At 67.3% G+C, this 56288-nt stretch carries 53 protein-coding genes and 2 tRNA genes (1 of these 55 only partly in view); 32 read left to right on the forward strand and 23 right to left on the reverse strand.

Features of this window, described 5'->3' with window-relative positions:
* Positions 1–132 precede the first annotated feature (132 nt).
* The 4 genes from ACM0PY_RS01030 to ACM0PY_RS01045 all read right to left on the reverse strand — a co-directional run bounded on the left by ACM0PY_RS01030 (position 133) and on the right by ACM0PY_RS01045 (position 5025).
* Positions 133–3189, reverse strand: a complete 3057-nt coding sequence (locus ACM0PY_RS01030) for a TonB-dependent receptor (protein ID WP_061478011.1) — start codon at positions 3187–3189, stop codon at positions 133–135.
* Between the two features lie 78 nt (positions 3190–3267).
* Entirely contained in the window at positions 3268–4305 is a 1038-nt protein-coding gene (locus ACM0PY_RS01035; protein ID WP_005417630.1) for a LacI family DNA-binding transcriptional regulator, read from the reverse strand.
* Between the two features lie 148 nt (positions 4306–4453).
* Positions 4454–4729 carry a BolA family protein gene (locus ACM0PY_RS01040; RefSeq protein WP_111200744.1) on the reverse strand — a complete coding sequence of 92 codons (276 nt, stop codon included), beginning with the start codon at positions 4727–4729 and terminating at the stop codon, positions 4454–4456.
* Positions 4726–5025, reverse strand: a complete 300-nt coding sequence (locus ACM0PY_RS01045; protein WP_180871072.1) for a YciI family protein — start codon at positions 5023–5025, stop codon at positions 4726–4728. The genes ACM0PY_RS01040 and ACM0PY_RS01045 overlap by 4 nt, the downstream gene beginning before the upstream one ends.
* Before the next feature lie 374 nt (positions 5026–5399).
* Here ACM0PY_RS01045 and ACM0PY_RS01050 point away from each other — a divergent pair, with 374 nt between their 5' ends.
* The 3 genes from ACM0PY_RS01050 to ACM0PY_RS01060 are packed head-to-tail and all read left to right on the forward strand — an operon-like array spanning position 5400 to position 8806.
* On the forward strand, positions 5400–6305 hold the full coding sequence (locus ACM0PY_RS01050) for a segregation and condensation protein A (protein WP_005417635.1): 906 nt from the start codon (positions 5400–5402) through the stop codon (positions 6303–6305).
* A 13-nt stretch (positions 6306–6318) separates the two neighbouring features.
* Positions 6319–7194 (forward strand): SMC-Scp complex subunit ScpB, encoded by an 876-nt coding sequence (gene scpB / locus ACM0PY_RS01055; protein WP_134972512.1) that lies wholly within the window; start codon positions 6319–6321, stop codon positions 7192–7194.
* Complete coding sequence (locus ACM0PY_RS01060; protein ID WP_061478013.1) at positions 7187–8806, forward strand: pseudouridine synthase; 1620 nt, start codon at positions 7187–7189, stop codon at positions 8804–8806. The genes scpB and ACM0PY_RS01060 overlap by 8 nt, the downstream gene beginning before the upstream one ends.
* A 116-nt stretch (positions 8807–8922) precedes the next feature.
* Here the strand turns inward: ACM0PY_RS01060 and ACM0PY_RS01065 are convergent, their stop codons facing one another.
* Complete coding sequence (locus ACM0PY_RS01065; protein ID WP_134970753.1) at positions 8923–9711, reverse strand: AraC family transcriptional regulator; 789 nt, start codon at positions 9709–9711, stop codon at positions 8923–8925.
* 90 nt (positions 9712–9801) lie between these two features.
* Here ACM0PY_RS01065 and ACM0PY_RS01070 point away from each other — a divergent pair, with 90 nt between their 5' ends.
* Together ACM0PY_RS01070 and ACM0PY_RS01075 are read left to right on the forward strand one after the other, a co-directional pair.
* Positions 9802–10929 carry an MFS transporter gene (locus tag ACM0PY_RS01070; protein WP_180883836.1) on the forward strand — a complete coding sequence of 376 codons (1128 nt, stop codon included), beginning with the start codon at positions 9802–9804 and terminating at the stop codon, positions 10927–10929.
* 95 nt (positions 10930–11024) lie between these two features.
* A complete protein-coding gene (locus ACM0PY_RS01075) occupies positions 11025–11318 on the forward strand; it encodes a hypothetical protein (RefSeq protein ID WP_134970749.1) in 294 nt (97 codons plus the stop codon).
* On the opposite strand, the gene ACM0PY_RS01080 is transcribed toward ACM0PY_RS01075, so the two are convergent.
* From ACM0PY_RS01080 to ACM0PY_RS01090, 3 genes are all read right to left on the reverse strand, one after another.
* Positions 11305–11739, reverse strand: coding sequence for a hypothetical protein (locus ACM0PY_RS01080; protein ID WP_180883834.1), 435 nt, complete (start codon positions 11737–11739; stop codon positions 11305–11307). The two genes, ACM0PY_RS01075 and ACM0PY_RS01080, sit on opposite strands and share 14 nt — an antisense overlap.
* A 103-nt stretch (positions 11740–11842) precedes the next feature.
* Positions 11843–12649, reverse strand: a complete 807-nt coding sequence (locus ACM0PY_RS01085) for an amidohydrolase (protein ID WP_134972830.1) — start codon at positions 12647–12649, stop codon at positions 11843–11845.
* Between the two features lie 14 nt (positions 12650–12663).
* On the reverse strand, positions 12664–13812 hold the full coding sequence (locus ACM0PY_RS01090; RefSeq protein WP_061478016.1) for a pyridoxal phosphate-dependent aminotransferase: 1149 nt from the start codon (positions 13810–13812) through the stop codon (positions 12664–12666).
* A gap of 178 nt (positions 13813–13990) precedes the next feature.
* Between ACM0PY_RS01090 and ccmA the strand changes: the two genes are divergently transcribed.
* The 11 genes from ccmA to ACM0PY_RS01145 all read left to right on the forward strand — a co-directional run bounded on the left by ccmA (position 13991) and on the right by ACM0PY_RS01145 (position 22390).
* On the forward strand, positions 13991–14620 hold the full coding sequence (gene ccmA / locus ACM0PY_RS01095; protein ID WP_032954317.1) for a heme ABC exporter ATP-binding protein CcmA: 630 nt from the start codon (positions 13991–13993) through the stop codon (positions 14618–14620).
* Entirely contained in the window at positions 14617–15312 is a 696-nt protein-coding gene (gene ccmB / locus ACM0PY_RS01100) for a heme exporter protein CcmB (protein WP_006456616.1), read from the forward strand. The genes ccmA and ccmB overlap by 4 nt, the downstream gene beginning before the upstream one ends.
* A gap of 43 nt (positions 15313–15355) precedes the next feature.
* Positions 15356–16126: a heme ABC transporter permease CcmC gene (ccmC, locus tag ACM0PY_RS01105; protein ID WP_061478017.1), complete on the forward strand. Its 771-nt coding sequence runs from the start codon at positions 15356–15358 to the stop codon at positions 16124–16126.
* A complete protein-coding gene (locus ACM0PY_RS01110) occupies positions 16123–16311 on the forward strand; it encodes a heme exporter protein CcmD (protein ID WP_061478018.1) in 189 nt (62 codons plus the stop codon). The genes ccmC and ACM0PY_RS01110 overlap by 4 nt, the downstream gene beginning before the upstream one ends.
* Positions 16308–16769, forward strand: a complete 462-nt coding sequence (ccmE, locus tag ACM0PY_RS01115) for a cytochrome c maturation protein CcmE (RefSeq protein WP_005417653.1) — start codon at positions 16308–16310, stop codon at positions 16767–16769. The genes ACM0PY_RS01110 and ccmE overlap by 4 nt, the downstream gene beginning before the upstream one ends.
* Positions 16770–18689, forward strand: coding sequence for a heme lyase CcmF/NrfE family subunit (locus ACM0PY_RS01120; RefSeq protein WP_180883830.1), 1920 nt, complete (start codon positions 16770–16772; stop codon positions 18687–18689).
* A gap of 8 nt (positions 18690–18697) precedes the next feature.
* Entirely contained in the window at positions 18698–19315 is a 618-nt protein-coding gene (locus tag ACM0PY_RS01125; RefSeq protein ID WP_180883828.1) for a DsbE family thiol:disulfide interchange protein, read from the forward strand.
* 4 nt (positions 19316–19319) lie between these two features.
* Entirely contained in the window at positions 19320–19769 is a 450-nt protein-coding gene (locus ACM0PY_RS01130) for a cytochrome c-type biogenesis protein (RefSeq protein WP_065178270.1), read from the forward strand.
* Positions 19763–20752, forward strand: coding sequence for a tetratricopeptide repeat protein (locus ACM0PY_RS01135; protein WP_180883826.1), 990 nt, complete (start codon positions 19763–19765; stop codon positions 20750–20752). Before ACM0PY_RS01130 ends, ACM0PY_RS01135 begins: the two co-directional genes overlap by 7 nt.
* A gap of 180 nt (positions 20753–20932) precedes the next feature.
* Positions 20933–22045, forward strand: a complete 1113-nt coding sequence (metX, locus tag ACM0PY_RS01140) for a homoserine O-acetyltransferase MetX (protein WP_180883824.1) — start codon at positions 20933–20935, stop codon at positions 22043–22045.
* A complete protein-coding gene (locus ACM0PY_RS01145) occupies positions 22046–22390 on the forward strand; it encodes a DUF1294 domain-containing protein (RefSeq protein ID WP_069139778.1) in 345 nt (114 codons plus the stop codon).
* A gap of 85 nt (positions 22391–22475) precedes the next feature.
* On the opposite strand, the gene cydC is transcribed toward ACM0PY_RS01145, so the two are convergent.
* Both cydC and cydD read right to left on the reverse strand, forming a co-directional pair.
* Positions 22476–24149, reverse strand: a complete 1674-nt coding sequence (cydC, locus tag ACM0PY_RS01150) for a thiol reductant ABC exporter subunit CydC (protein ID WP_111200736.1) — start codon at positions 24147–24149, stop codon at positions 22476–22478.
* Complete coding sequence (cydD, locus tag ACM0PY_RS01155; protein WP_180885931.1) at positions 24146–25891, reverse strand: thiol reductant ABC exporter subunit CydD; 1746 nt, start codon at positions 25889–25891, stop codon at positions 24146–24148. Before cydD ends, cydC begins: the two co-directional genes overlap by 4 nt.
* A 228-nt stretch (positions 25892–26119) precedes the next feature.
* Here cydD and ACM0PY_RS01160 point away from each other — a divergent pair, with 228 nt between their 5' ends.
* The 10 genes from ACM0PY_RS01160 to pgaD all read left to right on the forward strand — a co-directional run bounded on the left by ACM0PY_RS01160 (position 26120) and on the right by pgaD (position 36811).
* Positions 26120–27709, forward strand: a complete 1590-nt coding sequence (locus ACM0PY_RS01160; RefSeq protein ID WP_053501033.1) for a cytochrome ubiquinol oxidase subunit I — start codon at positions 26120–26122, stop codon at positions 27707–27709.
* Positions 27710–27724: 15 nt separating this feature from the next.
* The gene (gene cydB / locus ACM0PY_RS01165) at positions 27725–28876 is read left to right on the forward strand and encodes a cytochrome d ubiquinol oxidase subunit II (RefSeq protein WP_053501030.1); all 1152 of its coding nucleotides are present in this window, start codon (positions 27725–27727) and stop codon (positions 28874–28876) included.
* A 58-nt stretch (positions 28877–28934) separates the two neighbouring features.
* Positions 28935–29051, forward strand: a complete 117-nt coding sequence (cydX, locus tag ACM0PY_RS01170; protein WP_180885927.1) for a cytochrome bd-I oxidase subunit CydX — start codon at positions 28935–28937, stop codon at positions 29049–29051.
* Between the two features lie 55 nt (positions 29052–29106).
* Positions 29107–29183, forward strand: a tRNA-Pro gene (locus ACM0PY_RS01175).
* A 140-nt stretch (positions 29184–29323) separates the two neighbouring features.
* Positions 29324–29400: transfer RNA gene (locus tag ACM0PY_RS01180), tRNA-Pro, on the forward strand.
* Positions 29401–29622: 222 nt separating this feature from the next.
* Positions 29623–30828: a CynX/NimT family MFS transporter gene (locus ACM0PY_RS01185; RefSeq protein WP_180885925.1), complete on the forward strand. Its 1206-nt coding sequence runs from the start codon at positions 29623–29625 to the stop codon at positions 30826–30828.
* A 342-nt stretch (positions 30829–31170) separates the two neighbouring features.
* Complete coding sequence (gene pgaA / locus ACM0PY_RS01190) at positions 31171–33198, forward strand: poly-beta-1,6 N-acetyl-D-glucosamine export porin PgaA (RefSeq protein ID WP_180885923.1); 2028 nt, start codon at positions 31171–31173, stop codon at positions 33196–33198.
* Between the two features lies 1 nt (position 33199).
* Positions 33200–35086, forward strand: coding sequence for a poly-beta-1,6-N-acetyl-D-glucosamine N-deacetylase PgaB (gene pgaB, locus ACM0PY_RS01195; RefSeq protein WP_180885921.1), 1887 nt, complete (start codon positions 33200–33202; stop codon positions 35084–35086).
* A 1-nt stretch (position 35087) separates the two neighbouring features.
* Positions 35088–36344, forward strand: a complete 1257-nt coding sequence (gene pgaC / locus ACM0PY_RS01200) for a poly-beta-1,6-N-acetyl-D-glucosamine synthase (protein WP_134972368.1) — start codon at positions 35088–35090, stop codon at positions 36342–36344.
* Complete coding sequence (gene pgaD / locus ACM0PY_RS01205) at positions 36341–36811, forward strand: poly-beta-1,6-N-acetyl-D-glucosamine biosynthesis protein PgaD (protein WP_180885919.1); 471 nt, start codon at positions 36341–36343, stop codon at positions 36809–36811. Before pgaC ends, pgaD begins: the two co-directional genes overlap by 4 nt.
* 113 nt (positions 36812–36924) lie before the next feature.
* Here the strand turns inward: pgaD and ACM0PY_RS01210 are convergent, their stop codons facing one another.
* The 11 genes from ACM0PY_RS01210 to ACM0PY_RS01260 all read right to left on the reverse strand — a co-directional run bounded on the left by ACM0PY_RS01210 (position 36925) and on the right by ACM0PY_RS01260 (position 48286).
* Complete coding sequence (locus ACM0PY_RS01210) at positions 36925–38196, reverse strand: glutamate-5-semialdehyde dehydrogenase (RefSeq protein WP_134972367.1); 1272 nt, start codon at positions 38194–38196, stop codon at positions 36925–36927.
* A complete protein-coding gene (gene proB, locus ACM0PY_RS01215; protein WP_069139788.1) occupies positions 38193–39350 on the reverse strand; it encodes a glutamate 5-kinase in 1158 nt (385 codons plus the stop codon). Before proB ends, ACM0PY_RS01210 begins: the two co-directional genes overlap by 4 nt.
* Before the next feature lie 11 nt (positions 39351–39361).
* Positions 39362–39625: a YciI family protein gene (locus tag ACM0PY_RS01220; protein ID WP_180885916.1), complete on the reverse strand. Its 264-nt coding sequence runs from the start codon at positions 39623–39625 to the stop codon at positions 39362–39364.
* Positions 39625–40920: an argininosuccinate lyase gene (gene argH, locus ACM0PY_RS01225; protein WP_072168392.1), complete on the reverse strand. Its 1296-nt coding sequence runs from the start codon at positions 40918–40920 to the stop codon at positions 39625–39627. Before argH ends, ACM0PY_RS01220 begins: the two co-directional genes overlap by 1 nt.
* Before the next feature lie 20 nt (positions 40921–40940).
* Positions 40941–41894 carry an N-acetyl-gamma-glutamyl-phosphate reductase gene (argC, locus tag ACM0PY_RS01230; protein WP_134972050.1) on the reverse strand — a complete coding sequence of 318 codons (954 nt, stop codon included), beginning with the start codon at positions 41892–41894 and terminating at the stop codon, positions 40941–40943.
* Positions 41891–42493: a GNAT family N-acetyltransferase gene (locus ACM0PY_RS01235; RefSeq protein WP_012480827.1), complete on the reverse strand. Its 603-nt coding sequence runs from the start codon at positions 42491–42493 to the stop codon at positions 41891–41893. The genes argC and ACM0PY_RS01235 overlap by 4 nt, the downstream gene beginning before the upstream one ends.
* Positions 42494–42496: 3 nt before the next feature.
* The gene (locus ACM0PY_RS01240) at positions 42497–43825 is read right to left on the reverse strand and encodes an acetylglutamate kinase (protein WP_180885914.1); all 1329 of its coding nucleotides are present in this window, start codon (positions 43823–43825) and stop codon (positions 42497–42499) included.
* A 75-nt stretch (positions 43826–43900) separates the two neighbouring features.
* Positions 43901–44989 carry an acetylornithine deacetylase gene (locus ACM0PY_RS01245; protein ID WP_180885912.1) on the reverse strand — a complete coding sequence of 363 codons (1089 nt, stop codon included), beginning with the start codon at positions 44987–44989 and terminating at the stop codon, positions 43901–43903.
* 148 nt (positions 44990–45137) lie between these two features.
* On the reverse strand, positions 45138–46331 hold the full coding sequence (locus ACM0PY_RS01250) for an argininosuccinate synthase (RefSeq protein ID WP_134972046.1): 1194 nt from the start codon (positions 46329–46331) through the stop codon (positions 45138–45140).
* 62 nt (positions 46332–46393) lie between these two features.
* Positions 46394–47404 (reverse strand): N-acetylornithine carbamoyltransferase, encoded by a 1011-nt coding sequence (locus ACM0PY_RS01255; RefSeq protein ID WP_180885910.1) that lies wholly within the window; start codon positions 47402–47404, stop codon positions 46394–46396.
* Between the two features lie 318 nt (positions 47405–47722).
* The gene (locus ACM0PY_RS01260; RefSeq protein WP_134972883.1) at positions 47723–48286 is read right to left on the reverse strand and encodes a glycine zipper 2TM domain-containing protein; all 564 of its coding nucleotides are present in this window, start codon (positions 48284–48286) and stop codon (positions 47723–47725) included.
* Positions 48287–48474: 188 nt separating this feature from the next.
* On the opposite strand from ACM0PY_RS01260, the gene cysS reads away from it, so the two are divergent.
* Genes cysS through ACM0PY_RS01275 form a run of 3 tightly spaced genes read left to right on the forward strand, consistent with a single transcriptional unit; the run spans position 48475 to position 51601 of the window.
* On the forward strand, positions 48475–49851 hold the full coding sequence (cysS, locus tag ACM0PY_RS01265; RefSeq protein ID WP_180885908.1) for a cysteine--tRNA ligase: 1377 nt from the start codon (positions 48475–48477) through the stop codon (positions 49849–49851).
* A 53-nt stretch (positions 49852–49904) separates the two neighbouring features.
* Positions 49905–50357: a SufE family protein gene (locus ACM0PY_RS01270; RefSeq protein WP_134972694.1), complete on the forward strand. Its 453-nt coding sequence runs from the start codon at positions 49905–49907 to the stop codon at positions 50355–50357.
* Entirely contained in the window at positions 50354–51601 is a 1248-nt protein-coding gene (locus ACM0PY_RS01275; protein WP_005417718.1) for an MFS transporter, read from the forward strand. Before ACM0PY_RS01270 ends, ACM0PY_RS01275 begins: the two co-directional genes overlap by 4 nt.
* A 572-nt stretch (positions 51602–52173) precedes the next feature.
* Here the strand turns inward: ACM0PY_RS01275 and dksA are convergent.
* Positions 52174–53400, reverse strand: a complete 1227-nt coding sequence (gene dksA, locus ACM0PY_RS01280) for an RNA polymerase-binding protein DksA (RefSeq protein ID WP_180885907.1) — start codon at positions 53398–53400, stop codon at positions 52174–52176.
* A gap of 272 nt (positions 53401–53672) precedes the next feature.
* On the opposite strand from dksA, the gene yidD reads away from it, so the two are divergent.
* Genes yidD through ACM0PY_RS01295 form a run of 3 tightly spaced genes read left to right on the forward strand, consistent with a single transcriptional unit; the run spans position 53673 to position 56123 of the window.
* Complete coding sequence (gene yidD / locus ACM0PY_RS01285; protein ID WP_014037867.1) at positions 53673–53927, forward strand: membrane protein insertion efficiency factor YidD; 255 nt, start codon at positions 53673–53675, stop codon at positions 53925–53927.
* Between the two features lies 1 nt (position 53928).
* Complete coding sequence (locus tag ACM0PY_RS01290; RefSeq protein ID WP_061478048.1) at positions 53929–55275, forward strand: dihydroorotase; 1347 nt, start codon at positions 53929–53931, stop codon at positions 55273–55275.
* Positions 55275–56123: a M23 family metallopeptidase gene (locus ACM0PY_RS01295; protein ID WP_049444813.1), complete on the forward strand. Its 849-nt coding sequence runs from the start codon at positions 55275–55277 to the stop codon at positions 56121–56123. The genes ACM0PY_RS01290 and ACM0PY_RS01295 overlap by 1 nt, the downstream gene beginning before the upstream one ends.
* Positions 56124–56210: 87 nt before the next feature.
* Here the strand turns inward: ACM0PY_RS01295 and ACM0PY_RS01300 are convergent, their stop codons facing one another.
* On the reverse strand, positions 56211–56288 hold the 3' end of the coding sequence (locus ACM0PY_RS01300; RefSeq protein ID WP_061478050.1) for a squalene/phytoene synthase family protein. 627 nt of this gene lie beyond the right edge of the window; only the last 78 of its 705 coding nucleotides appear in the window; its start codon lies beyond the right edge, outside the window — the gene reads right to left on this strand; its stop codon occupies positions 56211–56213.

Raw genomic sequence — 56288 nt, forward strand, 5'->3', positions numbered from 1 at the left:
GCCCCCCGCCGCGCCCCCGGCCCCGCCAGGGGGGGGGCCACTGGACCGGCACGGGGCCGGCCATTGCCGTTCTCACACAATCGATGCCGCCGGCGGACCGGCGGCATCGGATACAGCAGCAGGCGGCGCCGCTTAGAAGCGGAAGCCCACCTCGGCCTTCACCTGGCGCGGCGTGCCGATGATGTCGCCGGTCTCGTTGTAGCTGGCCTGCAGCTTGCCGTTGGTCTTGACGTAGTTGTAGGTGGAGAAGTTGTCGAAGTTGAACACGTTGATGATGTCCAGACGGGCGTACAGCTCGGTGTTGCCCGCCAGCTTGAACGTCTTCGTCGCCTGCAGGTCGACCGAACGGTAGCCGAAGATCTTGCCACCCACCAGGAACTTGCCGGTTGCGTTGGGCACGGCCGCCTGCGGGGTCGGCAGGGTGTAGCCGCTGGCCTGCATCACCGGGTACCAGTCGTTGACGGCGGTCGGGGTGGCCAGGGTGATCTTGCCGCCGAAGGTGATGCCCCAGAAGCCCGCGTACGAACCGGTCACCACCAGGCGGTGGCGCGGTGCGCCGTTGGAGCGGATGGTCGGGTAGTCACCGATCAGGCCGCGGTCAAAGGCGTACTTCTCGTTGATGTCGCGGTTATGGCGCGCGGTGGTCCAGGTGTAGGCGATCGAGGTGCCCCAGCCGCTTTCCTTGGTGAACGGCTTCTGTGCCGACAACAGGACCTGGGTGGCACGGGTCTTGATGCCCTGCTGGCCGATGATCAGGCTGCCGAAGCCCGGCACGTTGCAGCTCCAGGCCTGGCTCAGGCCCGGGGAGGTGCCACCACACAGGCGCGGATCATCGAAGAACTGGCCGGTCGGGTAGCGGTTGCCCAGGGTGAAGGCGAAGCCGTCGTAACTCAGGGTACGGGCAATGGTGGCGTCGGTCAGCCAGTCGCCGATCTGGTTGCTCATGCCCAGGCTGAACTGATCCGAGTACGGCGCCTTCAGCTTGTTGTTCAGCAGGTCCACTTCCAGGCCGGCATTGCTGGTCGCGCCGACCAGGGCCTGCAGGTTGCCGATCCCGTTGAGCAGGTTCGGGTTCCAGTCATAGCAGGCGGCCTGGCCGTTGATGCAGGCGCCGGTAGCCGGGTTGCGGAAGTAGATGGTCGGCTGCGGCAGGGCCAGCTTGGTGGTTTCCAGCTGCAGGTTGTCGAACAGGTCACGGTCGTAGGAACGGCCGGCACCACCGTGGATCACGTGCTGCTCGTCGGCGTTGATGTCATACGAGAAGCCCAGGCGCGGCTGCCAGGCGTCCTTGAACGCCTTGCGGTTGTGGCCGTTGCTGATGTAGTCGCTGATGTCCAGGCCGCCCAGTGCCAGCGAATCGGCATAGGTCTGGCCAGCGGGGGCGCGCGGATCCTGCGAATAGATGGCGTCGACCACCTGCTGCGGGGTCACGAAGTCCAGGTAGGACGGGGTCTTCTCGTAGTCCCAGCGCAGGCCGATGTTCAGCTGCAGGTGGTCGTTGACCTGCCAGTCGTCCTGGATGAACACGCCGTACTGCTTGGACTTCGAACGCACTTCGCCGGACACGCCGGTCACGCCGGTCACCGGCTTGACGAACTGCGCCTTGTACGGAATGGAATCGGGGAAGTCCGGATCGCCCAGCGAGTAGGTGAAGGTCGGATTGATCTGCGCCGCATCGGATGCGTACAGATCGATCGCCTTGTACTTCACGCCCATCTTGATGGTGTGGTCACCGGCCCACTGGATGCCATCCAGGGTCAGGTTGTCTTCGATCGACCAGCCCTTCTGGCCCTTCACCTGCGAATCCAGTGCCGAGGCGCCACCGATCTTCACGATGGTGCGGTCTTCGGGGCCGTCCGGTGCGGTGTAGGTGATGCCGTTGGCCAGCGTCAGCGGGGTCGGGTTGTTGAACGAGTCTTCGTGGGTGACCATCAACTCGTTGTAGTAGCGCTCACCACTGTGGTTCCAGCGCAGGGCATAACGACGGTCGGTGTTGACCACTTCACGGCCGGCTTCCGGCGAGGTCTGGCCACTGAACTGCGACTGGGTTTCGTCGCGGTCCTGGAAGGTCAGCTCGATGCGGTCGTTGTCGGTCGGCTCGAAGTCGATCTTGCCGAAGATCAGATCCTGCTGGAACGGCTGGCTGGCCGGGCCGAGGCCGGCGGCACCGGCGGGCGGCAGCAGGCCGGCAGCGCCGGTGACCGCGCCATCCGGCGCGATGGTGACCGGCAGGTCGAAGCGCTTGGCTTCGTAGGTCACGAAGAAGTGCGCCTTGTCCTGGATGATCGGACCGCCCAGGGCGAAGCCGTATTCCTTCTCGGCCGAGACCATCTTCTCCTTGCCGCCCTGGCGCTCGGCCGGGGTCTTGGCACGCATGTCTTCATCGGTGTAGCGGTAGAACGCCTCACCCTTGAACTCATTGGTACCGGACTTGGTTGCAGCCGTCACTGCGGCGCTCGACACCTGGCCATACTCGGCCTTGTAGTTGCCGCTGATGACCTTGTATTCGCCGATGGCCAGCTGCGGGAACGGGTTACCGGCGCTGCCGGACTGGCCGGCCACGCCACCGCCCTTGACGTAGCTCTTCTGGCCCACGCCGTCGATGTAGACGTTGGTGCCATCTGCATTGGTGGCGCCGCCGCGCAGCGAGGTGTTGCCCTTGGCATCGCGGGTGAAGATCAGGCCCGGCACCGCGTCGGCGAACTCCAGGAAGTTGCGCGACACCTGCGGGGTGGTCTGGATCTGCTGCAGGCTGACGGTCTTGCCAACTTCGGAGGTGCGCACTTCCTGCAGCAGGGTCGGCGCAACAACGTTGACGGTGTCCAGGTTGGTGGCCGCGGTCGAGCCCGGGGTGCTGCTGGCTGCGCCAGCGAAGTTCAGCGTCGCGGTCGAAGCCACGGTGACGGTGACCTTCTGGGTCTGGCCGTTGGCGACCACGTTGTACGTGCCCGGATCCAGGCCCATCAGCGAGTAGCTGCCGTCGGCGCGGATGGTGCCACGGCGGACGGTACCGGTGGCCACGTTGGTGGCGGTCACTTCGGTGCCGGCCTGGGCACCGGCAACCTGGCCGCGCAGGCTGGCGTTGGCCGACTGCGCCATGACGTTCGGGGCGGCAGCCAGCATCAGGCAGCTGACCAGAGCGGTGCTCAGCAGCCGGCGCGCCGGCATGCGGAAGGTGGTATGCATCATCAACTCAATCTCCGGGTGGCGGTAACCGCTTGCGCGGTCCCTGCGATCAGTCAAAAAAAAGAAGAAACGCCTCTGGCTTCAACGGCCGGATGGCGGAGTGGTGGAATCGCGAACAATCAAGCGGGGAACCAGGGTCTGCTTGTCCCCTGCCCCATCCGTGGAGGTGCCGTCCATCAACTGCATCAGACGCGTCATGGCCCGGTCGCCGAGCTCGGCGATGCTGACCTGCATGGTGGTCAGCGACGGGTGGACGAAACGCGCCAGTGGAATGTCATCGAAACCCGCCAGGGCCACATCGGCCGGCACACGGACCCCTGCCTGCGTAAACGCATACAGGCAGCCCAGGGCCATCATGTCGTTGGCGGCGAATACGGCATCGGGCAGCGCTCCGGCTGCCAGCAACTCCTGACCGGCACGATGGCCGGAAGCTTCGTCGAAATCACCGGGCAACTCGATGCCTTCGGCGCCACCGCCAGAAGCCGCCAGCGCGTCACGGAAGCCGCGCAGGCGCTCGCGCGCGTCGAAGTTGAGGTCCGGACCAGAAATGAAGGCAATGCGGCGGTGGCCGGCATCCAGCAGGTGGCGGGTCATCGCCATTGCGCCGGCGTGGTCGTCGATGCTCAGCACCGGGTGGTCCTGCCCGGGCAGATAGGTGTTGATCAACACCGTCGGCAACGACTGCGGCAGGTTGTCGGTCAGGAAGCCCGGACTCTCGGCATAGGGCGAAAGCACCAGCAGGCCGTCGACGCGGCCGCGCATGGCACGCAGGGCGGCGCCCTGCTGTTCCTGGTCACCGTGGTAGCTGGACACCAGCAGGTGCTGGCGGCGGTTGCGGGCCACCCCGTCAATGCCGCGCATCAGCTCGGAGAAGAACTCGCCGTAAAGGTCAGGCAGCACCACGCCCACCGTATTGGTGCGGCGGCTGCTCAGGCTGCGGGCGGCGGCGTGCGGGGTGTAACGCAGCCGTGCGGCCACCTCCAGCACAAGCTGGCGGACCGGTTCGGCGACATTTTCATGCCCGTTGAGCGCGCGGGAAACCGTGGCCACGGAGACCCGGGCTTCGCGTGCGACGTCTTTGATTGTGATAGCTGCCTTGTTCACGAAGCCGCCCTCCACGGCTTGGACCTACCAGCATTGGCGCGGAATGTAAGCGTTTCCATCCAGACTTGTAAACAGTCCGTTAGGCGAATGTCCCTAAATGGACATGAAAACCTGTCCGTGGCGAGGCCATGAAGGACCCGCCAGGACAGCGTGGGACAAGGGCTCAGCCCTGTTCTGACGGGGTCTGCGCGCGGATGGACAACGCGTGGATATCGGTCTCCATCATCGACCCCAGCGCGGCATAGACCGCGCGGTGCCGGGCAAGCGGCCCCAGCCCGGCGAAGCGCTCACTGACCACATGCACGTTGAAATGGCCGCGCCCGTCGCGCGCACCGGCATGGCCGGCGTGACGATGGCTGTCGTCCTCGATCACCAGCACGCTCGGCGCCAGCGCCTGCTGCAGCGCATCACGGATCCGCTCGATCCGTTCCGCGTTCACGGCAGCACCTTGCGGAACGGGCGGACCTGCACGCGGGTGTAGACGCCTGCAGCCACGTACGGGTCGGCATCGGCCCAGGCCTGGGCCTGCGGCAGCGACTCGAACTGCGCGATCACCACCGAACCGCTGAAACCGGCCGGGCCCGGGTCTTCACTGTCCACCGCCGGGCATGGCCCGGCCAGCAGCAGGCGTCCCGCGTCGCGCAGCGCATGCAGCCGCGCCAGATGCTCCGGCCGCGCCTGCAGCCGCTGCGCCAGCACATCCCGGCCGTCATACCCTTCGATCACATACCACACCGGCATTTCCTCGCTTGCGTTGTCGGGTCCGCCGACTCTAGCCAATGCAGCCCCTGCCCCGGTCCGGCTGGACACTGGCGCAGCAAAGGCTTACCCTAGACTCCATTGCACGTGGCTGGATGCAGCAGCCCGTCGGATTCTGCGGCCACGCAGCCCCCGACGACAGATCCGCTGCTTCAAACCGGACCACCTGGCCGGGCCACGTAGACGACCTCCCCGTAGTTCTGTCGCTGCCGTTTACTGCGGCGCGTCCTGCTGTTTGATATGTGTGGAATCGCGCCGATCCCGGCGTGTCTGGTGCCCTGGGGCTCCGTGGCGTTGGCCCGGCGAACCCGGTGCCGCGACTGGTCCGTTGCAATCCTGATGTCCATTAGATGACTTCCGAACTCGCGCTCGACGCGAACCCGCCAACCCGGCCGCCCGCCCCCCAGCAGCAGGAAATGCCGCTGGCCGTGGTGCATGGGCAACCGGTCCTGCAGATCCCGCAGGACCTGTACATCCCGCCGGACGCGCTGGAAGTCATCCTGGACGCTTTCGAAGGCCCGCTGGACCTGCTGCTGTACCTGATCCGCCGCCAGAACCTGGATGTGCTGGACATTCCCGTGGCCGAAATCACCCGGCAGTACGTGGAATACATCACCGTGATGCGCGAGCTGCGCTTCGAGCTGGCGGCCGAGTACCTGGTGATGGCCGCGATCCTGGCCGAGGTGAAGTCGCGGATGCTGCTGCCGCGCCCGGTCAGCGAGGAAGGCGATGAGGCCGACCCGCGCGCCGAGCTGGTGCGCCGGCTGCAGGAGTACGAACGTTTCAAGCAGGCCGCCGAGGACATCGACGCCCTGCCCCGCCAGGACCGCGACACCACGGTGGCGCATGCCTTCATGCCCGAGCGCGCCACGGTGAAGCTGCCGCCGCCGGTGGACCTGAAGGAAATGCTGCTGGCCCTGCACGACGTGCTCAAGCGCGCCGAGCTGTTCAGCGGCCACGCCATCAAGCGCGAAGCACTGAGCGTGCGGCAACGCATGGGCGAAGTACTGGGACGCCTGGAAGACGGCAAGTTCTATCGTTTTGAAGGGCTGTTCACCGCCGAAGAAGGCAAGCTGGGCGTGCTTGTCACGTTCCTGGCAGTGCTGGAACTGGCCAAGGAACAGTTGCTGGACATCGTCCAGGAAGAACCGCTGGCGCCGATCTACGTGAAGTCGCTGGCTGCTGGCAACACCAACGCGCCGCTGCAGTTCAGCAGCGAGTTTGACGACAACGACGCCGCCAATGCCAACGAGTGAGCGCTGACTGCCGATGGATCAATCGCTGATCGACCGCATTGTCGAGGGTGCCCTGCTGGCCTCCAGCCAGCCACTCACCCTGGCCCAGCTGAAGGACCTGTTTCCGGAAGAGGAACCGGCACCGCCGGGCAGCGTCGAACGTGCGCTGGAGCGCCTGCGCGAGGCCTGCGAAGGTCGTGGCGTGGAACTGGTCGAGGTCGCCTCCGGCTTCCGCTACCAGGTCACCAGCGAAGTACATGGCTGGATCAGCCGGCTGTGGACCGAACGCAAGACCCGCTACACCCGCGCCACCCTGGAAACCCTGGCGCTGATCGCCTACCGGCAGCCGATCACCCGCGGCGAGATCGAGCAGGTGCGCGGCGTGGCGGTCAGCAGCAACATCATCCAGGCGCTGGAAGAACGCGAATGGATCCGCGTGGTCGGCCACCGCGACGTGCCCGGCAAGCCGGCGCTGTTCGGCACCACCAAGGGCTTCCTGGACTACTTCGGGCTGAAGCGACTGGACGAACTGCCGCCGCTGTCGGAACTGAAGGACCTGGGCGAGCTGGAACCGCAGCTGGCCCTGGACCGTGATGCACCGGCCGTGGCCGGTGCCGAGGGTCCGGACATCTCGGCCAGCGCCGATGGCGTTGCCGCGAACGATGACGCCGGCCTGGCCGGCAGTGACACCCCCGATTCCGCCAATGCAGCCCCTGCATCGGCCTCCGATGAGCAAGCACCTTCGCCCCTCGATGATGGGCACCCCGATTCCGCGCCGGGCGAGCGCGCGGTGCCAGTGAACGAACGCGAAGACAACGCCGTCGCGATGACGACCGTGGCTGTTGACCAAGCCGATTCCGAACCAGAGGCCGACCTCGAAACCGTCGGCCGGAGCAAAACTGATGAGTGACACCCCCCGTAACAAGCTCTCGCTGAAGCGCGAAGCCACCTCCGAACAGTTCAAGCTGGAAGAGCGCCTGCACAAGGTGCTGGCCCAGGCCGGCCTCGGCTCGCGCCGCGCGCTGGAACAGCGCATCGCCGAAGGCCTGGTCAAGGTCAACGGTGAAGTCGCGCAGACCGGCATGTCGGTCAAGAGCGGCGACAGGATCGAACTGGATGGCCGTGGCTTCGTCGCCACTGCCCTGGCCGAGCCGTCGCGCGTGCTGGTCTACAACAAGCCGGAAGGCCAGGTGACCACCCGCGAAGATCCCGAAGGCCGCCCGACCGTGTTCGAGTCGCTGCCGCCGCTGAAGGGCGCGCGCTGGATCGCCATCGGCCGCCTGGACATCAACACCACCGGCCTGCTGCTGGCCACCACCGACGGTGAGCTGGCCAACGCCATGATGCACCCGTCGTTCGAGGTCGAGCGCGAGTACGTGGTGCGCGTGCGTGCACCGGAAGGCGAGGAAAAGGTCTCCGACGCCATCGTCGACCGCCTCAGCCGTGGCGTCGCACTGGAAGACGGTCCGGCCAAGTTCGATGAGATCGAACGCATCGGCGGCACCGATTCTCACGACTGGTTCCGCGTCGTGGTGAAGGAAGGCCGCAACCGCGAAGTGCGCCGCCTGTGGGAATCGCAGGGCTGCCAGGTCAGCCGCCTGAAGCGCACCCGCTATGGCAAGGTGAGCCTGCCGCGCGAACTGGCCCGTGGCCATTCGGTGGAACTGGGCACCGCTCAGGTGGAAGCGCTGCGCGCGCAGCTGAAGCTGGAAGAAGGCGCTCCGTCGGCATTGACGCTGCAGCCGGTGATCGGCCAGCGCCGCGCCGCAAAGACCACTGTGCGCGTGCGCGAAGGTGGCCGCGGCAATGCCTATGTCAATGGCCACAACACCGCTGACGAAGGTCGCGAGCTGCGCCGTTTCGACAACGTCCGCGAAGACCGCGGCCGTGGTCGCGGCGGCAAGGGTGGCGGCTTCAAGGGCGGCCTGACGGTCAGCGGTGAAGCAGCGGCCAAGCAGTCGCAGAAGCCGTTCAAGCAGCGCGCGCCGAAGAATGACCGTTCGCTGCCGGAAGGCAATCCGGCCGCGTTCCGCACCTGGTACGTGCCCGATGGCGTGAGCACTGGCCCGAGCGGGCACCGCAATGCCGGCCCGGGCGCACGTGGCCCGGGTGCCCGTGGACCGGGCGCGGGCGGCCAGGGCCGTCCGTACGGCAAGCCGAAGGGCCCGGGCGCCGCCGGCGGCCAGGGCCGTGGCGGTTTCGGTGGTGAAGGCCGTGGCGGCGCAGGCGGCCAGGGTCGTCCGGCCGGTGCCGGCAACCGCTCGCAGGGCCAGGGCAACAAGCACCCGTACGGTCATCCGGGCAACGCCCCGAGCTTCCCGTCCGACCATGCAACCCCGGGTTTCAACCCGTATGGCAGCCCGAAGCCGGCACAGGGCGCCCGTCCGGGCGGTCGTGGTCCGGGTGGTGGCAACCGTGGCCCCGGAGGTAACCGCGGCCCCGGCGGTCCGGGTGGCAACCGTGGTCCCGGCGGCAACCGCGGCCCGGGCGGCCCGCGCCGTAGCGGCCCACGCGGCGGCTGATCACAGGCCACGCTGAAATGAGAAACCCCGGCCCAGGCCGGGGTTTTTCTTTAAAAAGGGGACGGAGGGGATTAAGTCGTTTTCGCCACGCCATGTGTCGAAGGGGCGAAAACGACTTAATCCCCTCCGTCCCCTTTTGCGTGGCGCTGGAAAGCGGCGGGCGTGGTGCCGGCCATGCTGCGGAAGAAGGCGATGAACGGGCTCTCGGCGGAGAAGCCAGTGTCCTGCGCCACATGCGCGACGCGATGCCCGAGCAGCAGCAGCTCCATGGCCCGCATCAGGCGCCATTGCTGGCGCCAGGCCTGATAGCCCATGCCGGTATCACGTTGCATCAGCCGGCCAATGGTGCGCACGCTCAAACCCGCGCGCTCGGCCAGCTCGCCCAGTTCGGGCGGCAGCTGTTCGGCCAGCGGCAGGCAACGTGCAATGCGTGGATCACGCGGCAAAGGCAGGTCCATCGGCGCCACCGGTGCAGCGGCGATTTCCAGCACGCACAACGCCAGTTGATGGTGCGCGCGCGGCAATTGCCAGTCATGGTCGAACGGTGCCTCCGCGATCGGCTCCAGCAAGGCCTGCAGCAGCGGACCTACGCCGATGATCGCCGGTTGCCGGGGCAGCTGGGCCGACAGGGTGGCGTCGAAGTACAACGAACGGTAGTCGACCGCCTGGCGCATCTGCGCGCGATGGCGCAGCCCGCCCGGAATCCACGCCGCGCGCGCAGGCGGCAGCAGGCTGATGCGATCACCGTAGGTCAGGCGCGTACAGCCCTGCCGGGTGTAGAGCAGCTGCGCGCGTGCATGCTGGTGCCAACCCGAATCGTGATCCGCCAGTGACGCCGCGATCCCCAGCACCGGAGCGCTCCAGGCATCAGCGTCGAAGGGCGCGTCCGGCTGCAACCAGGCCATGTCCGATTTCATATATCCAATGACAGGATGGAGAGAGTGCGCCATTGCAGGCGCGACCACAATGCGCGGCCCTGTTCGTGGAGCGCCCGCATGTCGCGTCGCCTGTTGTTGCTCACCATCGCGCTGCTGATGTTTCCCCAGCTGGCGCAGACCCTGTACAGCCCGGCCCTGGCCGATCTGGCCAAACGCTTCGCCCTGCCGCCGGGTACCGCCAGCCAGGCGATGAGCCTGTATCTGTTCGGCTTCGCTGCAGGCGTGCTGTTGTGGGGGCGCCTGGCCGATCGTATCGGTCGTCGCCCGGCCCTTCTCTGTGGCCTCGGCGTCTTTGCCGTGGCTGCACTGTGCGGCCTGTTGGCTGGCAGCTTCGGCCCGGTGTTGCTGGCCCAAGCGCTGGCTGCGGTCGGCGCCGCCGCCGCTTCGGTGGTCACCCAGACCGTGCTGCGCGACCATCTGCAGGGGCCGGCGTTGGCGCAGGCATTCTCCTGGATCGGCATGGCCCTGGCCCTGAGCCCGGCCATCGGCCTTGCACTGGGCACGCTGCTGGTCGCCGCCCATGGCTACGTCGGCGTACAGTCCGGCCTGCTGCTGATCGCTGCCCTGCTGGCAGTCGCATGCCTGGCGGGCCTGCGTGAAAGCCGCCCTGCACATATCCCCCACACGCCCATGCTGCCGCTGCTGTGGCAACTGCTGCGCGATCGCTGGATCTGGTCGCACGCGCTGCTGGTGGTGGCTTTCAACGTAGCGATGTACAGCTGGTACGCGCTCGGTCCTTTCGTATTTGCGCGCCTGCACTGGCCCGCCGCCTGGTTCGGCGCTAGCGGCGCGTTGCTGGCACTGGGCTCGGCACTGGGCGCATGGGGCAATGGCCGCCTGCTGCGTGCGGACGTTGCCGCGGCCACGCGCATCCGCATCGCCGCAGGCCTGGTTCTGACGGGAGGCCTGCTGGCTGCGCTGCTGCATGATCACCCTGCCCTGGTCGCGGCGATGGTGCCGGTGGTGACGGGCTTCGGCCTGGCCATTCCCAATGTGCTCGGCCAGGCCCTGCGCAGCTATCCACACTGTCTCGGCAGCGCAGGCGCGCTGTTCGGCCTGCTCTACTACCTGTTGATCGGTGCGGCAATGGCGCTGGTCGGTGCAGTGCAGATGCTGGCACCGACCGTTATCGTGTGTGGCCTGCTGGCCTTGTGGCTGCAACGGCGGCGTCCCGCTGCGACCTAGGAATGGCTGCAAATGGAGCGCACTGTGCGCGGCTTCCGGGAAGGACTTTGATTCGCTGGCTATCGTGCGCGCTGTCCCACCCAAGGCAGATGCCCATGATCACCATCACCGCCGAACAGGCCCGCGCCAATGCTGACGCCGCCAAGCGTCCGATCGAGTTGTTCTACCGCGACCTCGACAACGCCATCCAGGCCGGCTCGGAAAATGGCCGTCGCTACATCGTGTTCGGCTTCAGCCAGGTAATGGCCAGCGAGCAGCTCGTCGAAGACGCGGTCGCACAATTGCTGAAAAATGGTTTCGTTGTCGAACGGCTGTTGAGCGACTCCGAACAGCACTACATCCGCATCAGCTGGGCAATTGCCGAGCCGACGCGCCTCAGCGCCGGCTGATGGTGAAGGCGGCGCCGTCCACGCCCAGGTCCCAGCCCTTGCCAGTACCGGACAGGGCCAGCGAGATGTCGCCCTTGGTCATCACCTGCGCGTTGCTGGACTTCACGGCACCCGCATGCGCGCCAACCGAGGCGTAGGTGCCCAGCAGTTCGTTGACGCTGACGGCGCCAGTGAAGCTGCCACGGCCATTGGTGATCTTCGACTTGCCCACGGTCAGGCCGCCGCCCTTCACTTCGATGCGCACTGGCAGGCTGGCGCCGTTGCTGCAACTGACCGTGCCGTTGCCGGAGGCGGTCTTGTAGATCAGCGACCAGCCGGACAGGTTGTAGCGCAGCTGGCAATCGAGATTGCCGGCAGCGTGCGCAGCCGGGGCCAGCGTTGCAGCAGACAGGGCCAGAAGGACGGCGAAAGGTTTGTTCATGGCAGGACTTCCAGTTCGGTCGGACTGACGGCGAATCTAGCAGCGCGCGCGTGCACGTTGGATGCAGGCGCGCGCGCTGGTGCGGTGGTGTTCAGGCCGTGGCTCAGGCCTGTTCGTCCAGGTGGAAGGCATCGGCATCGAGCATCGCCGGGAAGCGCGCGCGATGTGCGGCCAGGGCATCGGCCGAGATGGTGGTGGTCACCACCTGTTCGCGTTCGCGGATCTCCACCTGCGGCTGGCCGAGGAAATCCAGCACCGCGCTGTCGCCGGCGTAGTGCAGCTGGTTGCCGTCCACGCCGACGCGGTTCACCGCCGCCACGAAGCACAGGTTCTCGATTGCCCGCGCACGCAGCAGGGTCTTCCACGCATAGGCGCGCGCCGACGGCCAGTTGGCCACGAAGATCTGCAGGTCGAAATCCAGCTGCTGCGGGCGTTCGACGTTGTAGCGGTTGCGGCAGAACACCGGGAAGCGCAGGTCGTAGCAGACCTGCGGATTGATCCGCCAGCCCTTCCATTCCACGCTCAGGCGCTCACGGCCGGCGGCATAACGCTCGTGCTCGCCGCCGTAACGGAACAGGTGGCGCTTGTCGTAGTACTCCAGCGTGCCATCGGGCGTGGCGAACAGCAGGCGGTTGTAGACGCCTTCGCCATCACGCAGCTGCACGCTGCCGATCACCGCCGCGTTCAAGGCCCTGGCCTGCTCACGCACCCAGGCCACGGTCGGGCCGTCCATGCCTTCGGCCTGGGCAATGGCCTCGTTGGAGAAACCACTGGTGAAGGTCTCCGGCAGGATCACCAGGTCGGTGGTGCCGGCCAGCGGTGCCAGCAGCGCGCCGTAGTAGGCGCGGTTGCCGGCCGGGTCGTGCCAGCGGGTGTCGCCCTGGACGAGGGAAATGCGCAGATCCTGCATGTCCACGCCTCCGCTCACAGCAGGCGCAGGCGTTCGATCGCCGCGTCCATGGTCGCTTCGTTCTTGGCGAAGCACAGGCGCACCAGGCGCTGGCCGGCCGGAGGAGTCTCATAGAATGGCGACAGCGGGATGGCGGTCACGCCCTTCTCGATGGTCAGCCACTTCACGAACTCATGGTCCGGCAGGTCGCTGATGGCCGAGTAGTCGACCAGCTGGAAGTAGCCGCCCGGTACCGGCAGCGCCTTCAGGCGGGTGCTGGCCAGCTGCTCGCGGAAGCGGTCGCGCTTGGCCTGGTAGAACGCGCCCAGTTCCAGGTGGTGTTCCGGCTCATCGCGGATCATCGCGGCGAAACCGTACTGCGCCGGGCCGAAGCTGGTGAAGGTGTTGTACTGGTGCACCTTGCGGAACTCGGCGGTCAGCGCCGGCGGGGCGATCGCATAGCCGATCTTCCAGCCGGTGCAGTGGTAGGTCTTGCCGAAGCTGGAGATCACGAACGCGCGCTCGCGCAGCTCCGGGTAGCGCAGCGCCGACTCGTGGCGACGGCCGTCGTAGATGATGTGCTCATACACTTCATCGGAAATCAGGTAGATCTGCGTGCCGCGCAGCAGCTCGGCCAGCGCCTGCATGTCCTGCGCCGACAGCATCGCGCCGGACGGATTGTGCGGGGTGTTGACGATCAACATGCGGGTGCGCGGGGAGATCGCTGCACGCACGCGATCCCAATCGACGGCGAAGGTCTGCGGATCGAGCGACACATGCACCGCCTTGGCGCCGGCCAGGTCGATCGCCGGCTCGTAGCAATCGTAGGCCGGGTCGAGCACGATCACTTCCTCGCCCGCACGCACCACGGCGTGGATGGCGTTGAAGATGGCCTCGGTGCCGCCGCTGGTGACGGTGATCTCGCTGTCCGCATCGACCTGTGCGCCGTAGCAGTCCAGCGCCTTCTGGGCGATGGCCTGGCGCAGCGGGGCTACGCCGGTCATCGGCGGGTACTGGTTCAGCCCGGCGGCCATCGCCCTGGCCGTCTCATCGATCAGGCGCTGCGGCGCGGAAAAGTCCGGGAAACCCTGGCCCAGGTTGACCGCGCCGTGTTCGGCGGCGAGCTGGGACATCACGGTGAAGATCGTGGTACCGACCTTGGGCAGCTTGGTGGTGGGTTGCATCGGCCTGGACTGTGCGGAACAAGGCCTCCGAGTTTACGCAATCCGCGCGTCGGTAGTGCCGGCCGCTGGCCGGCAACCTCGGCTGGCAGATGGCGAAATTGCCGGCCAGCGGCCGGCACTACCCTGTGAATTCACCGCTACAATTGCCACCGCACTCCGGCATGAAGACCCCTGCCCCTTGGACACCCCTGCATTGCTGGCCGCCAGCGGCCTGAGCTTCTCCCGCAATGACGAGCCGGTGTTCGGCCCGCTGGACTTCCACGTGGACGCCGGCGAAGCCCTGCTGGTGCAGGGTGGCAATGGCGCCGGCAAGACCACCCTGCTGCGCGTGCTGGCCGGCCTGGCCCGGCCCGGGGCCGGCCAGGTGCGGATCGACGGCAAGCCGGCCAGCAACGCCGAGCGTGCGCGCTATGTCGCCTATCTCAGCCACCTGCCGGCGCTGAAGCCGGACCTCGGCACGCTGGAGAACCTGCACTTCCTGTGCGGCCTGCACGGCCGCCGTGCGCGGCAGATGCCCGGCAACGCGCTGGCCATCGTCGGCCTGGCCGGTTACGAGGACACTCTGGTACGCCACCTGTCGGCCGGGCAGAAGCGGCGGCTGGCACTGGCGCGCATCTGGCTGTCGCCGGCGCCACTGTGGCTGCTCGACGAACCCTACGCCAACCTCGACCTGGAGGGCATCACTCTGGTCAACCGGATGATTTCGGCGCACCTGCGCGCCGGTGGCGCTGCGCTGGTCACCACCCACGGCGCCTATGCCGCACCGCCGGTGCGCACCCGCCAGCTCGACCTCGGCGGTGCCGCATGATCGCGCCGGGCACCGAACCGGGCCTGTGGCAGACCGCAGGCGCCCTGCTCAAGCGCGACCTGCGCCTGCTCTGGCGCCGCCGCGGCGACGCGCTGCAACCGCTGCTGTTCGCGGTGCTGGTGGTGGTGCTGTTCGCGCTGGCCCAGGGTCGTGAGCCACAACTGCTGGCCGCTACCGCCGGCGCGGTGCTGTGGCTGGCCGTGCTGCTGGCGGGACAGCTATCGCTGGATTCGCTGTTCCGCTCCGACGCCGAAGATGGCTCGCTGGAACAGTGGCTGCTGGCGCCGGTGCCGCTGGCCTGGCTGGTACTGGTGCGCGTGCTGCTGCATTGGGCGACCACCGCGCTGCCGCTGATCGTGGTCAGCCCGCTGCTGGCCGAAATGCTGCATCTGCCGCATGACCAGCTGCCGATGTTGCTGGCATCGTTGCTGCTGGGAACACCGTTGCTGAGCCTGATCGGTGGCGTGGTCGCTGCACTGACCGTTGGCATCCGGCGCTCTGGTATTCTCGTGGCGCTGCTGTCGTTGCCGCTGTACGTGCCGGTGCTGGTGTTCGGCGCAGGCAGCCTGGCGGCAGCCGGGCGCGGGCAGGATCCGGTCGGTGCGCTGCTGATGCTGGGCGCTGGCCTGCTGGTCGCGCTGGTGCTGGCGCCGCTGGCCACCGCCGCTGCAATACGTATTTCTCTGAGTTGACCGAGCTGAGAGCCAATCCACCCCTGCTGGATAGCCGCCACGCATGAATCCGATTGTCCGCTGGTTCCACCAACTCGGTTCGCCTCCCACGTTCGACCGTTTCGCTGCCCGCTGGTCGCGGGTGTTCTACCTCGCCGCAGTGCCGGTGCTGCTGGTCGGCATGTGGCAGGCGCTGCTGGTGGTGCCGCCGGAAGCCAAGCAGCTGGACAGCTTCCGCATCCTCTACATCCACGTGCCCAGTGCCTGGATGAGCCTGTTCGTGTTCGCGCTGATGGCGCTGTATGCCGCGATCGCGCTGATCTGGCGGATCAAGGTCTGCGAGATCCTGGCCATGGCCTGCGCGCCGATGGGCGCCGGCTTCACCCTCATCACCCTGCTGACCGGCAGCATCTGGGGCAAGGGCACCTGGGGCACCTGGTGGGACTGGGACCCGCGCATGACCAGCGAACTGGTACTGCTGTTCCTGTACCTGGGCGTGATCGGCCTGTACCACGCCATCGAAGACCGCCGCAGCGCCGCGCGCGCCGCTGGCCTGCTGGCCATTGTAGGTGTCAGCCTGCTGCCGGTGATCCGCTATTCGGTGGACTGGTGGGGTGGCCTGCACCAGCGCCAGTCGATCAACGTGTTCGGTGAATCGGCGATCAGCAGCGCGATGATCGCGCCGCTGTGGTGGATGGTGATCGGCACCAAGTTCTGGTTCGCCGGTTCGGTGCTGGCCAAGGCCCGCGCCGACAATCTCGACCGCGAGGCCGGCAAGGCCTGGGTCGGCGGCCGTGTCGATGCCGCGCGCGCCACCCGGGAGGCCCAGCCATGACACACCTGCCCTATGTGATCGGCGCCTACGCCGTATTCGTGCTGGTGCTCAGCGCCGATGCCCTCGGTTCGTGGCTGCGCCTGCGCGTGGCGCGCCGGCTGGCACTGGCCCGCCAGCAGCGGCAGCAGACCCGCGCTGGCAGGCAGGACGCGGCGACGCCGCTGTCGACGGAGCTGGAACGATGACCCCGGTGCAGCGTCGCCGCCTGGTGTGGGTGCTGCTGGCCCTGCTCGCCTCCGGCCTGGCCACCGCGCTGGTGGCGATGGCGCTGGAGCGCAACATCGCCTACCTGTACACCCCTTCGGAAGTGCTGCGCGGCGATGTCGATGCACAGTCGCGTTTCCGCTTGGGCGGCATGGTGGTGAAGGGCTCCTTCAACCGCCCGGTCGGCTCGCTGGAGGCGCGCTTCGAGGTGACCGACGGCGATGCACAGCTGGCGGTGACCACCTCGCGGATCCTGCCGGACATGTTCGCCGAAGGCACCGCGGTGGTCGCCAGTGGCCGCCTGCAGGACGGTGTCTTCGTCGCCGACGAAGTGCTGGCCAAGCACGATGAGAAGTACGTGCCGAAGGAAGTGGCCGACAAGATGGGCGATGCCCATCGCAAGCACGACGTGCCGGTGACGGCCCCCGAGGTGCGCTGAGTGCTGCCCGAACTGGGTCAGATCCTGCTGTTGTGTGCGTTGCTGGCCTCGCTGCTGCAGGCCGGCCTGCCGCTGGTCGGTGCGCATCGCAACAACGCGGCATGGATGGCAGTGGCGCGGCCTGCCGCCTTCGCGCAGCTGCTGCTGTTGGCCGGCGCCTTCGCGGTGCTGACCGCCGCGTTCGTGCAGCAGGATTTCTCGGTGCGCTATGTGGCCGAGAACTCCAATTCGCTGCTGCCGCTGATCTACCGCTATTCGGCGGTGTGGGGCGCGCACGAGGGCTCGCTGCTGATGTGGGCGCTGGTGCTGGCATTGTGGACCGGCGCGGTGGCGCTGTTCTCGCGGCACCTGCCGGCACCGGTGCAGGCGCGCGTACTGGCGGTGATGGGCATTGTCAGCGTCGGCTTCCTCGCCTTCCTGATCTTCACATCCAACCCGTTCCTGCGCCTGAACCCGGCACCGCTGGAAGGCCGCGACCTCAATCCGCTGCTGCAGGATCCGGGGCTGATCATCCATCCACCGATGCTGTACCTGGGCTACGTAGGCTTCGCGGTGCCCTTCGCATTCGCAGTGGCCGCGCTGCTGGAAGGTCGCGTGGATGCACGCTGGCTGCGCTGGACGCGGCCGTGGACCAACGTCGCCTGGGGCTTTTTGACCCTGGGCATCGCACTGGGCAGCTGGTGGGCCTACTACGAGCTGGGTTGGGGCGGCTGGTGGTTCTGGGACCCGGTGGAAAATGCCAGCTTCATGCCGTGGCTGGTCGGTGCGGCACTGATCCATTCACAGGCCGTCACCGAAAAACGGGGCACCTTCGGCAGCTGGACCCTGCTGCTGGCCATCGCTGCGTTCGCGCTGTCGCTGCTGGGCACCTTCCTGGTGCGCTCGGGCGTGCTGACCAGCGTGCATTCGTTCGCTGCCGATCCCTCGCGCGGCCTGTTCATCCTGGTGTTCCTGTCGGTGCTGGTCGGCGGCAGCCTGCTGCTGTATGCGCTGCGCGCCAGCCAGCTGAGCGTGGACGCCGATGATCCGCGCCGTGGCTTCACCGCCACCTCGCGCGAGACCCTGCTGCTGGCGAACAACCTGCTGCTGGCCACCGCCTGCGCGATGGTGCTGCTCGGCACGCTGTACCCGCTGCTGGCCGATGCGCTGTCGCTGGGCAAGATCTCGGTCGGTCCGCCCTACTTCGGCAGCCTGTTCCTGCTGCTGATGGCACCGATGATCCTGTTGCTGCCGTTCGGCCCGCTGGTGAAATGGCAGCGTGACCAGCCCTCGCGCGCCTTCGCGCTGCTGGCACCCTGGCTGGGCCTGGCGGTATTGCTGGGCGCGCTGGCCTGGTGGCAGGCACCGCAGAATGGCTGGAAGGCCGGCATCGGCGTCGCCGCTGCGGCCTGGGTCGCACTCGGCACCGCGCGCTTCGTCTGGCAGCGCATGCGCGGCAATGGCCGCTTCACCGCCGAGATGCTCGGCATGATCGTCGCCCACGCCGGCATCGCCGTGTTCCTGGCCGGCGCCCTGCTGGTCGAAGCGCTGAACGTGCAGCGCGAAGTGGCGCTGGCACCGGGGCAGCAGCTGGTGGTCGGTCGCTACGAAGTCCGCTTCGAAGGCGTGGACCATCGCGAAGGGCCGAATTTCATCGCTGATCGGGGCCACCTGCGGGTGTTCCGCAACGGCCGCGAGCAGGCCCTGCTGCATCCCGAGAAACGCCAGTACGCCAGTGGCGGCCAGGTGATGACCGAGGCCGGCATCGATGCACGCTTCGACGGTGATGTCTACGTGGCATTGGGCGAGCCGCTGGGCAACAATGCATGGGCGGTCCGGGTGCACATCAAGCCGTTCGTGCGCTGGATCTGGCTCGGCGCGCTGCTGATGGCCCTGGGCGGATTCATCACCGCCGCCGACCGCCGTTTCCGTCGTCCGTAGGAGTTCCCATGTCCGAGTCCCCCGCCCCGCGCCCCTCCCGCCCGCTGCCGCCGGTAGCCATCGTGATCGGCGTGCTGTTCTTCTTCGGCCTGCTCGGGCTGATGATCTACGGGGTGATGAAATCGGGCGACCCGCAGCGCGACGTGCTGCCGTCGGCCCTGATCGACAAGCCGGCGCCGGCGTTCGCGCTGCCGGTATTGCATGACCCGGAAATGATCGTACACAGCGACGAGCTGCGCGGTGCGCCCTATCTGCTGAACGTCTGGGGCAGCTGGTGCGCGGCCTGCCGCGAAGAACATCCGGTGCTGACCCGCTTTGCCGAGAGCAAGCGCGTGCGCGTGATCGGCTACAACTGGAAGGATGATCCGACCGACGCGCTGCACTGGCTGGAACAGCTGGGCAACCCGTTCATGGTGGTGCTCAGTGACGTCGAGGGCCGCACCGCGATCGACTGGGGCGTAACCGCCGCACCGGAGACGTTCCTGGTCGATGGCAGTGGCATCGTGCGCTGGAAGTACAGTGGCGCGATGACCCAGCGCGTGGTCGACGAGAAGCTGATCCCGGCACTGCAGAAGATCGAGAAGGCCCAGGGCAGTGCCGGCAACACCCTGCATACGGCGCCCTGAGCCGATGCGCTGGCTGCTGGCGCTGCTGCTCCTGATGGTGCCGCTGGCCGCGCTGGCCCAGCAGCCGCTGCACGATCCGCAGCCGCTGCAGTTCCGCGATGATGCCGAGGAACGCCGCTTCCATGACCTGGCCGCGCAGCTGCGCTGCGTGCAGTGCCAGAACCAGTCGCTGGCCGATTCCAATGCGCAGATCGCCCAGGACCTGCGCCGCGAGGTGCTGCAGCTGATGCAGCAGGGCCACGACGACGCACAGATCAAGCAGTTCCTGGTCGCCCGCTACGGTGAGTTCGTGCTCTATCAACCACCGTTGCAGCCGGGCACCTGGCTGCTGTGGGGTGGCCCCCTGCTGGTGCTCGGCGCCGGTGCACTGGTGGTGCTGGGCATCGTCCGCCGACGTGGACGCACCGTCGGCGCGGCACCGGCCGGCAAGGCCGATGAAGGAGACGAATGGTGAACCATTGGCTGCCGGTGCTGGCCGGCCTGGTTGCTGCGCTGATGGCAGCACTGGTGCTGTGGCCGTTGCGCCACCAAGGTCGTCGCGGTTTCGTGGTCGGCGTGTTCGCACTGGGCGTGGCCGGTGCCTGCCTGTACCTGCTGGTCGGTGATCCGCGTGCAGCACAGGTGCAGCCGACGCCGTCGGTAGCCACCCTGCGCGATGGCGTGCAGGCCCTGCAGGATGCACTGAAGCGCGACCCTCAGCGTGCCGATGGCTGGGCATTGCTCGGGCGTTCGCAGGCCGAACTGGGCAATACCTCAGCTGCGGCAGACGCCTTCGCGAAGGCCGCCGAATTGGCACCGGATGATCCGGGCGTGCTGGTGGAAGCCGCGCAGGCGCGCGCGCAGGCTGATGCCGGCAAGCAGTTCGATGACACTGCGATGGCCTGGTTGCAGCAGGCACGTACTCGGGCCCCCGACGCCGAGCGCGCCAGCTGGCTGCTGGGCATCGCCCTGCGGCAGCGCGGAAAGAACGCCGAGGCTGCGGACGTGTGGAGCGGCCTGCTGCCGCGACTGGAACCGGGCGCCGCGCGGGCGCTGCAGGCGCAGATCGCGATTGCCCGCGAGGCCGCTGGCCAGGCGCCCGATGCTGGCGCTGCGGCGCCAGCGGCGCTGCTGCAGGTGCGCGTGCAGCTGCCGGCACTGAACAACGCCGACTGGCCAGCCAGCACCCAGGTGTTCGTACTGGCGCGCGCCGTGGATGGACCGCCGATGCCGGTGGCCGCTCGCAAGCTGCCGCTGGCCGGCTTCCCGGCCACGGTTGCGCTGGGCGACGCTGACAGTCCGATGCCAACCGCACCGCTGTCAGCCCATCGCGAAGTGGAAGTGCTGGCACGCATCTCGCGTACTGGTAGCGCCAATCGCAGCGAGGGCGACCTGCAGAGCGACGTGGTGCGGGTGACGCTGCCGCATGACGGCGTGGTTGAGCTGCGGTTTCCCTGACTTGTAGAGCCGAGCCCACGCTCGGCTGCGATTGGGTTGCCGGCGCCCGCCAGCCGAGCATCGGCTCGGCTCTACAGCAGATCCACGCCATGCGTGGATACGGCGGTCCGGTCCGCGTCCACCCGCTGCTGGAATCCAGCGTGTCGCCAGCTCCACATGCCGCCCCGCTAGAATGCGTGCATGACCGAATTCATCCCGCCCGGCACCCGCTTCCACGCCCTGCCTTCGCCGTTCCCGTTCAAGCGCGGTGGCGCCCTGCACGGCGCGCGCGTGGCCTACGAGACCTGGGGAACGCTGGCGGCCGATGCCAGCAATGCGATCCTGATCGTGACCGGCCTGTCCCCAGACGCGCATGCAGCGGCCAACGAGGCCAACCCGGCACCGGGCTGGTGGGAAGCGATGGTTGGCCCCGGCAAGCCGATCGATACCAACCGCTGGTTCGTGGTATGCGTGAATTCGCTGGGCAGCTGCAAGGGCTCGACCGGCCCCGCTTCGCTCAACCCGGCCAACGGTCAGCCCTACCGCCTGGACTTCCCCGAGCTGTCGATCGAAGACGGTGCCCGCGCCGCCGTCGACGTCGTGCGTGCACTCGGTATCGAGCGGCTGGCCTGCGTGGTCGGCAACTCGATGGGCGGCATGACGGGCCTTGCCATCCTGATGCTGCATCCGGGCATCGCGCGCAGCCACGTCAACATTTCCGGCAGCGCGCAGGCACTGCCGTTCTCGATTGCGATCCGCTCGCTGCAGCGCGAGGCGATCCGCCTTGACCCGCGCTGGAATGGCGGCCACTACGACGATGCCGAGTACCCCGAGTCCGGCATGCGCATGGCGCGCAAACTGGGCGTGATCACCTACCGCTCCGCGCTGGAGTGGGATGGCCGCTTCGGCCGCGTGCGGCTGGATTCGGACCAGACCGACGACGATCCGTTCGGCCTGGAATTCCAGGTGGAAAGCTATCTGGAAGGCCACGCACGGCGCTTCGTGCGTTTCTTCGATCCCAACTGCTACCTGTACCTGAGCCGCTCGATGGACTGGTTCGACCTGGCCGAGTATGCCGACGGCGACGTGCTGGCCGGGCTCGCGAAGATCCGCGTGGAGAAGGCGCTGGCGATCGGCGCCAACACCGATATCCTGTTCCCCGTGCAGCAGCAGCAACAGGTTGCCGATGGCCTGCGCGCCGGCGGTGCCGATGCGCACTTCATCGGCCTGGAATCGCCGCAGGGCCACGACGCCTTCCTCGTCGATTTCGAGCGTTTCGGCCCGGCCGTGCGCGGCTTCCTCGACGCGCTGTAAGTGGCGTGGCGGCGTAATCTCGCGCTGGCTGCCTTCGGCGCGTTGGCTGCATTGATGATCAGCAGTGTGCTGCCGCTGTGGCTGGGCGGCTGGTGCGTGCTGGCCAGCGCGGTGTCGTTCGGCCTCTATGGCCATGACAAGCGCGCGGCGCAGCGAAAGCAGTGGCGAATTCCCGAGCGCACCCTGCAGCTGCTGGCCTTTGCCGGTGGTTGGCCCGGCGCGCTGCTGGGCCAGGCGATGTTCCGCCACAAGCACCGCAAGGCCGCGTTCCAATGGGTATTCTGGCTGTGCGTGCTGGCCAACGTGGCCTCGATCGCGGTACTGCTGCGCGAATTTTCGCGATAACCCTCGCCATCGGTAGTGCCGGCCGCTGGCCGGCAACCTCAGACGCTTCAATTGCCGGCCAGCGGCCGGCACTACCGGACCATCGTCACGATTCGCGGATCAACACCCCATCACGCAACCGGTACTGCGCATCGACCACGCCTTCGGGCAGGTCGTCGTGGGTGATCATCAACAGGCTGCGCCCGTCCAGCAACCCGGAGAGATCCTGCAGCAGCGCACGTGCGGTATCCACGTCCAACCCTTCGGTTGGTTCGTCCAGCAGCAGGATCGGCGCGTTGCGCAGCAGTGCCCGCGCCAGCGCCAGCCGTCGCGCCTGGCCAGCCGACATCGTCGCGCCGTTCTCGCCCACCCAGGCCTGCAGGCCACCGTTGCGCTCGGCCCAGTCGCCCAGGCGCACGCGACGGAGGACCGCCCACAAGGCGGCGTCGCTGGCATCGGGATCGCCCAACCGCAGGTTTTCTGCCACGCTGCCGGCAAACACCGGTGCGTTCTGTGGCAGCCACGCCAGTTGCTGGTGCCACTCAGCCTGGTCGACGTCGCGCAGATCGCGGCCACCATAGGTGATTCGCCCCTGCTGCGGATCCCACAGCCGCAGCAGCAGGCTGGACAGCGTGGTCTTGCCACTGCCGCTGTCGCCGCGGATGGCAATGCGTTCGCCTGGCGCCAGGGTCAGCTGGAGACCGGACAGCACCGGCCGCGCCGCGCCCGGCCACTGGAAATGCACATCGTCCCAATGCACGCGCGCGGCTTGCGGCACCGGCTGTGGCACTTGCGGATCGTCCACCGTCGGCGGTTGCTCGACGATCGCCTGCAGGCGATCTGCGGCAATGCGCCCGGACTGCAGCGACTGCCAGGCCAAGCCCATGCCGGCCCACAGTTCGATCAACGCCACGGTCAGGAACACGAGGCCCGCCGCCATCTCCGGCGCGATGCGCTGCCGTTCGGCGGCGTGCAGGGCCAACGCCAGCATCGCCACCAGGCCCAGCCCGGCCACCAGGCCGTGCAGGGTCGAGGCCGCGATCAGGCGCCAACGGCGGCGGCGGTCGCGCGAAACCAGCTGCTTGGCTGCCACGCGTACCTTCAGCTGCCACGCGGCATCGGCATGCAGCGCGGCCAGATCTCCCGCCCCTTCCAACCCTTCAAAGGCCGCGGTGCGCAATGCGGCGCGATGCGCGGCGCGGTCGGCTTCTTCATCATCGTGGCCACGCACGCCCAGCCACGGCACACCGAAAGCGATCAGCAGCGCCAGCACCGCCAGCAGCACTGCCGCCGACGGCAGGATCAGCGCCGCCGATGCAACCGCCACCACCGACAGCGCACCCAGTGCCACCAGCGGCCCGATCGCCCGTACCAGCAGGCCATCCACCTCGCCGATGTCGCCCAGCAGTCGCGCCAGCAGCTCGCCGGTGCGCGTAGCGCCCAGCCGTGCCGGCGCCAGTGGCAGCGCGCGGCGGAAGAACCAGACGCGCAGATCGCGGGCGATGCGCAGGGTGGCATCGTGGCCCACCAGCTTTTCGAAGTAGCGCGACACGATGCGCGCCATGGTCAAGCCACGGATACCCGCAGACGGCGAGAAGAAATTGAATCCCTGCCCCAGGCCTGCGGCACCGGCCAGCGCGGCCGCGGTGAGGAAACCACCGGACAGGCCCAGCAATGCAGTGCCGGCCAGCATCGTGGTCCACAACAACAGGATCGTCAGCAACAGGCGCGGACGATGACGCAGGAACACCGCGCGCAGCGAATCAGGCGAAGGGCTCATGCGCGCACCGCCTGTGCCGGTTCCACCAGGCGGCCTTCCGGCAGCAGCAGGCAACGATCGGCCCAGGCGATCACCGCCGGGCTGTGGGTGGCGACCACCACGCTGCGGCCACGTGCATATGCGGCCAGGCTGCGCAGCAATGCCGCTTCGGTATCGGCATCCAGGAACGCGGTGGGTTCGTCCAGCAGCAGCACCTGCGGATCACGCAGCAGGAGGCGGGCCAGGCCGATGCGACGCGCCTCACCACCGGACAGGCCGAAGCCACGTTCGCCGATCACCGTATCCAGCCCCTGCGGCAGGCGCTGCGCAAACTGCAGTACCTGCGAAGCCTCGGCCACCGCGCGCAGGCGCGCATCGCTGGCGCCGGGATCGGCCAGGCGCAGGTTGTCGGCGATGCTGCCGTGGAACAGGTACGGACGCTGGCTGGCATAGGCCACCTGCACGCCGGGACGCACCTGCAGCTTGCCGGCACGCGGCGGCAGCCAACCGGCCAGCGCCTCCAGCAACGTACTCTTGCCGGACCCGCTGGGACCGACCAGGGCCAGGCGCTGGCCCGGTTCCAGCAGCACGTCCAGATCCTGCAGCACATCGTGCGGCGCGCCCAGCGGACGCAGCACCAGACCCTGTGCCCGCAGCGGCGGCAGCGCGGCCTCGGCCGGCTCCACCGCCAGCGGCGCAGCTTCGTTCTCGATCAGGAGCTGCTCATCGGGCAGCGACTGCAGCAGGCGCTCCACCTCGGCAGCGGCAGCCAGCGCATTGGCACGGTCGTGGTAGTGCGCGGCCAGCCGTCGCAGCGGCGCATAGAATTCCGGCGCCAGCAGCAGGCAGAACAGGCCCGCCCCCAGCGTCGGTACCGTTGCATGCAGCGACATCATGCCCAGATAGCTCAGCCCGAGGTACAGGGCGACCATCGCCACGCTGACCGAGGCGAAGAACTCCAGCACCGTGGACGACAGGAAAGCGATGCGCAGAACCTTCAGGGTGCGCACGCGCACGCCTTCGGCAGCCGCCTCGATCCCCTCCAGCTCAGCCTCGCCGCGGCCATACAGGCGCAGCAGGCCCAGGCCCTTGATGCGGTCGGCGAAATGGCCGCTCATCCGCGCCAGCTCACCCAGCTGCGCGCGGCCGGCCGCTTCGGCTCCCCAGCCCACCAGCATCATGAAGAACGGTACCAACGGTGCAGTGAACAGCAGGATCAGCGCCACCACCCAGTCGACCCAGGCTACGGCGGCCAGGATCAGCAGCGGCACCACCACCACTTCGGTGCGTACCGGCAGGAAACCGCTGTAATAGCTCTCGATCGCATCAGCGTGATGCAGCATCAGTTCGCCCAGTTCGCCGGTGCGGCGCTGGCGCAGCCACAGCGGCCCCAGGCCAAGCAGGCGTCCGAACACGCGTTCACGCAGGGCCAACCGCGCGGCATCGGCCACATCACCGGCGGCGGCCTGGGTGGCGCTGCCCAGCAGCGTGCGCGCCACCAGGATCGCCGCCAGACCGCCCAGCACCGGCAACCCCGAGGCCAGCGGCGCGCGCTCTACCAGCACCTGCTGCACCAGCCAGGCGATGGCGGCCGCCTGGCCGATCAACAGGGCACCGGACAGGCTGATGCACAGTGCCGCCAGCCGCTGGCGGCCTCGAGCAGGCCGCGCCAGATCGGCCAGCCACGCGCTGCGGGCGCGCCGCTGGCGGGCAGTTTCGGCCTCCGGGGACAGGCTGTCAGGGGTCGTTTCGGCAGCGCTCAAGGGGTCTTCACGGGCGATGGGGGAGACACGGCATTGTAGGCGCAGGCAATGGCCGGCCTCTGCGGCCAGCGGTCGCAGTCTTCATCGGGTTGGCATACGATCAACCGGGGCACCTGTTCATACATTGATCTGGATCAAGGCTGTTTGAAGTAGTCGGTCACATCATTCACGTCGTAGACCACCCTTCCCGCCACCTGCAACGGCACTATCCCACGAGGTAGCCAGGCCATGATTGATCAGACAGTCGTAGAACTGTCGCGGCTGCAATTCGCGCTGACCGCGATGTACCACTTCCTATTCGTACCGCTCACCCTCGGCCTGTCCTTCATGGTGGCCATCATGGAGAGCGTGTACGTGATGACCGGCAAGGAGATCTGGCGCAGGATGACCCTGTTCTGGGGCGTCCTGTTTGGCATCAACTTCGCCATGGGCGTCGCCACCGGCATCGTCATGGAATTCCAGTTCGGCATGAACTGGTCCTACTACAGCCACTACGTGGGTGACATCTTCGGTGCGCCGCTGGCGATCGAAGGCCTGATGGCGTTCTTCCTGGAAGCCACCTTCGTCGGCCTGTTCTTCTTCGGCTGGAATCGCCTGACCAAGGTCAAGCACCTGATGGTGACCTGGCTGATGGCGTTGGGCACCAACCTGTCGGCGATCTGGATCCTGGTGGCCAATGGCTGGATGCAGAACCCGACCGGTGCGGTGTTCAACCCGGAAACCATGCGCATGGAAGTGGTCGACTTCATGGCGGTGGTGTTCAACCCGGTGGCGCAGGCCAAGTTCGTGCACACCGTCAGCGCCGGCTACGTGACCGGTGCGGTGTTCGTGATGGCGATCAGTGCCCTGTTCCTGCTGCGCAACAAGCACAAGGACCTGGCCCGTCGTTCGTTCGCGGTGGCCGCAGCGTTCGGCCTGCTGTCATCGCTGTCGGTGGTGGTGCTGGGTGACGAGAGCGGTTACGCCGCCAGTGAACACCAGAAGATGAAGCTGGCCGCGATCGAAGCGATGTGGGAGACCGAGCGTGCGCCGGCCGACTTCACCGCCTTCGGCATCCCGAACCAGGACACCCACCAGAACGACTATGCGGTGAAGATCCCCTACCTGATGGGCCTGATCGCCACCCGTTCGTTGAACCAGCCGATTCCAGGCATCCTGGAACTGGTCGAGCGCGCCGAACACCGCGTGCGCGGCGGCCAGCTCGCCTACGGCGCGCTGGAACGCCTGCGTGCGAACAAGAACGACGTGGAAGCACGCGAGATGTTCGACCGCCACTGGCAGGACCTGGGCCACGGCCTGCTGCTCAAGCGCTATCGCGATGACATCCTCAACGCCACCCCGCAGGAAATCTCGCAGGCGGCGATGGACACGGTGCCGCGCGTGATGCCGCTGTTCTGGACCTTCCGCGTGATGGCCGGCCTGGGCTTCTACCTGATCGCCTTCTTCGCGCTGGCCTTCTACTACTCGTGCCGCAACAACTTCCAGGACAAGCGCTGGTTCCTCAAGCTGGCCCTGTGGACGCTGCCGGCACCGTGGATCGCGATCGAGTGCGGCTGGTTCGTGGCCGAGTATGGTCGCCAGCCGTGGGCGGTCGATGGCGTGCTGCCGACCTTCTATGCGGCATCGGGCCTGGCCCTGCATGAAATCGTGCTGACCCTGGCCGGCTTCACCGCGATCTACACCGCGCTGATCGTGGTCGAGATCAAGCTGATGCTCAAGGCGATCCGCAAGGGTCCGGACGAGTTGCTGCCTTCGCTGCAGTCGCCCCAGCCGCATGCTTCCCACAATGCCTCGGCGCCGGCCGCCGGCCAGGCCTGAGGCAGGAGAACCAAGATGGATTTCATTCTTCTGGACTACACCACGCTGCGCGTGATCTGGTGGCTGCTGCTCGGCATCCTGCTGATCGGTTTCGCCGTGATGGATGGTTTCGACCTGGGCGTGGGCACCCTGCTGCCCTTCGTCGCCCGCACTGATGCCGAACGCCGCCGGGTGATCAACACCATCGGCCCGGTCTGGGAAGGCAACCAGGTGTGGCTGATCCTGGGCGGTGGCGCGATCTTCGCCGCCTGGCCGCCGCTGTATGCGGTCAGCTTCTCTGGCTTCTACCTGGCGATGTTCGTGATCCTGTTCGCCCTGATCCTGCGTCCGGTCGGCTTCAAGTTCCGCAGCAAGATGCCCAGCGAACGCTGGCGCAACACCTGGGACTGGGCGCTGTTCATCGGTGGTTTCATTCCCGCACTGATCATGGGCGTGGCCGTGGGCAACGTGCTGTTGGGCGTTCCGTTCCATTTCGATGACAGCATGCGCATCTTCTACACCGGCTCGTTCTTCGGCCTGCTGATGCCCTTCGCGCTGCTGGCCGGCCTGCTCAGCGTTTCGATGCTGGTCGCCCACGGTGCGGCCATGCTGGTGATCAAGACCGACGGCCCGGTGGCCGAGCGTGCGGCCCGCTTCGGCAGCATCGCGGCAATCATCGCCTTCGTGCTGTTCGCAGTGGGTGGCGCCTGGGTGGCCTTCGGCCTGCCGGGTTACCAGATCACCTCGCAGGTGGTTACCGATGGCGCCACCAATCCGCTGCTGAAGACCGCCGAACTCGGCGCCGCCGGTGGCTGGATGCGCAACTACAGCGCGATGCCGGCCACGATCCTGGCCCCGCTGCTCGGCCTGGCGGGCCTGCTGGCCAGTGCGGTGCTGCTGCGTGCCCGTCGTGGTGGCCTGGCCTTCATCGCCTCCGGTGCGGCCATCGCCGGCATCATCCTGACCGTCGGCTTCGCCATCTTCCCGTTCCTGCTGCCGTCCTCGAGCCAGCCCACCTCCAGCCTGACCGTGTGGGATGCCTCGTCCAGCCACCTGACCCTGTGGATCATGCTGCTGGCCACGGCGGTGTTCCTGCCGATCATCCTCGCCTACACCACCTGGGTGTACCGGGTGCTGAAGGGCAAGACCACCACCGAAGAGATGGGCAACAACCCGAACGCGTATTGATTGCTTGCAAGTGTGCCGACCAACGGTCGGCACCTACCCGGAATGAAGGAGACTGATCATGTGGTATTTCGCCTGGATTCTCGGTGCCGGCCTCGCCTCGACGGTGGCCATCCTCAACGGCATGTGGTTCGAAGCCCGCGAGCAGAACCGCATCGAGAACGAAGATCGTCGCTGAGCTGTAAAAAAACCTTGCCGCCTTGGCCTTCACACGGTATCTTAGGCGGCTCCTTCGGGGTGTAGCTCAGTCTGGTAGAGCGCTACGTTCGGGACGTAGAGGTCGCAGGTTCGAATCCTGTCTCCCCGACCACTCACGTGGTCGCATTGAAGCCTGGTGAAGTCATCCAGGCTTTTTTGTTCCCTGAGGTGGCACTGCTTCGGCGGTGTGAAGAAAACAGCATTCCCCCCTTGCCGCCATCGGGGTGAATCGCTAGAATAGGCGGCTCCCTTCGGGGTGTAGCTCAGTCTGGTAGAGCGCTACGTTCGGGACGTAGAGGTCGCAGGTTCGAATCCTGTCTCCCCGACCACTTCGGTGGTCACCAAGAAGCCTGGAAGACATCACTGTCCTCCGGGTTTTTTTGTACCCCGCGCCAGGCCGCCCGCATGACGGGACCTTGCCGGAGCGCACACGTACAATGGCCGCGCTGCCGGCCCACCTGCAGCCCCCACCCCCACCTGCCGCTTCGGCGTAGACCGATGCCGGCGCTGCATGCCGTTGCTGCGGCGTGCGACACCTGCAAGGACCATCGATGAGTTCCTCCACTTCCGATTCGCCGTCGCTGCTGCACGGTCGCGTCCTCGCGTTTGCCGCGATCCTGCTGGCAGCAGTCAACCTGCGCACTGCGGTCACCTCGATCACCCCGCTGCTGGACGTGCTCGGCCAGCAGTTCGGCTTCGGCACCACCATGACCGGCGTGCTGGGCATGCTGCCGACCGCCTCGTTCGCGCTGTTCGGCGTGGCCACGCCGGCACTGGCGCGGCGCCTGGGCCTGGAACGCACTACGCTGCTGGCGATGCTGATGGCGATGGCCGGCCTGCTGCTGCGCTCCAGCGCCGGCAACGTCGGCACGCTGCTGCTGGGCTCGGTAATCGCGCTGGCCGGCATGGGCATCGGCAACGTGGTGGTGCCGCCGCTGGTGAAGCGTTACTTCGCCAACAAGGTCGGCACCATGAGCACGCTCTACATCAGCGTGCTGCAGCTGGGCACGATGCTGCCGGCGCTACTGGCAGTACCGGTGGCCAACGCTGCAGGCTGGCGCGTGTCGCTGGGCATGTGGGCGCTGCTTGCATTGGCCGCCGCGCTGCCGTGGCTGCTGCTGGCCAGGCGCGCACCGAAGCCGCTGGCCGACGCCGCCGATCCCACCGCGCAGCCGCACGGCAAGGTCTGGCGTACGTCGCTGGGCTGGAGCATGACGCTGATGTTCGGCATGACCTCGCTGATGACCTATTCGATGTTCACCTGGCTGCCGCGCATCGTGGTCGAGGCCGGTGGCACGCCCGCGTTCGGCGGCGTGATGGTGGCCGTGTTCTCGGCACTGGGCCTGCTGCCGTCACTGGTCATTCCGTCGATGGCGGTACGCATGCAGAACCCGTTCCCGCTGGTGCTGATCGGCTTCTTCTCGTTCGTGATCGCCTTCACCGGGCTGCTGCTGGCGCCGATGAAGGCGCCCCTGCTGTGGGCCTGCCTGCTCGGCGTCGGCCCGTCCACCTTCCCGCTGGCGCTGACCCTGATCAACCTGCGCACCCGCACCCCGGCCGGCTCGGCCGCGCTGTCGGGCTTCATGCAGGGCGTGGGCTACAGCTTCAGCTGCCTGGGCCCGTTCCTGGTCGGCTGGCTGCATACCGTCAGCAATGGCTGGAAGCTCCCGTTCAGCTTCCTGTTCGGCTGCGCCACCTTGATGCTGTGCGCCTCGTGGGTCGCCTGCAAGCCCCGCAAGCTGGAAGATCTCTGGTAGCCCGGCCGGGGCCGCCAGACGGCCCCGCCTACCGCTCGTCAGACACCGGGCAATCTTGACGCCGGACTGACAATTCCGGGCGGATAGTGCCCACGAATGCCCTTCCTTGCCGCGTGCCGGCATCGGGCATGGGGGCGGCAGCGCCGCCCAGGCCACCACTCGGTGTGCGGGGGACTCTCGTTTCAGACAAGACATTGCAGGTCGCTGTCCGGGTTGTATCCGTCTTCAATGGGCGGGAATGCACGAAGGGAGTGACGCGGGCCACGGCCACGCCAAACACTGGCATGTGATTTGCGTCACATTTTCACAGGTTGTCTGGTTCGGAAGCCAAGGGGGTCCCCAATGGTCGTCCACCGCCGGCTGGCGCTCTGCGTCGGCCTCGCATGCACCGCTCTCGCCTGGGCCAGCGGCGCGGCTCCGACCGACCGCGACGCGGCCCTGGCCGAGATCGGCCGCTACCGCGACCAGGCCCGTTGGCTGGATGCGCTCGGCGCAATCGAGCGCGCCAGCCAGCAGCAGCCCAACGACGATCTGCTGTTCAAGCTGCGCGTGCTGACCCTGGGCGACATCGGCAATGCCTGGCGCGCCTGGGAGCTGTACCAGCAGCGGCCGCAGCTGTTCGACAACGCCCAGAAGCAGCGCCTGGAAGGCGACTACCTGGCCAAACTCGTGGTCTGGAGCCTGGCCTACAGCAGCAGCGAGGACAGCCGCCTGGAAGAAGCCGAGTCGACCCTGGCGCGCATGCAGCGCTACGTTGGCGGCGAAGGCACCCCACCCTCGCAGGCGCCACTGCGCATCCGCATGGACCGGCTGATCCTGCTCAACCGGCTGGGCCGCCATGTACAGGTGCGTGAGGAAGCACGAGCCCTGCAGGCCGAAGGCCACACCCTGCCCGACTACGTGCTGCCTGCCGTGGGCGATTCGTTGATGGGCACCCTGCACCCGGAAGAAGCCATTCCGGTACTGCAGGCGGCCGTCGCTGGCGATCCGGCGCGCGACGCCTCGCATTCGGAACTGGCCTACGCCTACCTGGAAAGCGAGCAGCAGGAAAAGGCGATCGACCTGCTGCAGGCATGGCGCGACAAGGAGCCGGCGTGGCGCTGGAGCAATGGCAAATCACCGTACGCGAACTGGTCACGCTACGAGGCCGATCTCAACCTGGCAATGGTGCGCGCTTACAGCGGCGACCTGGTCACTGCGCAGCACGATCTGGAGTCGATGGTGGACATCGCACCCGGCAACGGAGGCCTGCAGAGTGCGCTGGGCAGCGTCTACATGATGCGCGGCTGGCCAGGCAGGGCACTGCAGCGACAGCAGATGGCACAGGCGCTGGACCCGCGTGACATCGAACCGCGGCTGGGCATGGAAGAGGCCTACGTCGCCCTGCAGCGCGACGACCTGGCGCGGCCGCTGCACGATGACCTGGTCGCACGCTATCCCACCCAACCGGCTGTCGAACGCATGGACCAGGCCTGGCGTGCGCATCGCGGCTGGCAGCTGAAGGCATGGACCGACATCGGCCGCAGCTCCGGTGGCGGTGGCACCTCCCCACTGGGCAGCAACGATCGCCACTACGGTGTGGAAGTGGAGACACCGATCCTTGATGACCGCTGGCGGTTGTTCGCCCTGGCCGACCGGCGCTCGACCGATTTCCAGGACCAGCGCATCGATCCCCTGTGGCTGGGTGCGGGCGTGCGCTACCGCTTCGGGCAGCTGGATGCGGAAGCGGCCGTCCTGCGCGCCAACGACCACATCGGCGATACCGGCCTGCGGGCCGCCGTCGGCTGGCAGTTCAACGATTACTGGCACGCCGGCCTGGTGGCCGCGCGCAATGATCCAGAAGCCTCGATGCAGGCGCGCGCGGCCGACATCACCGCCGACAGCGTGAGCGCACAGGTGGACTACCGGCGCAGCGAGCTCACCCACTGGACGTTCGGCGCCAGCCGCTTCCGCTATGACGATGGCAACCACCGCGAACTGTTCAGCACCCGCCTTGAACAGCGCCTGCTGACCCGCCCGCGCTGGCTGATCGATGGCCTCGCCAGTGCCTACACCAGTCGTGGCAGCCGCGACGATGCGCCCTACTTCAACCCGAAGCGCGACCGCATGGTCGAGATCGGGCTGCGCATCGACCAGCAGCTGTGGCGGCACTACGAACGCCACTTCCGCCACCGGCTGACGGTCTCGCTGGGCGACTACTGGCAGGACGGCTTCGGCAGTGCGCTGGTGCCGTCGGTGTCGTACATGCACGAATGGCAGCTGGGCCCGGGCCGCGTGTTCGAGTACGGCGTGCGCTGGTCGCGGCCGGTCTACGACGGCCACCGCGAGCGTCATATCGGCTTCGAAGCCGCACTGCGCTGGGGAGACTGACATGGCCTGCTTCCTGCGACTGATCGTGCTCCTGCTGCTGGCCATTACGCCACCGGCCTTCGCGCAGCAGGCCACGCATCTCGATGCGATCGACAATGGCCTGCTGATCCTCAGCTACCACGACATCCGCGACCAGGTCGCGGCCAAGGGCGATGCCGATACCTATGCGGTGAGCACGCAGAACTTCGCCGCACACCTGGACTGGCTCGGCGCGCATGGCTATCACCCGGTCTCGCTGTCGCAGGTGATCGATGCCTCGCAGGGGCGGGCCACGCTGCCGCCCAAGCCTGTGCTGCTGACCTTCGATGACGGCCTGCGCAGCGTCTACGACAAGGCCTTCCCGCTGCTGCGGGCCTACCGCTACCCGGCACTGGTGGCGGTAATCACCGACTACGTGGACATGGCTCCGGGCCGCACCATCGACTACGGCTACCGGCCGTTCGGCCGCGATGACTTCGTCACCTGGGCGCAGCTGAAGCAGATGCACGACAGCGGCCTGATCGAAGTGGCCAGCCACACCGACGACCTGCACCACGGCGTGCTCGCCAATCCGCAGGGCAATTCGACGCCAGCGGTGGTCACCCGCATCTACAGCCCGGCCACGCACAGGTACGAGACTGAAGCGCAGTATGAGCAGCGCCTGCGCACCGACCTCGCGCTCAGCGTGCAGCGCATCGAGCAGCACCTGGGCGTGCGCCCGCGCGCCATCGTCTGGCCGTACGCGGCCTACAACCGGTTGAGCAACGACATCGCCGAACAGCTGGGCATGCCGGTGTCCTTCGATCTGGAGGGCCGCAGCACGCCGGTGGCCAGCGACCTGCATGGCCTGGCGCGCTTCCTGGTCAGCGACAACCCGACCGTGGAAGGCCTGGCCTACGAGCTGCGCCGCGATGTCGCGCTCGATGGCATCCGTGCCCTGCAGATCGACCTGGATGATGTCTACGACGCCGACCCGGCGCAGCAGGCACGCAACCTCGATGCGCTGGTCGAACGGGTCAAGCGCATCGCGCCGACGCACGTCTACCTGCAGGCGTTCGCCGATCCGGACGGCAACAACACGGCCGATGCGCTGTACTTCCCCAACCGTCACATGCCGATGCGGGCGGACCTGTTCAGCCGCGTCGCCTGGCAACTGAAATCCCGCGCCGGCGTGAAGGTCTACGCATGGCTGCCGGTGCTTGGCTTCGAGCTGCCCGACCTGGCGCAGCGCAAGGCGCTGGCGATCCGCAACGGCGATCCCGATGGCATGTACCGGTTGGACTTCACCAACCCGAAGGCCCGCCAGATCATGCTCGACATCTACGAGGACCTGGCGGTCAATTCCTACTTTGAAGGCCTGCTGTTCCATGACGACGGCTACCTGCGCGACACTGAGCTGCCGGCACTGGCAGCCGGGGGCGATGGCAGCGCGCGCACGCAGGCGCTGATCAGCTTCACCCTGGCGCTGCGCGACAGCGCGCAACGCTGGCGCCCGAAACTGGCCACCGTGCGCAACCTGTACGCTGAGCCGGTGCTCCGCCCGCAGAGCGAGGCCTGGTTCGCGCAGCGCCTGGACCTGTTCAACAAGGCCTATGACCAGACCGCGCTGATGGCGATGCCGTGGATGGAAGGCAGCCAGCACCCCGAGCGCTGGCTGGACCAGCTGCTGGCCGCAGTACGCGCACACGACCCGCAGCTGCAGCACACCCTGTTCGAGCTGCAGACCGTCGATTGGCGCAACGGGCAACCGATTCCCGCCGAGCGCCTGCGCGCACAGATCCGCCAGCTGCAGGCACAGGGCGTGCACCACTTCGCCTGGTACCCGGACGATTTCATCGCCGACCAGCCCTCCACCCGCGATGCCCGCGCGGCGATGTCCGCCGGCACCTTCCCGTACCCGGAGAAGTGACATGGACATGCATCCGCTGCTGCAGGTCCTGTTCCAGTTCGCTTTCTACTACCCGATGGTGATGGCGTTCTTCTGGATGTCCGGCGGCCTCTACTACTACTACCGGCGCGAACGCCACTCGCGCCCGCGCAACGACCCTCCATTGATGGTCGATCCCCCCTTCGCGAGCCTGCTGGTGCCCTGCCACAACGAGGCAGAGAATCTGGATGACACACTCACTGCGGCGCTGGCCCAGCGTTACCCCGCCGACTACGAAGTGATCGCCATCGATGATGGCAGCAGCGATGACACCGGCGCGCGGCTGGATGGGCTGGCGGCAAGGCACCCGCGGCTGCGCGTATTGCACCTGGATCGTAACCTGGGCAAGGCCAATGCGCTGCGCATGGGCGCACTGGCCGCTCGCTCGGAGTACCTGGTGTGCATCGACGGCGATGCAATGCTGGAGGAACATGCGCTGCACTGGATGATCTGGCACCTGGTCAGCGGCAACCGGGTCGGTGCAGTCACCGGCAACCCGCGCATCCGCAACCGCTCCACCCTGCTCGGACGCCTGCAGGTGGCCGAGTTTTCCTCGATCATCGGCATGATCAAGCGCGCGCAGCGCGTATACGGGCGCATCTTCACCATCTCCGGGGTGATCGCCGGCTTCCGCCGTACCGCCCTGCATCAGGTCGGCTGGTGGTCGGATGACATGGTGACCGAGGACATCGACATCAGCTGGCGCCTGCAGCGCGCGCACTGGGACATCCGCTACGAACCCAATGCGCTGTGCTTCATCCTGATGCCGGAGACCCTCAAGGGCCTGTGGCGGCAGCGCCTGCGCTGGGCCCAGGGCGGCGTGGAGGTGATGCTGCGCCACGCGCGCTCGCTGCTGCACTGGAAAGAGCGGCGCATGTGGGGCGTGCTGCTGGAGTACGTGCTGAGCGTGATCTGGGCCTACACCATGTTGTTCATCGTGCTGCTGTGGGCACTGGGCAAGTTCATCGAGCTGCCGCCGCAGCTGCATATCGCCAGCCTGCTGCCGCAGTGGCATGGCGTGATCCTGGCGCTGGTCTGCCTGCTGCAGTTCGCCAGCAGCCTGATCATCGACCGGCGTTACGAAACACAGATTGGACGCAACTATTTCTGGGTCATCTGGTACCCGATGGCGTACTGGCTGATCAGCCTTTCCACCACCCTGGTGGCGCTGCCGAAGACACTGCTGCGCCGTCGCAGCAAGCGCGCCACCTGGACCAGCCCTGACCGGGGGATCCGATGAACGCGCAACGCCCGTCCAACCGCTTCGACTCACGGATGATCCGCAAGCCACACCGCCAGCCGCGCTTCCAGCGCACCGCCTGGGGATTCGTCACTTTGGCGTTCTGGGGCTTCTACTTCTACCTGTGGGCGCCCCTGGTGACCCTGTTCTCGTGGTTGGTTGGCGGCCAGCTGGCCTGGCAGCAGTTGTACGAACGGCAAAGCCAGTTCGATCCCTACGTGCTGGTGGCATTGCCGCTGATGCTGTTGTGCGCCAGCGTGCTGCTGATCGGTTGGGCCGAGTACAACCGTGCCCGCTTCCGTGGCCGCGAGCGCCGCCTGCCGCGGCCACTGGCCAGCCTCAACGAAGTAGCCGCCGATCTGGGTGCCAGCACCGGGCTGGCCGAACGCCTGATGAGCTGCAAGGCCGCCACGCTGCACATGGATGATCACGCACGCCCGGTCGGCATCCGCCGCGAGGTGTTGTAGCCCGACAACCCAGTGGGGTCCCGCCCCTGGTCGGCGCTTGCGCCTGATGGGTGCCGGCCTTGGTCGGCACCGGGGTCTGCCGCGAAGAACATCCACGCATGGCGTGGCTCCACTTATGTGCGCGTCTGCCCTTCGCCACGCACCACGAAACGTTCGACGGTGAGCGCTTCCAGACCCATCGGGCCATAGGCATGCAGGCGCGTGGTGGAAATGCCGATTTCGCTGCCCAGGCCCAGCTGGCCACCATCGGAGAAGCGCGATGAGGCGTTGACCATCACCACCGCCGAGCGCAGCGCAGTGACGAAGCGCTCGGCATGGCCGGCGTCTGCGGTCGCGATCACTTCGGTGTGGTCGGAGGTATAGCGGCGGATGTGCGCGATGGCCGCATCGAGGTCGTCCACCACGCGCACGGCCAGCACAAGGTCGAGGAACTCGGCGGCGTAGTCCTCCTCGGTCGCCGCCGTGCTGCCCGGCAGCAGCGGCTGCGACTGCGCATCGGCGCGCAGCTGTACGCCACGCTGGCCGAGCGCCTGCGCCACGCGCGGCAGGAAGGAATCGGCTACGTCACGGTGTACCAGCAGTGTCTCCAGCGAATTGCAGGCGGCTGGCCGGCTGCACTTGCCATCCACCAGCAGGTCGATGGCCTTGCCCAGGTCGGCGCTGGCATCCACGAACAGATGACAGACACCCTTGTAGTGCTTGATCACCGGCACCCGCGCATGCTCGGCAACGAAACGGATCAGGCCTTCGCCACCGCGCGGAATCGCCAGGTCGATCAGCTCATGCAGCTGCAGCAGTTCCAGCATCGCCTCACGGCGCAGGTCGGTCAGCACGGTCACGGCGGCCGGCGGTACGCCGTTGGCATTCAACGCACCGGCGAGTGCCTGCGCGATCGCGGTGTTGGAGTGAATTGCCTCGGAACCACCGCGCAGGATCACCCCGTTACCCGCCTTCAGGCACAGCGCCGCGGCTTCGGCGGTCACGTTCGGGCGCGCCTCGTAGATCATCGCGATCACGCCCAGCGGCACGCGCACCTTCTGCACGCGGATGCCATTCGGGCGCACGTCATCGCGGGTGACCTCGCCGACAGGATCTGGCAATCCGGCCACTTCGCGCACGGCTTCGGCCATCGCGAACAGGCGCGGCGGGTCCAGTGCCAGACGATCGAGCATGGCGCTGCCCACGCCCTTCTCGCGCGCGGCGGCGAGGTCACGTGCATTGCCGGCCAGGATCAACCCTGCATTCACTTCCAGCGCCCGCGCCATCGCCAGCAGCAGCGTGCGTCGTGCCGCGCCGTCGAGGCCGGCAACGATCTGCGCCGCATCACGGCAGGCACGCGCCTGCGCTTCGATCTCGCTCATCGGTGTGTCCTTCAATCCGGTCATGGCAGCACCAGGTCGTCGCGATGGACGACGCTGCCGCCGTAGTTGTAGCCGAGCACGGCCTGGATGTCGCGCGAATGGTGGCCGGCAATCCGGCGTACGTCGTCGGCAGCATACTGGCTGACGCCACGGGCCACGCAGACACGGCCCTGCGGCGCGTTCCAGCACACCTGTACCATATCGCCGCGGCGGAACACGCCCTCTGCACCGGTGATGCCACCGGGCAGCAGCGAGGCGCCCTTCTCGCGCATCGCCTGTGCCGCACCGGCATCGATGACGATCACGCCCTCGGCCAGCGGTGCATGCCGCAGCCAGTGCTTGCGGGCGGCCTCGCGGCTGCGTGCGGCATGGATGCGGGTGCCGAACAGGCGATCCTGCGCCAGCGCGCGCACCACGTCACCGCTGCGGCCATTGAACAGATAGGTTTCGATGCCCAGGCGCCCGGCCTTCGCCGCCGCCTCCAGCTTGGTGCGCATGCCGCCGGTACCGGCGCGCGAGCCGGCGCCGCCCGCCATCGCCAGCACCTCGTCACCCAGCTCCGGCACGTCGTGCAACGGCCGCGCATCGGCCACGGTGCGCGGGTCGGCGCTGTACAGGCCATCGATGTCGGTGGCGATGAACAGCGCATCGGCGTCGACCAGCGCCGCCACGGTGGCAGCCAGGTTGTCGTTGTCGCCGAGCTTGAGCTCATCCACCGACACGGTGTCGTTCTCGTTGACCACCGGCAACGCGCCCAGGCGCAACAGTTCACTCAACGTGGCGCGTGCATTGAGGTAGCGGCGGCGGTTGCGCAGGTCGTCATGGGTCAGCAGCACCTGCGCCACCGGGCGCTCGAAGAAGCGCTGCCAGAGCCCGATCAGCTGGGCCTGGCCAAGCGCCGCCAAGGCCTGCCGCGCCGCCATCGCCGCGCCCGGTTCATCGGCGCGCGGCAGGATCGCGCGCCCGGCAGCAACCGCGCCGGAGGAGACGATCACCACCTCGCGCCCGGCCAGGAGATTGGCCGAGACGAACTGGGCCAGGCCCAGCGCGTGGCGTGGCGACAGGCCGCCGCCATCGGCTGCCAGCAGGCTGCTGCCAACCTTGAGCACCGCACGCCGCCACGGCGGCAGCGCTTGTTCGGGGAACGGCGAGGCGACATGGGCAGCGTGCTGGATCATCGGTCAGGCTCTCAGCGGGTGTTCCATTCGTGCACGGTCAGGTCGGAGGCCTGCATCGTCACCAGTGGATCGGTGGCGACGATGGCCTGCGCCTGCGCCAGGTTGTCCACGTTGCACAGCACGTAGGCACCACCGCTGCCATCGGCGAAGCCGCCGGTCAGCTGCAGCTTGCCCTGCGCCTGCAACGCATCGAGGAAGTCACGATGCGGCTGCAAGGCGGCGGCATTGAAACCGGGCCGGCGCATGGCCAACACCAGGTAGACCGTGCCCGCCATCAGGACAGCGCCTGCCAGCGCGCGCGCAGTTCATCCAGGCGCAGGTCAGCGGCCGAGCCCGGCGATACACGCGCAGCCAGGCTGCCTTCCGGCGTGCGTCCCTGCCCTGCACTGTCGGCACCGGCCGCAGCGGCCTTGTAGGCCTCGCGGAACGGTACGCCAGCCACGGCCGCCTCCACGGCGACGTCGGTGGCATACATGCCCGAATCGATCGCCGCACGCAGCCTGTCGTCGCGCCATTCCAGGTTGGCCAGCAGCGCCGGCAGCAACTCCAGCGCGGCCAGGCCACGGCCGAAGCCGTGGAAGATGGCACCCTTGGACGACTGCAGGTCGCGATGGTAGCCGGACGGCAGCGACAGCAGCTGCTCGATCTCGGTGCGCGCAGCGGCGACGCTGGCGTGGGTGGCGCGCATCAGCTCGATCACATCCGGATTGCGCTTGTTGGGCATGATCGAACTGCCGGTGGTGTACTGCGCCGGCAGCGCGACGAAGCCGAACTCGGCGCTGGTGAACAGTGACAGGTCCCACGCAATGCGGCGCAGGTCCAGCGTGGCGCCACCGAGCGCTTCCAGTGCAGCCAGCTCGAACTTGCCACGCGACAGCTGCGCGTAGATCGGCGAGACCTGCATGCGCGCGAAGCCCAGCGCGGCGGTGGTGTGCTCGCGGTCCAGCGGCAGGTTCACGCCGTAGCCGGCGGCGGTGCCGAGCGGATTGGCATCGACCAGTGCATGGGTGTCACGGGCGCGGATGGCGTTGTCGATGAAGGCCTCGGCCCAGCCCGCCCACCACATGCCGGCCGAGGACACCACGGCACGCTGGATGTGGGTATAACCGGGAATCGGCAGGTCCTTCTCGGCCTGCGCGCGGTCCAGCGCGACCTTTGCCACTTCGGTGCTGAGCTGGGCAACGCGCTGCAGCTTCTCCTTCAGCCACAGGCGCGTGGCGACCAGGATCTGGTCGTTGCGGCTGCGGCCGGTGTGGATCTTGCGACCCGCATCACCAAGGCGTTCGGTCAGGCGCGCTTCGATCGCCGAGTGGCCATCCTCGTACTGCGTATCCAGCACGAAGCGGCCTTCGCGGAAGTCCTGCGCCAGGATCTCCAGTTCGCGCAGAAGTCCGGCAAGCTCATCGGCACTGAGGATGCCGATGTGCTGCAGGCCCTGCGCATGCGCGGCGCTGGCAGCGATGTCATGCAGGAAGAACTCGCGGTCGAGGATCACGTCGTCGCCGGCGAGGAAGGACTGGATCTGGGCGTCGACAGCGACGCCGGGCTTCTGCCAAAGAAGGTCTGCCATGGGGGCTCCGGAAGGCGTGTTCAGTGCGGGATCGACGTCAGTTCGTCGATGCCCAGCGCGAGGTTGAGGTTCTGCATGGCCTGGGTGGCCGCGCCCTTCAGCAGGTTGTCCAGCGTCGCCACCACCACCACCCGCTTGCCGCCCGGCGCGAGCGTGAAGCCACCGACCTGGGCACCGTGGCGGCCGGCGATGCGGCTGACCCACGGCGCTTCGTCCACCACTTCGATCAAGGGTTCACCGGCATAGGCCTGCTGGAAGCGCTCGACGATCTGCTCACGGGTCTGCACGCGATTCAGCCACAGGTTGGCGGTCAGCGTGATGCCACGGAAGTGCGGCGCGACGTGTGGCATGAATTCCACGGCCACGCCCAGCTGCACCGACACCTCGCGCTCGTGCACGTGGTTGGTCAGCGCGTAGGGCATCAGATTGTCGGCCAGCAGTTCGACGTTGTTCTTGTCCGATGGCGTGGTACCGGCACCAGAGTAGCCGGACACACCGAAGCACTGCGGCGGACCCGCCAGCAGGTCCAGCAGCGGATGCACCGCCAGCTGCATCGCCGTGGCATAGCAGCCCGGGTTGCTGATGTGCTTCTGGCCGTTGTACCGGCCGCGGGTCAGCTCCGGCAGGCCGTAGTACCAGCTGTTGTCGAAACGGTAGTCGGCCGACAGGTCGACGATGACGGTGTCCGGCTTCGCGGTTTCAAGCGCGGCCACGAACGGCGCGGCCAGGCCGTTGGGCAGGGCCAGGATCACCGCGTCCACGCCCTTGGCCGCCACCGCATCGGCGTCCAGGTTTTCGTACTGCAGCTCGCCCTGGAATTCCGGGTGGTGGTCGGACAGGCGCTGCCCGGCGCGCTCGCGCGAAGAGACGAAAGCCAGCTTCAGCCGCGGGTGGGCGGCCACCAGCTTGATCAGCTCGGCGCCGGTATGGCCGCGGGCACCGACGATGCCCAGGGTAAAAGTCGAATCGTTCATGCGTGACTGTCCAGGCGGTACTGCAGGTGGCGCTTCACGCCCTGCCATTCCGCATCGATGATGGAGAAGATGACGGTGTCGCGCGGCGTACCGTCGGCGTGCCGCTTGTGGTTGCGCAGCACGCCATCCTGCTTGGCGCCGAGGCGGGCGATGGCGGTGCGCGAGGTGACGTTGAACCAGCTGGTTTCCAGCACCACGCTGATGCAGCCCATGGACTCGAAGGCGTGCTGCAGCAGCAACAGCTTGGCCTCGGTGTTGGCGCCGGTGCGCTGCACGCGCGGCGTGTACCAGGTGTAGCCGAGGCTGAGCTTGGGCACGCTGGCATCCATGTCGTAGAAGCGCGTGCTGCCGATGATGTCACCGGCGGCGTCGCGGATCACGAACGGCAGCACCTTGCCTTCGGCGTGCGCCTGCAGCGCGGCCTGCACATAGTGCTCGACCTGCTGCGGTGACGGCACCTGGGTGTACCAGAGCTGGTCCAGGCCGCTGCCTTCGAGGGCAGCGCGCAGGCCGGGGACATGCTCAAGCTGCAGCGGCTGCAGCGCCACGTGCTGGCCGCGCAGGGTAGGCACCGTGTTCCACACGTCAGGAGGACTCATCCCTCACCCCAGCAGGCTCGGCGCGCGCTGGGCGCAGTGGTCGACATAGGTCTTGATGCGGTCGATGCCATCGGCGCCGAACCAGAACACTTTCCAATGGTCCTGCTTGTAGCAGCCATCGGACTCGGCGTAGTAGAAGTGGTTGATCGGGTTGCCGTGGCGCGAGCGCCAGAACAGCTGTGGGGTCTCCTCCAGCATCACGTTCCAGACCGCGCGGCCCAGGCCTTCGCCCTGCGCGTCGTCGAGCACGGCGAACTTGTCCAGGTACACGCCTTCGGCCTCGTCGGTGAGGATCACCGCAGTGCGGTAGTTCTCGCTGACATAGGCACGCAGCAGCCTGGTCTTTTCGAAGTAGTCCGGCACCAGGGTGCGGCCGAAACTGGATTCGATCAGGCCCTTCAGCCGTGGCAGGTCGAGCTCGCTCCAGGCGGTGGCGCGCAGTACCTTCTCACCCTTGCGCACCAGCGTGCCCGAGCCCTTGTGGGTGAACAGTTCCTTGGCCAGGTCGGCCGGCCGGGTGATCGATACCGACGATTCCAGCGGCAGGCGATCAAGCAGATCCTTGATCTGCTCGATCTTCACCTTCATGCCGCCGTGAATCCATGGCTGCGCGATCAGGTGGTCGTACTCGGTGGACAGGTTGATCGAATCGATCACGTTGCCCTGCTCGTCCAGCAGGCCACCGGTGCCGGTCAGGAAGATGATCTTGTACGGCTGCAGTTCCTGCACCAGTTCATTGGCGGCAAAGTCGGCGTTGACGTTGAGGATCTGCCCGCCCGCGGTTTCGCCCAGGCTGGTGATGACCGGGATCGAGCCGGCGCGCAGGCTGGCCTCGATCGGGGCCAGGTTGACCTTCTTCACCTCGCCGACCAGGCCGTAGGTGTCCACGTCCAGGTACTCGGCCTCGAACACGCCACCGGTGATCGAGGTGGCACGCGCACCGTTCTGCTGCAGCGCTTCGACCAGGCGCAGGTTGGACTGCTGGAACACCCGGCGCACGATCGCCAGCGCTTCCGGCGAGGTCACGCGCAGGCCGTTGACAGTCTGCTTCTCGATGCCGGCGGCCGACAACTCGGCGTCCAGCTGCGGGCCGGCGCCGTGCAGCACGATCGGGGTCAGCCCGACTTCCTGCAGGAACGACAGCGAGGAGGTCAGCGCGTCGAGGTCGTCGCGCAGCACCGCGCCGCCGACCTTGACCACGGCGAAGCGCTTGGCATCCAGCTGCGAGAAGCGCTTGAGGTACTGGCTGATCTCCTTCGCGCTGGCCATGCTGGAGAGCAGGCGCACGATGGTCTGGCGGGTCTGGCGGTGAGGCTGGAGGGCAGGAGACATTTCGGTTTCGTCACAGGCGGCGGTCGCCGCGTTGCAGTTCCACCCGGCCGGGGCCGGGCGGCGTTGTAGGGTCGATCAGGCGCCGGCGGCGATGATCCGGTGCACGGCGTGGGTATAGCGCTGCAGCTGGTCCAGCGTCACGAATTCGTCGGCGGTGTGGGCCTGGGCGATGTCGCCCGGGCCGAACACCAGCGTGGTGTAGCCAGCGGCCGAGAACAGCGACGCCTCGGTCCAGAAATCCACGGCATTGCCGATCGGCAGCTCCAGCGCATCGGCCACGTCACGCGCCAGCAGGCGGCGGTTCTCGGCTTCGGCGATGTCACCGGCCGGCAGGCTCGGGCCACGGAAGGTCTCGGTGAACACGGCAGCGTCCGGTTCGGCGAAACCGGCGAAGGTCGCCAGCAGGCCGTCGATGTCCATCGACGGCAGCGGGCGGAACCCGAACCGCACTTCGGCAGCCGGCGCGATCATGTTGGCCTTGATCCCGCCTTCAACGCGGCCGATGTTGAAACGCAGGCCGGTCAGTCCACCAAAGCGGGCCGAGGCCAGCGATTCCACATGGTCCAGCGCGCGGTTGCCCCAGCGCATGGCCTGGTGCAGCGCGCTGGCGGCCGCATCCTGCTTGCCCGAGGCGTGCCCGGCACGGCCGGCGAACTGCATCAGCACCGAGCTGATGCCGCGATGCGCCAGCACCGCTTCGCTCATGGTCGGCTCGGCCACCAGCACCGCTTCATACGGCAGGCCACGGGCCAGGAACGCGGCGATGCAGCGCGGATCGTTGGCTTCTTCATCGCTGGAGAACAGGAAGGCCGCGTCACCGTCGCTGGCATTGGCTGCGGCCACCAGTGCGGCGGCCGCGCCCTTGATGTCACACACGCCCAGGCCGACCACACGGTCGTCCAGGCGCCGCATCACATGCGGATCGGCACTCCAGTGCGGCGAGTCCGGTACGGTATCCAGGTGCACGTTGAACAGGTACTTCGGCGTCCCACGCACGGCGTACAGGCTGACCGCACCCGCGCCATGGTCGATCACCTCGACGTTGAAGCCGGGCAGGTTCGCGCGCAGGTAATCGAAGACGCCACCGGTGGTGATCGCACGCGGCGGGTTGCGGGTGTCGAAGGACACCAGGGCCTGCAGGTGATCGAGCGTCTGTTCAAGCATGAAACAAAGATCCTGTGGAATTCCGCCGGGCATGGCCCGGCGCTACCGTGATGCGTCTGGTGGAGAGCCCCCTTCTTGTTGAAGGGGGCGCGCCAACGGCGCAGGGTTAAGGTGGAATGCGCGGGAGACGCGCGCGCAATTCAATCACTCAGCGATTGACTTGCGCGTAAAGCGTCGAACTCATGCCGAACAGCTTGATGAAGCCTTCAGCCTCTTCCACGCCCCAGTCGGCCGACTGTGCGTAGGTGGCGCCCTTGGTGTTGAGCAGGTGCGGCGACTTCACCGCCACCGCGTCGACGCGGCCACCGCGGGTTTCCAGCACCACTTCGCCGTTGACCTTGGCCTGCGAGGACTTCAGGAAGGCCTCGATGTCGGTCTTCAGCGGGTCGTGGTAGAAGCCTTCGTACACCAGCTCCACCCACTTGCGTGCGACGTCCGGCTTGAAGCGGTTCTGCTGCTTGGTCAGCACGGCATCTTCCAGCGCGCGGTGCGCGGCCAGCAGCGAAACCAGGCCCGGGGCCTCGAACACGATGCGACCCTTCAGGCCGATCACGGTGTCGCCGGTGTAGACGCCGCGGCCAACGCCGTACGGGGCAAACAGCTTGTTGAGCTGGGCCAGGATCTGGTCGCCCGGCAGCGCCTTGCCGTTCAGTTCAACCGCTTCGCCTTCAACGAACTTCAGGGTCACGGTCAGCGCCTGTTCCGGCCACTCGCTGCGCGGCGAGCACCAGCCACGCGCACCTTCGCCCGGGGCTTCCCAACGGTCGATCTCGCCGCCGGACATGGTCACGCCCAGCAGGTTCTCGTTGATGGTGTAGGCCTGCTGCTTGGCGCGCACGCCGAAGCCGCGCTCTTCCAGGTACTTCTGCTCGTAGGCGCGGGTCTGGGTGTGTTCCTTCTGGATCTCGCGGATCGGCGCGATGATCTGGTAGTCGCCCAGTGCCTTCACGGCCAGGTCGAAGCGGACCTGGTCGTTGCCCATGCCGGTGCAGCCGTGGGCGATGATGTGGGTACCCAGCTCGGCAGCACGCTTCAGCGCGGCATCGACGATCAGGTAGCGGTCCGAAACCAGCAGCGGGTACTGGCCCTGGTAGCCTTCGCCGGCCCACACGAACGGCTTGACGAAGCCTTCCCAGATGGCCGGGCCACCATTGACGGTGACATGGCTGGTCACGCCCAGCTCGGCGGCACGCTTCTCGATGAAATCGCGCTCTTCATCATCCACGCCGCCGGTGTCGGCGAACACGGTGTGCACGTTGTAGCCACGCTCCTGCAGGTAGGGCACGCAGAAGCTGGTATCCAGGCCGCCGGAGAAGGCGAGAACGACGTCTTTGTTGCTCATGGGGAGGGTATGTCCTGGTAGCGCCGGGCCGTGCCCGACAGAAATGATTGAATCGGAAAAAATCAGCGCCCGGCAACGGCGGCCATGATCGCCTTCTGCACGTGCAGGCGGTTCTCAGCTTCGTTGATGGCGATGCACTGCGGCGAATCCATCACCGCATCGGTGGCTTTCACGTTGCGGCGCAGCGGCAGGCAGTGGCTGAACACCCCGTTGTTGGTCAGCGCCATCTTCCGCTCGTCCACGATGAAGTGCTTGAACTGGTCGCGGATCGGCTTTTCCGGTTCCCAGTTGCCGAAGAACGGCAGCGCACCCCAGCTCTTGGCGTAGACCACGTCGGCGCCGGCGTAGGCGCTGTCGATGTCATGGCTGATCTTCAGCGAACCGCCGCTCTCGGCCACGTTCTGCTCGGCCCAGCCCATGTAGCGCTCGTCGAGGATGTAGTCGGCGGTCGGGCACAGCAGGGTCACGTCCATGCCCATGCGGGTGGCGATGGTCAGCGCCGAGTTGGCCACGGCGGTGTTCAGCGGCTTGGGGTGGTAGGTCCAGGTCAGCACGTACTTCTTGCCGCGCAGGTCCTGGGTGCCGAAGTGCTCCTGCAGGGCCATGATGTGGGCCAGCTCCTGGCACGGATGGGTGATGGTCTCCATGTTGATGACCGGCACCAGCGAGTACTTGGCGAAGCTGTTGAGGACGATGTCCTGGCGGTCGTAGGCCCAGTCGATGAACTTGGGGAACGCGCGCACGGCGATGATGTCGCAGTAACGGCCCAGCACCTTGGCCACCTCAGCGATGTGCTCTTCGGTATCGCCGTCCATCACCGTGCCGAGGTTGAACTCGATCGGCCACGCATCCTTGCCCGGCTGCAGCACCACCGCGTGGGCACCGAGCTGGAATGCGCCCAGTTCGAAGCTGGTGCGGGTACGCATGGAAGGGTTGAAGAACACCAGCGCGATCGACTTGCCCTTGAGCTGGTCGCCGAGCTTGTTGCGCTTGAACAGCGCGGCCTGGGTCAGCAGCGCGTCGAGATCGCTGCGGCTCCAGTCCTGGGTGTTCAGGAAGTGCTTGGGGGACATCATCTTTCCTTGCGTGGCGGCGCCGGGTTCGACGCGGTGGAAGGGAAAACAGGAAGCAAAGGTGAAACGAAAAGGTTGCAGTTGCAGCTTTCAGAACGCGGAAACGAAAAAACCCAGCCGGCGGGCTGGGTTTTTTTCGGACGAACAGCAAAAAGCTCCGGTTACCCAGCGAGAATGTGGGGTTCCGGTCGACGCGCACGCGAGGTCATGCCCGACGCCTGTCGGGCTGCGCTGCTGTCGTGCTGGAAGTCGGTGAGCTTCATGGCCGAATATCTTTGCATGCGGCCGTGACCGGCGCAAGGGGCCGGGGTCGCAGAATCAGGGATTGCCGGCGGCGCCCTGCTCCGGACCGACCCAGGGGGTGATCGACACCCGGATCTTGAGCCGGTTGCCCGGGTCTTCCGGCAGCCGCGACCGATACTTGGTGCCCTTGTAGACGTAGTCCACGTCGTAGGCGATGGGCCGGCGGAATTCACGCCCCACCGGCACGATGCGGCAGTCGCGGGTCAGCATCGGGCCATTGTTGGCAGGCGCTGGGGCCGGCGTTTCGGGGCCGGCCTCTTCGGAGGGCTCCTCGTCGCTGCGCTTGAACATCGAGCGCACCGAATCCCAGAAGCGGCTGATCCGGCCCTTGTCCTCGACCGGCTCCTCGCCGGTCACGTTCACCGGGGCCAGGGTCCGGGTCGACACCGGCTCGCAGTGCTCCTCGGTGCGGGTCGCGCGCAGGGTCTGGAACACCGGCTCGACGTTCAGCACCTGGGCGTAGTCGAACTTCACGTTCTCCACGATCACCACCCGGTTGCGGGGCTCGGCCTCCTGGGCCAGCACCACGACGGGCAGCGCCGACAGGCAGGCCAGGGTCAGCAACGCGGTGGATTTCATTGGCGACGGAAGCAAGGACACGGCAATAGTGTAGGCAGTGGCGAGCGCAAGGGGCTGAACATTACCCGTCCACGCTGCTCCTGCCCACCCCACCCTGGATGGACCCGGCGTCCACCGGTGGCAGCCAGTGCCCCCAAAGGGGGCCGACACGTTCTAAAATCACAGGCTTGTCCCCCAGCCACAGCCCCATGACCCTGCGCCTGCACAACAACCTGACTCGCCAGCTCGAACCGTTCACTCCGCTCGACCCGGCCTGTCCGACCCTGTATGTGTGCGGCCCCACGGTCTACAACTACGTGCACATCGGCAACGCCCGTGGCCCAGTGGTGTTCGGGGTGCTGGCCGATCTGCTGCGGCGCCGTTTCGGCGCGCTGCGCTACGCCCGCAACATCACCGACGTGGACGACAAGATCAACACCGCCGCGCGCGAGCAGGGCGTGCCGATCAGCACCATCACCGGCAAGTTCGCCGCCGCCTACCGTGAAGACATGGCCGCGCTGGGCGTGGTGCCACCGGACATCGAGCCGGAGGTGACCGCGCACATGCCGCAGATCATCACCATGATCGAGCAGCTGATCGCCAATGGTCATGCCTACGCCGCCGAGGGTCACGTACTGTTCGCGGTGGCCAGCTTCAACGGCTACGGCAAGCTCTCGCGCCGTGACCCGGAAGAAATGCTGGCCGGTGCCCGTGTCGACGTGGCCCCGTACAAGCGCGACCCGGGTGATTTCGTGCTGTGGAAGCCGTCCAGCGACGACCTGCCCGGCTGGGAATCGCCGTGGGGCCGGGGTCGTCCGGGCTGGCATATCGAATGCTCGGCGATGGCCGCAGCCCACCTGGGCGAGACCATCGACATCCACGCCGGCGGCGTCGACCTGCAGTTCCCGCACCACGAGAACGAGATCGCGCAGAGCGAATGCGCCCACGGCGGCAAGATCTTCGCCCGCTTCTGGCTGCACAACGGCATGCTCAACTTCGGCGGCGCCAAGATGAGCAAGTCGCTGGGCAACATCGAGCGCGTACACGACCTGGTCCGCCAGCATCCGCCGGAGGCGCTGCGCTTGGCCCTGCTGTCGGCCCACTACCGGCAGCCGCTGGACTGGTCCGATGCGCTGATCGAACAATCGGTGCGCACCCTGGACCGCCTGTACGGTACCCTGCGCGAACTGGCGTCGATCGAGGCCACGGCAGTGATCCCCGCCAGCGTCGAAGCGACCCTGGACGACGATCTCAACACACCCCAGGCGCTGGCCGAAGTGGCCCGCATCGCCGCCGACGCGCGTCGTGCCACCGACCCGGTCGAACAGGCGCGCCTGAAGGGCGAACTGCTCGGTGCGGGCCTGGTGCTGGGCCTGCTGCAGGCCGACCCGGCGCAGTGGTTCGGCACCGCAGCGGGCGACGAGGACGACGATGCCCGCGTCCAGGGCCTGATCGACGAGCGCGCCGCGGCCAAGAAGGCACGCGACTTCGCCCGTGCCGACGCCCTCCGCGACCAGCTGGCCGCCGAAGGCATCGTGCTGGATGACACCCCGCAGGGCGTTCGCTGGTCGCGCAAGCGCAGCTGACCTGCCCTGCCCCGTGGCCGGTCCGCCGGCCACGCCCCACCGTAGAGACTGTTGTGACCGACTCCCCGTTCCCGCTTGAACCCACCGCCGCCGAGGCCCAGGCCGCCATCGCCGAGGAATTCGGCTTCTTCGGCGACTGGTCCGAGCGCTACCAGTACCTGATCGACCTCGGCCGCAAGCTGCCGCCCTTCCCGGAAGAATGGAAGACCGAAGAGCATCGCCTGCTCGGCTGCCAGTCGATGGTCTGGATCGTGCCCGAGGGCAACGCGCAGTCGCTGCGCTTCCATGCCATCAGCGATTCGGCGATTGTCTCCGGCCTGATCTTCCTGGCGCTGCGCGTGTACTCCGGGCGCTCGGCGCAGGAGATCCTGGAGACCCAGCCGAGCTACATCCAGGACATCGGCCTGGCCCGCCACCTCTCGCCCACCCGCAGCAATGGGGTGGCGGCGATGCTGGCGTTCATCCGTGAGACGGCGCAGGCGCAGCTGCAGCGCGACCCGTCGTGAGCGAACCCGCCACAGCCGAAGACAGTGCACTGGGCCTGCTGTCCCGCCCCGGTTTCGCCAGGCTGCTGGCCTACCGCATCTTCGCGATGCTGTCCTACCAGGTGGTCGCGGTCACGGTCGGCTGGCACATCTACGAAGTCACCCGCAATCCGTTCTCGCTGGGCCTGATCGGCCTGGCCGAGGTCGTGCCGTTCTTCTGCGTGGCTCCGTTCGCCGGTTACCTGGTGGATCACCTGCCGCGCCGTCGGCTGGGCATGGTCGCCTGTTGTGGGCTGATCGCCACTGCACTGGTGTTGACCAGCGTAGCCATGGGCTGGCTGCCCATTGACGGCGTGTGGCCGATCTATGCGGCCATCGCGCTGACCGGCATGGTCCGCGCCTTCCTGTCGCCGATCTACAACGCCTTGTTCGCCCGCGTGCTGGCCCGTGACCAGTTTGCCCGTGGCGCCGGCCTGGGCGCGGTGGTGTTCCAGGCCGGCATGATCGCCGGCCCGGCATTGGGCGGCGTGCTGGTCGGCTTCGGTGGCAAGGGCCTGTCCTACGCGGTGGCTACGGCCTTTGCGCTGGTGGCGATGGCCTGCCTGGCCACGCTGAAGGTGGAAGAACCGGTGCATACCGGCCCGGCCGCCCCGATCTTCAAGAGCATCGCCGAAGGCGCGCGCTTCGTGGTCGGCAACCGCATCATGGTCGGCGCGATGGCGCTGGACATGTTCTCGGTGCTGCTGGGCGGCGTGGTGGCGATGCTGCCGGCGTTCCTGCACGAGATCCTGCACCACGGCCCGGAAGGCCTCGGCATCCTGCGCGCGATGCCGGCGCTGGGCTCGGTGTGCGTGGGCCTGTGGCTGGCGCGCCACCCGCTGCACCGCAATGCTGGCCGCGTGCTGCTCTTCGCGGTCGCCGGCTTCGGACTGTGCGTGATCAGCTTCGGGTTGTCGCAGCACTTCTGGCTGTCGGCGCTGATCCTGCTGTTCTACGGCGCGTTCGATGGCGTCTCGGTGGTGATCCGCTCGACCATCCTGCAGTTGGCTACGCCGGAAGAAATGCGCGGTCGCGTATCGTCGATCAACGGCATCTTCATCAGTTCGTCCAATGAGCTGGGCGCGTTCTATGCCGGCACGATGGCGAAGCTGCTCGGCCTGGTGCCGGCGGTGGTGCTGGGCGGATTCGCGGTGCTGAGCGTGGCCGGGATCACCGCGTGGAAGAACCCAACGCTGCGGAAACTGAATCTTCGCGACCTGCAGTGACGCTGCTAACAGCGGATTCGGCGGCGCCGGGTGTTTGGCTGGGGCCGTTGCTCTCCCTCGATGATTGGGCTTGTCACTTTCTTTTCGCGAAAAGAAAGTAACCAAAGAAACGCTCCGCCATCCGCGAGCCGGCGCTGCGCGCCGGTGCCCTGTGCTCCTCGGTGAATCAGGGGACGGCGCGGAGAGCCAGCCGACTAGCAGTCGGCTCTACAGGATAGAGCGGCCTCTTCGCCCCTGATTCCCCTGCGGTGCTCGGCTCGCTACAAGGCGGACTCAACAGCCGCGAGCACGCATGACCGCTCCTGTCGGCCTGAGCCGAGCGTGGGCTCGGCTCTACATCGGCCGCGCACGCAGGAAACCGTCGAGAGCCGGCGGGTGGGTCCGGGCAGGACCGTCCGCGGCATGGATGCCGCGGCCGAGCTTACAGGGATGTACTTGCAGCGTGTCCTGCCCGGACCCACCCGCAGGCTCACGCCGATACCCGCAAGGCGCCGCCCTACGCAGCCAACACGAACCCAACAAAAAACCCGGCCGAAGCCGGGTTTTTCGCATGACCAGACAACGAACTGGAATCAGTCGCCCTGCTGCTTCTGCAGGTGCTCCCAACGCTCCTGGGCGTCGATGGTGCGCTCTGCGGTGAGGCGCGCTTCCAGGCGCTCCAGGCCGATTTCTTCGCCGGTGTCGACGCAGTAGCCGTAGTCGCCTGCTTCCAGGCGCTTCAGGGTGCTGTCGATCTTGCCGATCAGCTTGCGGTAGCGGTCGCGGGTACGCAGTTCCAGCGAGTTCTCGGTCTCGCGGGTCGCACGCTCGGCTTCGTCGCCGATGTCACGCACTTCCTCGCGCAGGTTCTCGATGGTCTGCTTGGACTCTTCCACCAGGTCCGCGCGCCAGTTCTGCAGGCGCTGGCGGAAATACTCCTGCTGCAGCGGGCTCATGTATTCCTCTTCCGAGGACGGCTTGTAGCCAGCCGGCAGGATCGGGCGGCCAGTGGCCTCGTCGGTCTTGTACTCGACCACCTTGTACTTGCTGCGCGGGGCCGGTGCTGCCGAGCGGGCGGCGACGGCCACGGCAACCTTGCCGACAGGGCGCGACACGGTCTTCGGGGCGGAATCGGATTTCACGGCGGTTTTGGCAGGCGATTTCGAAACGGGCACGGGATTCTTGGATTGCGGGGCCTTCGAAGCGACAGGAGCGGCGGCCGGGGCCGGCGTTGAGGCCGGCTGGGCTGCCGCCACTGCCACGGTCTTGGCCGGGACAGGCTTGGCCGGAGCCGGCTTGGCAGCAGGCTTCGGTGCGGACTTCACTACTGGGGCCGGGGTCGGCTTTACGGCCGGCGCGGCAACGTTCTTGGCAACCTTCTTTACAGCGGCAGGCGTGGCGGCCGGTTTAGCCGCAGCGACCTTCTTTGCTACGGGCTTGGCGACCGGCTTGGCTGCAGCCTTCTTCACCACCGCCTTCGGCGCCGGCTTGGCGGCGGCCTTCTTGACCACCGGCTTGGCGGCGGCCTTCTTCACCGGCGCGGCCTTGCTGACGGTCTTCTTCACCGGCGCCTTCTTGCTGGCGGCGGCTGGCTTGGCCTTGGCGGGCGCAGCGGCCTTCTTCGCCACCGGCTTGGTTGCCTTGACCGGCGTTTTCTTTGCGGTGGCCTTCCTGGCCGCCGGTTGCGAGGACGCTGCCTTGGTCGCCGGCTTGCTGGCCGGCTTCTTGGCAACGGGCTTTGCCGCCAACTTCTTCACAACAGGCTTGGCGGTTTTCTTGGCGGCCGTTGCGGCCTTCTTTGCAGTTTTTTTAGCAGCCACGAAACGCTCTTCCTTGGATTTCCCGGGGCCCGGGAAAGCGGGCCTTTATAGCCTACCCGACCCGCAGCAGCAACCTTGGCACCCTGCTCCATTCAGTCCTGGAGCCAAGGCGCCCTGGAGGGCAGTCCGACGAACACGGACCGCCTTGCGCGGTACGGAACCTGGCCAGCACCCGACGGTGCTGGTACCGGTCGCAGGCCATCGGCGACATGCGACCAACGCCCCATCCTGCACAAATGCGTCCTTCATGCCAACTGGCATAAGATGACTGGGTGATCTCGCGCCTGCTCATTGCCCTGCTGCGCTTCTACAAGCGCTTCATCAGCCCCCTGCTGGGGCCGCGCTGCCGTTTCGTGCCGAGCTGTTCTGAATACGCGATGGACGCCATCTCGCGGCACGGCCCGCTGCGCGGCAGCTGGTTGGCTGCGCGCCGGCTGGGCCGCTGCCATCCGTTCCATCCCGGCGGCTTCGATCCCGTGCCCGAGTCCCCCAACGCCCCCTCTTGCCGTTGCACAGGAAAACACTGACATGTCCTCCACCCTCATCACCAACGCCCGCATGGTCAACGAAGGCCGCACCTTCGATGGTGACCTGCGCATCGAGAACGGCCGCATCGCGCAGATCGGCAGTGGGCTGGCGCCGCGCGACGGCGAGCAGGTGGTGGACGCGGCCGGGCGCTGGCTGCTGCCCGGCATGATCGATGACCAGGTGCACTTCCGCGAACCGGGCCTGACCCACAAGGGCGACATCGCCAGCGAATCGGCGGCCGCCGTGGCCGGTGGCCTGACCAGCTTCATGGACATGCCCAACACCAACCCGCCGACGCTGGATTCAACCATCCTGGAAGCCAAGTACGAGCTCGCGCGCGGCCGCGCCTGGGCCAACTACGGTTTCTACCACGGTGCCAGCAATGACAACCTGGACGCGATCCGTGCCCTGGACCCGAAGAAGGCCCCGGGCGTGAAGGTGTTCATGGGTGCTTCGACCGGCAACATGCTGGTCGACAACCCGGAAACGCTGGACGCGATTTTCCGCGAATGCCCGACCCCGATCATCACGCACTGCGAAGACACGCCGATGATCGATGCCAACCTCAAGGCCTTCCAGGAAAAGTACGGCGATGCGCTGACCCCGGACATGCACCCGGACATCCGTTCGCGCGAAGCCTGCATCAAGTCGACCCGCCTGGCAATGTCGCTGGCACGCAAGCACGGCACCCGCCTGCACGTACTGCACATCTCCACCGCCGATGAGCTGGCGCTGTTCGAGAAGGGCCCGCTGATCCGCGCCGATGGCAGCCGCAAGCAGATCACCGCCGAAACCTGCGTGCACTTCCTGCACTTCGCGCGCCCGGACTACGCGACCAAGGGCAACCTGATCAAGTGCAACCCGGCGATCAAGGAAGTGTCCGACCGCGAGGCAATCACCGCTGCGCTGGCCGATGACGTGCTGGACGTGCTGGCCACCGACCACGCGCCGCACACCTGGGAGGAGAAGCAGAAGCCCTACGCGCAGGCGCCGTCGGGCCTGCCGCTGGTGCAGTACGCGCTGGTGGCCGCGCTGGAGCGGGTGCACGAAGGCAAGCTGACCCGCGAGCAGGTGGTGCAGAAATTCGCACATGCGCCAGCGCAGCTGTTCGACGTGGAAGAACGCGGCTTCCTGCGCGAAGGCTACTTTGCCGACCTGGTGCTGGTGGAGGACGTGCCGTTCACCGTCAAGCGCGAGGACGTGCTGTCCAAGTGCGGCTGGTCGCCGTTCGAAGGCACCACTTTCCGCTCGCGCATCGCCTCCACCTGGGTCAACGGCCAGCTGGTGTGGGACGGCAGCAAGCTGGTGGGTGAGCCCGCCGGCCAGCGCATGACCTACGACCGCTGATGCGTTCGGCACTGATGATCGGGGCGCTGCTGTTGGCCGCGCCCCTGCTCACCGCACCGGCAGCCCAGGCGCAGGATGGCATCGGCAGCCTGATCGACAGCCGTGTGGTGTTCCCGGCCAGTGCGTCGCAGGGCGCACTGGTGATCGGCAAGGTTCCCGCCGGCAGCCGCGTGCAGTATGCCGGCCGCCAGCTGCGGGTGAGCGGCTATGGCAGCGTGGTGTTCGGTATTGGCCGCGACGAGAAGGGCCCGCTGCGCGTGCAGGTGCAACGCCCCGATGGTGGCAGCGAGACGGCGACCATTGCGGTGACGCCGCGCGACTGGCCCACCGAGCGGGTCAACGGCGTGCCGCCGAAGACGGTCAACCCGCCACCGGCGATTGCCGAGCGGATCAAGCGCGAACAGGCGCAGGTGACCGCCGCACGTGCCCGCGATGACGACCGTACCGACTTCACCCAGACCTTCATCTGGCCGGTGCAGGGCCGCATCAGCGGTCGCTTCGGCAATGCGCGCGTCTACAACGGCCAGCCCGGTGCCGGTCATTCCGGCATGGACATCGCGGTACCGACCGGCACACCGGTCAAGGCACCGGCCGCCGGCATCGTCACCTTCGCCGGCCCGGACCTTTACCTGACCGGCGGCACGCTGCTGCTCGACCACGGTTTCGGGGTCAGTTCCAACTTCCTGCACCTTTCGCGCATCGACGTAAAAGTTGGCGACCGTGTGGAGCAGGGCCAGGTGATCGCTGCCGTCGGCGCCACCGGCCGTGCCACCGGCCCGCACCTGCACTGGGGCATGAACTGGTTCGACACCCGCATCGACCCGTTGCTGGTGCTGGAACGCAAATAACGGTAGTGCCGGCCGCTGGCCGGCAACCGCATGAATTCTGCAGTGCCCGAGCTGCCGGCCAGCGGCCGGCACTACCAGACAGTTGGATCAACCGCGGGCAGCCCACCACACGCGCAGCAACGTGCGCACCGGGGTGGCTTCGATTGGCTTGCCTGCGGCCTGCGC

It is taken from the genome of Stenotrophomonas sp. BR163, assembly GCF_047520985.2.
Taxonomy (GTDB): Bacteria; Pseudomonadota; Gammaproteobacteria; order Xanthomonadales; family Xanthomonadaceae; genus Stenotrophomonas; species Stenotrophomonas sepilia.

Bases quoted from the DNA above. Each gene is read 5' to 3' on its own strand.
- ACM0PY_RS01030 (WP_061478011.1), bottom strand. From the start codon at position 3,189: ATGATGCATACCACCTTCCGCATGCCGGCGCGCCGGCTGCTGAGCACC.
- ACM0PY_RS01050 (WP_005417635.1), top strand. From the start codon at position 5,400: ATGACTTCCGAACTCGCGCTCGACGCGAACCCGCCAACCCGGCCGCCC.
- scpB (WP_134972512.1), top strand. From the start codon at position 6,319: ATGGATCAATCGCTGATCGACCGCATTGTCGAGGGTGCCCTGCTGGCC.
- ACM0PY_RS01060 (WP_061478013.1), top strand. From the start codon at position 7,187: ATGAGTGACACCCCCCGTAACAAGCTCTCGCTGAAGCGCGAAGCCACC.
- ACM0PY_RS01065 (WP_134970753.1), bottom strand. From the start codon at position 9,711: ATGGCCTGGTTGCAGCCGGACGCGCCCTTCGACGCTGATGCCTGGAGC.
- ACM0PY_RS01070 (WP_180883836.1), top strand. From the start codon at position 9,802: ATGTCGCGTCGCCTGTTGTTGCTCACCATCGCGCTGCTGATGTTTCCC.
- ACM0PY_RS01075 (WP_134970749.1), top strand. From the start codon at position 11,025: ATGATCACCATCACCGCCGAACAGGCCCGCGCCAATGCTGACGCCGCC.
- ACM0PY_RS01080 (WP_180883834.1), bottom strand. From the start codon at position 11,739: ATGAACAAACCTTTCGCCGTCCTTCTGGCCCTGTCTGCTGCAACGCTG.
- ACM0PY_RS01085 (WP_134972830.1), bottom strand. From the start codon at position 12,649: ATGCAGGATCTGCGCATTTCCCTCGTCCAGGGCGACACCCGCTGGCAC.
- ACM0PY_RS01090 (WP_061478016.1), bottom strand. From the start codon at position 13,812: ATGCAACCCACCACCAAGCTGCCCAAGGTCGGTACCACGATCTTCACC.
- ccmB (WP_006456616.1), top strand. From the start codon at position 14,617: ATGATCGCGCCGGGCACCGAACCGGGCCTGTGGCAGACCGCAGGCGCC.
- ccmC (WP_061478017.1), top strand. From the start codon at position 15,356: ATGAATCCGATTGTCCGCTGGTTCCACCAACTCGGTTCGCCTCCCACG.
- ACM0PY_RS01110 (WP_061478018.1), top strand. From the start codon at position 16,123: ATGACACACCTGCCCTATGTGATCGGCGCCTACGCCGTATTCGTGCTG.
- ccmE (WP_005417653.1), top strand. From the start codon at position 16,308: ATGACCCCGGTGCAGCGTCGCCGCCTGGTGTGGGTGCTGCTGGCCCTG.
- ACM0PY_RS01125 (WP_180883828.1), top strand. From the start codon at position 18,698: ATGTCCGAGTCCCCCGCCCCGCGCCCCTCCCGCCCGCTGCCGCCGGTA.
- ACM0PY_RS01130 (WP_065178270.1), top strand. From the start codon at position 19,320: ATGCGCTGGCTGCTGGCGCTGCTGCTCCTGATGGTGCCGCTGGCCGCG.
- ACM0PY_RS01135 (WP_180883826.1), top strand. From the start codon at position 19,763: ATGGTGAACCATTGGCTGCCGGTGCTGGCCGGCCTGGTTGCTGCGCTG.
- metX (WP_180883824.1), top strand. From the start codon at position 20,933: ATGACCGAATTCATCCCGCCCGGCACCCGCTTCCACGCCCTGCCTTCG.
- cydC (WP_111200736.1), bottom strand. From the start codon at position 24,149: ATGAGCCCTTCGCCTGATTCGCTGCGCGCGGTGTTCCTGCGTCATCGT.
- ACM0PY_RS01160 (WP_053501033.1), top strand. From the start codon at position 26,120: ATGATTGATCAGACAGTCGTAGAACTGTCGCGGCTGCAATTCGCGCTG.
- cydB (WP_053501030.1), top strand. From the start codon at position 27,725: ATGGATTTCATTCTTCTGGACTACACCACGCTGCGCGTGATCTGGTGG.
- cydX (WP_180885927.1), top strand. From the start codon at position 28,935: ATGTGGTATTTCGCCTGGATTCTCGGTGCCGGCCTCGCCTCGACGGTG.
- ACM0PY_RS01185 (WP_180885925.1), top strand. From the start codon at position 29,623: ATGAGTTCCTCCACTTCCGATTCGCCGTCGCTGCTGCACGGTCGCGTC.
- pgaA (WP_180885923.1), top strand. From the start codon at position 31,171: ATGGTCGTCCACCGCCGGCTGGCGCTCTGCGTCGGCCTCGCATGCACC.
- pgaB (WP_180885921.1), top strand. From the start codon at position 33,200: ATGGCCTGCTTCCTGCGACTGATCGTGCTCCTGCTGCTGGCCATTACG.
- pgaC (WP_134972368.1), top strand. From the start codon at position 35,088: ATGGACATGCATCCGCTGCTGCAGGTCCTGTTCCAGTTCGCTTTCTAC.
- pgaD (WP_180885919.1), top strand. From the start codon at position 36,341: ATGAACGCGCAACGCCCGTCCAACCGCTTCGACTCACGGATGATCCGC.
- ACM0PY_RS01210 (WP_134972367.1), bottom strand. From the start codon at position 38,196: ATGACCGGATTGAAGGACACACCGATGAGCGAGATCGAAGCGCAGGCG.
- proB (WP_069139788.1), bottom strand. From the start codon at position 39,350: ATGATCCAGCACGCTGCCCATGTCGCCTCGCCGTTCCCCGAACAAGCG.
- ACM0PY_RS01220 (WP_180885916.1), bottom strand. From the start codon at position 39,625: ATGGCGGGCACGGTCTACCTGGTGTTGGCCATGCGCCGGCCCGGTTTC.
- argH (WP_072168392.1), bottom strand. From the start codon at position 40,920: ATGGCAGACCTTCTTTGGCAGAAGCCCGGCGTCGCTGTCGACGCCCAG.
- argC (WP_134972050.1), bottom strand. From the start codon at position 41,894: ATGAACGATTCGACTTTTACCCTGGGCATCGTCGGTGCCCGCGGCCAT.
- ACM0PY_RS01235 (WP_012480827.1), bottom strand. From the start codon at position 42,493: ATGAGTCCTCCTGACGTGTGGAACACGGTGCCTACCCTGCGCGGCCAG.
- ACM0PY_RS01240 (WP_180885914.1), bottom strand. From the start codon at position 43,825: ATGTCTCCTGCCCTCCAGCCTCACCGCCAGACCCGCCAGACCATCGTG.
- ACM0PY_RS01245 (WP_180885912.1), bottom strand. From the start codon at position 44,989: ATGCTTGAACAGACGCTCGATCACCTGCAGGCCCTGGTGTCCTTCGAC.
- ACM0PY_RS01250 (WP_134972046.1), bottom strand. From the start codon at position 46,331: ATGAGCAACAAAGACGTCGTTCTCGCCTTCTCCGGCGGCCTGGATACC.
- ACM0PY_RS01255 (WP_180885910.1), bottom strand. From the start codon at position 47,404: ATGTCCCCCAAGCACTTCCTGAACACCCAGGACTGGAGCCGCAGCGAT.
- ACM0PY_RS01260 (WP_134972883.1), bottom strand. From the start codon at position 48,286: ATGAAATCCACCGCGTTGCTGACCCTGGCCTGCCTGTCGGCGCTGCCC.
- cysS (WP_180885908.1), top strand. From the start codon at position 48,475: ATGACCCTGCGCCTGCACAACAACCTGACTCGCCAGCTCGAACCGTTC.
- ACM0PY_RS01290 (WP_061478048.1), top strand. From the start codon at position 53,929: ATGTCCTCCACCCTCATCACCAACGCCCGCATGGTCAACGAAGGCCGC.
- ACM0PY_RS01295 (WP_049444813.1), top strand. From the start codon at position 55,275: ATGCGTTCGGCACTGATGATCGGGGCGCTGCTGTTGGCCGCGCCCCTG.